Source organism: Leptotrichia sp. oral taxon 498 (assembly GCF_002240055.1).
GTDB lineage: Bacteria > Fusobacteriota > Fusobacteriia > Fusobacteriales > Leptotrichiaceae > Leptotrichia > Leptotrichia rugosa.
The window spans coordinates 1,495,544-1,553,214 of record NZ_CP016753.1; the positions used below are offsets into that span (position 1 = coordinate 1,495,544).

Consider the following 57,671-nt stretch of genomic DNA (forward strand, 5'->3'; position numbering starts at 1 on the left):
GTTTCTTGCACTTTTTTGGAAAATAAAACTTTAAGTGTTCCAAAGTCTATAATACAAGGAAAAGTGGATAAGAAATTTCCAATTACAAAAAATTTCTTGTTTGCAAAGGTTACTTTGAAAAATCCTAAAGTTGATTTCAAAGGTGATAAAATGTATATTGACGCTGATTATTCAGCTTCACTTGTTGGAAGTGGAATTAGTGGAAAAATGTATTTGAGTACAAATGTCAGATATGATACAAATAAAGAAGAATTATATTTAGTGGATTTGTCGATTGATAAGATTTTAGATGAAAATGGTAAGGAAGTGGCAGATTCTTCGGAAGCAAAAATGTTGAAATCTTTATTGAGTAATTATATTGAGACTACGCCAGTGTATAAATATGGTGAAGAACATGAAGAGAAAAATAAAGATAGAATAAAAAAACATGTAAAAATTAAAAATATGTACATTAGAGATGGTAAATTATTTGTTCAAACTTAAAAAATATAAAAGTAGTGAAATTTTAGATTTATTTAGAAAAATGGTAATGGTTACAGCTATTTTATATTATTAATTTTAAGTATTATGAAAAATAAATTTTAGAAAATTTAAGATCAAAAGGAGAATATAAAATGGAAAAAATAAAACATGAGAAATACAAGATTTTAAAAAGAAATATTATTGAAGATTCTGATTTTACAAAGGAAACAATGTTTATTCTGATTTGTGCAATGATTATAGCTTCAATAGGATTAAATACAAATTCTGTTGCAGTAATTATTGGAGCAATGTTGATTTCGCCGCTAATGTCGCCAATTCAGTCGCTAGGATTGGGATTATCAAATGGAAATTTAAAAAGAGTTTATGTGTCACTTTTTAGATTGGGAATTTTTATATTAATAAGTGTAGTAAGTTCCACTTTTTATTTTTTAGTAAGCCCTATAAATGATGCAACACCACAGATACTAGCAAGAACTTATCCTACTTTATGGGATGTTTTAATCGCAATTTTTGGTGGAACTGCAGGAGTAATTGGAAAAACTGAAGAAGATGGTGGAAATGTAGTTCCTGGAGTAGCTATTGCAACAGCATTAATGCCTCCTTTGTGTGTAGTAGGATTTGGGATTGCTCATGGGAATCTGAAAATTTTTCTTGGAGCAGGATATTTGTTTATAATAAATGTATTTTTTATAATGATAGCAACATTAGTTGGTTTGATAGTTTATTCTGGAAATATTTTTGAAGCAAGAAATAAAATTTCAATAAAAAAACAAATAATATTTTATATAGTAAGTTTAATCATAATTATTCCAAGTATATATACAGCAACAACTTTAGTTCAAGATACAGCGAGAGAAAATTCATTAAAAAAATTTATTTCAAGGGAATTAAAAAATCATTATGTTTTTGATAATTCTATTAATAAAAAAGATAAAACTGTTACTTTAAAAATTGTAGGAGATGCCTTTAAAAAACAGGATATTGAGAAATTAGAAAAAAAACTGGAAAAATATAAATTGAAAAACTATAAATTAAAAATACAGCAGTTATCCAATGAAAAGTATTTAACAGCACAGGACTTATCAAAATATCTGAACGAAGAAAAAATAAAAGAAAATGCTGAAGATGTTTCATTACCGATTGAAAATAAAAATCGAGAAATTTTGGAAAATGATTTAAAAACTGTTGAAAATATTTTATATAAAAATTTTTCAAATAATATTAGTGAAGTTAAAATTGGGAAATTGATAGATGCAAATAATAATGAGAACTTTGTTGTTTTAGTTGTTGGGAATGAAACAATGACAGATGAAATTTCTGAAAAAATAAAAAATCTTGAGTTTAATACTGAGAAAAAATATGAAATTATTGTAGAAAAATCAAAATCTATTTCAATGAATGAAGAAACATCAAATTAGAAAAAAATACTTGAAAAAAAATAAAAAAATTTATTATTATTATTATTATAGTTAAAAATTTTATTGAGAGAATATTAACTTTAAAGTTTTTGAAGAAGTATTTATAATGCAATTAACTTAAATATTTTGAGTTTTTGACTGGCTAAATTTTCTAAAAAAATTTTTTATAAAAAAATGAAATTATTGATAAAAAATAGTTGAAATAATAAAAAAAATACGGTATTATAAGAGTAGAAGGATTTTAAAAAAAATTGTATTTTAGTAAAAAAATCTGATGTTAAAGCGTTAATTTAAAATGAAAAGAGGTAAGAATGAAAAAATCATTTTTCAAATTAATATTTCTTGTGGTAATTGTAGTTGCTGGAATTATATCTTGCGATTTTTTGGCAAATAAGACATTAAGAATACCAAATTCTATGATTACAAAGGAATTAAATAAAAAATTTCCAATTGAAAAAAATTTTTTACTTGGAAAAGTTGGACTTAAAAGTCCTGCGATGAGTTTTATAGGTAATAGACTTTATTTTTCAGCTGATTATGATGTTTCACTTTTGGCAGGAAAAGCGAAAGGTTCAATATTTTTAAACAGCCAAGTAAAATTTGATCCAAAAACAAATAAATTGTATTTAGTAGATTTAGACATCACTAAAATTACTGATGAAAAAGGTAATAAAATAGATGATTCAGTCATGGCACAGTCGCTAAAAGCACTTGTTTCAAATTATTTGGAAACTAACGAAGTTTATACTTATGATGAGGACAAAAAAGTAAAGGTAAAAAATATGTACATAAAAGACGGAAAATTGTTTGTGCAAACTTAAAAAAATTAGTTTTGGAAATTTTTTATAGTATAGAAAAAGTATGAGGAGGAATCTTTGTACTTTTTTATTTCAAAAAAAGTTGGGAAATGAAGAAAAATAAGGTATAATTAATAGAGAAGAATATTTAAAAATTATAATAATAGTTGTATAAATTTTGTATAAAATATAATTTAATAAAATATTTAAAAAAATTAAAAAAAAGATTGCTTTATAAAAAAATTTAAGTTATAATTTTAAAGAATTAAAATTTTGCTATTTTGAACATTGGAATTTTATGTAAAATTTCATTATTTTGATAATTTTTAGAAATATTGAAAAGTTTCTGAAAGGGGTGATGAAAATGGAGATAAAAAATTATTTAGATTGTATTTAAAAAATATATTGAATCGTAAATCAAAAAAATTATTATAATTTTTTTGAAATTGGAATAATAAGTGGGTTCTTGGTAAAAAATAAAAATTATTAAAATAAAAATATTGTAAAAAAAAGAAAATTTGAAGAAGGATAGGAAAAAAAATGGAATTTAGACTTATGACATATAATATTTTTGGAGCGAGATTAACTGATGGACGAGAACTTGCACGAAGCATAAAAAAGTATAAACCTGATTTTATTGGGTTACAGGAAGTGGATAGAAATACAAAAAGAAGTAAATTTCGAGATGTTACTCAAGAAATGGCACAGGAATTGGGATACAATTATTATTATTTTCAAAAAGTGATGGATTTTGATAAAGGAGAGTATGGAATTTCCTTTATTTCAAAATATGATGTAAAAATTATATATATTCACGAATTGCCGGGAAAAAGCAAGGAAAAAAGACAAGTTTTGGCAGCCAAATTAAGTCTAGGGAAATTTAAAAGAAAAATTTTGGTTGTAAATACTCATTTGGACAATAAAATGGATAATAAACATGAGGAATTGGATGACTTGTTTTCAGTAATTAATAAATTTAGAGGAGATGTGAAGTTTTTGTGCGGAGATTTTAATCTTTTACCAACGACAGAACATTACGGAAAAATTAGAGAAACTTGGAATGATAGCTACTTTGAAGGAAAAGATTTACATGGAAACAAAAACGAAGCGACAAGGGACTTGGAAACGGCAAGAATTGATTATATAATGGCTCGGAAAGATGCTAATTACAAGGTAAAAGAAAGTTTTTACATCAATGATAATTCTCGAGATTGGACAAAATTGTCAGATCACTTGCCTTATATGGCGGTTTTTGACGTGAAATAAAAATTTGTAGATTGTTTAAAAGAAGAAGATATAAATAAAAAAGTTTGCAAAACAGAATAAAAAAACATCAGGAGAAAAAATGAAAATTAGAAATGCGACAATAAACGATTTGAAAGAATTGACAAAAATTGAGGCAAAGTGTTTTCCTTCTGAAGAAGCAGCAACAGAAGAAGATTTTAAGGCAAGATTAAAAGTTTATCCAAATTATTTCTGGATTTTAGAAGATGATTTTGGGAAAATAATCTCATTTGTGAATGGAATGGTAGCGGGTAGCAAAAATTTGATAGATGAAATGTTTGAAAATCCTAATTTACATGATAAAAATGGGGACTGGCAAATGATTTTTGGAGTAAATACACTGCCTGAATATAGAAAAAATGGATATGCAGGTTTACTTTTAAAACAAGTTATAAAAGATGCAAAAAAACAGAAAAGAAAAGGAGTTGTACTTACTTGTAAAGAAAAATTGGTCAATTATTATGAAAAATTTGGATTTAGAAGTTACGGGATTTCAGAATCTTTGCATGGCGGCGCAGTTTGGTACGATATGAGAATAGATTTTTAGAAAAAATAAAAAAAGATAATTTAATTTTTTTTAAATTTTTCTATTGACTTATTATGTTTTTGAGGGTAAAATATTATTGACATAGATGAAAGGGAGTGATTTTATGAAAATCATTATTAGCGGAAAACAACTTAAAGTTACAGATGCAATCAGAAAATATGCGGAGGAAAAAATTAATAAAATTTCTAAATATTCAGACGCTATAACAGAAGTCGATGTTGTTCTGACTGTAGAAGATACAAAATCTGAAGGACCAGTTCACAAAGCTGACGGTTTAGTTTATGCAAGTGGTACAAAAATAAAAATTGAAGCTGAAGACAAAGACTTGTATGCAGCAATTGATGAATTATCTGACAGATTGGAAAGACAAGTTAGAAAATATAAAGAAAGACAAAAAGACTACAACAAAAAAGGAACTCGTTAATTTAAATAAAACTTTGAAATAAAAAAATTTTATATATAAAAAAGACTGTTTCATATTAGAGACAGTTCTTTTTTATTTTTTGTAAAAAAATAACTACTTTAATTTTTTTAATGCGGAATCAAATTGTTCTTTTGTGATACTAAAGGAATTTAGTGCGTTTAAAAGTTGTTTTGAATTATAGTAGCCTATCTTTAAATAGTCTCCCAGTTCTATTCGACGTTCTTTAGCGTTTTTTCCCGAGCAAAGCTCATTTTCTATCAAATCTTGCATTGTAAATGTGTAACCGTTATTTTCATTTTTTTCTGTAATTAAATTTTTCAGTGCATCTAAAATAGCTTTGTCGTTTGCATTTTCCACGCCGACATTTTTATTTTTAGTTGCATCTTTTCTTGAGATAAAAGCATGTTTTATATTCGGAATATATTTTCTTAACGTATCTCGAATTTTTTTTCCCGCATAATCTGGGTCGGTAAATAAAATCAGTTCATTTTCTTTAGACAAATTTACAATCTTATTTATTGTTTTTTTTGAGAGAGCAGAAAATCCATTTAATGCTATAATGTGTGCGTCAACAACCCTTTTTAGCGCCGTAATGTCATCTCTTCCTTCCACGATTATAATTTCTTTTATTTTAATCTTTTCCATTTTTTTATTTTTCTTTCTTTGCTTCTTTTTTTCTTTTTTTTAAACTTCAAACTTTAAATTCAAAATTTTAATTATTTAATATTATAATCTTTTAAAACAGTCAAAAGTAAATCCCAAGTTTTTCCAACTGAACTTATTTCCATTCTTTCTTCAGGCGTGTGAGCACCATAAATATTTGGTCCAATGGAAGTGATGTCCACATCCATATTTGCGTCAAAAATTCCACATTCAAGTCCAGCGTGAATCGCTTTTATTTCTGGCTCAGAATTATTAATTTTTTTAAATGAATTTATCATAAGTTCTCGTATTTTTGAATCCTTTCGGTATTCCCAAGATGGATATGGAGCGCTAACTTTCATTTTCGCATCATATTTTTTACAAAGTTCTTTAATTTCTTCGATTAATTTTTCAAGTGAATGATTTACAGAACTTCTAGGTAGCGACTGAATTTTTATTCTTAATTGGTTTGAAATTTCTTCAGACTTTATAACGCCTAAATTAATTGATGTCTCCACAAGATTTTCGATGTCTTTGCTCATTGAAATTACGCCATTTGGAAATTCGTGGAAAAATGAAAGAACTCTGTTTGTGTCAGCAGTTGATATTTTCTTGAAATTTTTAACATTGTTCATTTTTTTTATTTCTAAAACTGGGTTTTTGTCAATTACACCAAAATCAGTTAAAATATTTTTAAAAGCTAAATTTGCCAATTCTTCAAGTCTGTGTCCTGGTTCATCTAATTTTACGCTAATATGGCATATCGCTTCACGAGGAATTGCATTAGTTTTTTCACCGCCATCAAAGTCAATTAATTCCATAAAATATCTTTTGTTTAAATGATACAGCACTTCATTTAATATCTTGTTTGAATTCCCAAGCCCCAAATGAATTTCGGCCCCAGAATGCCCTCCATCTAAGCCTTTTACTTCGATTGAGAAAACTGTGTCATCATTTTCACAGTCCTTTTTGATAAGATTAAATTCGTTTTCAATTCTAGCTCCACCTGCGCTGCTTACATACACTTGTCCGTATTCTTCAGTATCTAGATTAATCAAAGCTTTTCCTGAAAAAAGGCTGAAATCCAAATTATTTACTCCTGTCATTCCTTCTTCTTCATCAGTTGTTAAAATAACTTCAAGTGCTGGATGAGCTATATCATCACTATCCAAAATTGCAAGAGCTATCGCAACAGCAATTCCATTATCGGCACCTAATGTGGTTCCATTCGCTGTTAAAAATCCATCTTTTACAGCAAGTTCAATTCCACAATTTTCAAAGTCAAAGTCAGTATTTTTGTTCTTCTCCCAGACCATATCCATATGCCCTTGTAAAATAAGGGGAGAAAAGTTTTCGTAGCCTTTTGTGGCTTCTTTTTTTATTAAAACATTTAATGCTTTATCTTGTATAACTTCAAGATTTCTTTTTTTTGCGAAATTTACAAGAAAATCACTGATTTTTTTTTCTCTTTTTGAACCTCTTGGTATTTTTGAAATTTCACTGAAATAGTGAAAAACTTTTTGAGGATATAAATTTTCTAATTCCATTTTAAATTCCTGCCTTTTTTATAATTTTGGCTATAAAATACTATCCAATAATTCTTCTAATTCATTCATTTCTCTTTGAGTCAAATCATAGCCACTTTTTAGTTTTTCTAAAAGTCTGTTGTCAGATCCAACCGAACTTTTTTCCAAAATTTTTATAATCAGTCTTTTATAAAATTCCATTTTTTCTCCTTAAAGCGATATTGCGGTTTCAAGTGCGACTTTTATCATATCGTTAAATGTTGTCTGTCTTTCCTCAGCACTGGTAACTTCGTGAGTTATAAACGAATCACTTATTGTGAGTATTGTTAGTGCGTTTGCTCCCAATTTTGCAGCGGTTGTGTAAAGTTGTGCAGTTTCCATTTCTACACACAACACTCCAAATTTTGCCCATTTTTTCCAAGCGTTAGGGTCATCTCCATAAAAAGTGTCACTTGTAAATACATTTCCAGCTTTTACATTAAGCCCTTTTTGTTTTGCAATTTCATACGCTTTAAAAAGCATTTCGGAATTTGCAGTTGGTGCGTAATCTGCTCCGTTAAATCTAAGTCTATTGATAGCTGAATCAGTTGAAGCCGACATGGCAAGTACGACATCTCTCACTTTTACATCTTTTTGATAAGACCCCGCTGTTCCAACTCTGATTAAGTTTTTCACTCCAAATTCAGAAATAAGTTCGTGCAAGTAAATTCCAATTGAAGGAACTCCCATTCCAGTCCCTTGAACTGAGATTTTTTTCCCTTTATAAGTTCCAGTAAATCCCAACATTCCACGAACATTGTTATATTGAACAGCATTTTCTAAAAAAGTTTCTGCAATATATTTTGCCCTAAGTGGATCTCCTGGTAGTAATATAGTTTGTGCAATATCTCCTTTATTTGCCCCAATATGTGGTGTAGCCATTTTTACCTCCTAAATTTTTTATATCTATTAAAGTAGTATGTCTCTGTATTTTACAATATTTGGATTTAAAAATCAAATTATTTATTTTATTCTAGTATTTTTTTAATTTCTTGATTTTTTCACTATAAAAATAATCGTTTCCCTGTGACAAGTCAATTTATGCTTTTTTTCTTTGAATTAATCTTTTTTGATGCCATAGTAAAAAAAATGGAAATGTTTCCCAATTTATCACAGATGCTTTCAAAGCCAGATTTTAAATTATCGTCCAATTTAAAAGCATAAGTTGATTTTCCTATTTTTCATCACTTTTATATAATAATATATAATAATTATACTATAAAAGTTATGAAAATCAAATTTTTTTAAATAAGTTATTTGACAAAATAAACTTTTAATTAAAGAAATAAAAAAATAATCAGATTCTCTAAAGTTTTTTTTTCTTGAAAAATACCAAAATTTTTGTTATACTTTTTATATATAAGTTTTTTTGCAAAAAAAGAAATCCATAATAATTTTTATCCAAAAATTTTTATCTTTGGTAAAATACTTAAAATTAGTTTTATTTGGAGGAAAAGATGAAAAATAATTTTTTTATCAAAAGGGCAACAACTAAGATAAATTTTATTGTCAGACAAATTATTACATTGTCTACTTTGTTATGGAGAAAATATATACTAAAATCTGAGCATTTTTGTTTGCTTGGATTTTTTTTGTAAAAAAATTTTAAAAATTGTATTTAAACAAAAGGAGAGAAAAAAATGAATTACAGAATCTTTGTTGAAAAAAAAGAAGATTTTAGAGTGGAAGCACAAAATTTATTTAGTGATTTAAAAGAAAATATCGGACTTGCTGGACTTTTGGATGTGAGAGTTTTAAACATTTATGATATTTTTAATTTAGGTAAAAATGATTTGCAAAAATTAGAAAAAACTGTATTTTCAGAAATAAATATTGACAATGTTTACAAATCATTGGAAGAGAGTTTAGGGGCGCATAAAAATAAAAATTCAAAAGAAGTGTACTTTTCTGTTGAATTTTTGCCAGGGCAATACGATCAAAGGGCAGATTCTGCAATTCAATGTATAAATTTACTGATTGACCAAGATAATAACATCAATGTAAAAAGTGGAAAATTAATAGTTTTATATGGCAACATTTCTTCAGAAGAGTTAAATAAAATAAAAAAACATTGTATAAATAATGTAGAAGCCAGAGAAAAAAATTTAGATATCTTGTCTGAAAATGTTGAATTACCAAATAAAGATAAAGTCATTGTTTATGATGGATTTATCAAAAAAAACAAAGAAGAAATTGTTAAAATGAGAAATGATTTAGAATTAGCAATGACTGCAAAAGACTTACTGTTTATTCAAGAATATTTTAAAAATGAAGAAAAGAGAAATCCGACAGAAACTGAAATAAGAGTGCTTGACACTTACTGGTCAGACCACTGTAGACATACAACTTTTGAAACAATTATTGATGATATAAAAGTTGAGAATAAAGTTTACAGAGATTTGTTTAATAAAGCAATAAATGAATATGTTGAAAGTAGAAAATATGTTTATGAGGAAAGAGAAGCTAAAAGACCGATGACTTTAATGGATTTGGCGACTGTTTTTGGGAAAGAGCAGAGAAAAAATGGGTCACTTCCAGATTTAGAAGTTTCTGATGAAATTAATGCTTGTTCAATTTACATTGATGTTCCTGTGGAAAGAATTAATGAAGATGGAAAAGCAGAAGTAACTGAAGAAAAATGGATTTTACAATTTAAAAATGAAACTCATAACCATCCTACAGAAATTGAACCATTTGGAGGAGCTGCAACTTGTATTGGGGGAGCAATTAGAGACCCGTTATCAGGAAGAACTTTCATTTATCAAGCGGTTAGAATAAGTGGAGCTGGGGATCCAACTGAAAGAATTGAAGATACGATAAAAGGTAAATTACCTCAAAAAGTTATTACAAAAACTGCTGCACATGGATTTTCATCTTATGGAAACCAAATTGGACTTGCGACAACTCATGTAAATGAAATTTATGATGAAGGTTATAAAGCGAAAAGAATGGAATTGGGACTTGTTGTAGGAGCTGCACCAGCTGAAAATATTATTCGTGAAAAACCTGAAGCGGGAGATATCGTAGTACTTTTAGGTGGAAGAACAGGAAGAGATGGAATTGGTGGAGCTACTGGCTCGTCTAAAGAACATACTACAGAATCATCAGAAAAATCAAGTGCTGAAGTTCAAAAAGGAAATGCAGTTACTGAAAGAAAAATCCAAAGATTATTTAGAAATAAAAATGTTACGACATTGATTAAAAAATGTAATGATTTTGGAGCTGGAGGAGTTTCAGTTGCGATTGGAGAATTGGCTGATGGACTGGTAATTGACTTGAATGAAATTAGAGTTAAATATATTGGACTTACTGGAACTGAATTGGCGATTTCTGAATCACAGGAAAGAATGGCTGTTGTAATTAGAAAAGAAGATTTAGATAAATTCGTTGAATATGCGACTGAAGAAAACTTGGAGGCTTACAAAGTTGCTGAAATCAATGATTCTAACAGATTGGTTATGACTTACAATGGAGAAACAATTGTTGACATTTCAAGAGATTTTTTGAATACAAATGGAGCGTCTTCAAATATCAATATTGAAATTGAAAATTCTGATAAATTGGTGTTGGATAGAAAAATTGCTGGAAATACATTTAAAGAAAAATTTGTTAATAACTTGAAAGACTTGAATGTAGCTTCTCAAAGAGGATTGGTTGAAACTTTTGATTCGACAATTGGAGCAAGTACAGTATTAATGCCGTTTGGTGGGAAATATCAATTGACACCAGCTGAAGTTTCCGTGCAAAAAGTATCGGTAATGAACGCTGAAACAGATGTTGCATCAATGGTTGGATATGGATACAATCCTTACATTGCAAAACAAGTTCCATTCCACGGAGGAGCTTATGCGGTAATTGAATCTTTAGCTAAAGTTGTGGCAGCTGGAGGAAATTACAAAAATGTAAGATTTACATTCCAAGAATATTTTGAAAGATTAGGAAATGAGGCTAAAAAATGGGGAAGACCATTATCAGCGTTATTAGGAGCGTTACACATTCAAAAATCTTTTGGATTGTCGTCAATTGGTGGAAAGGACTCAATGAGTGGAACATTTAATGATATTTCAGTTCCGCCAACATTAGTTTCGTTTGCTGTAAGTGTTGTAAATGCTGAAGATGTTGTTTCGAGTGAATTTAAAAAAGCAGGAGATAATATTTACTTGATTACGACTAAATTAGATGAAAATGACTTGCCAGACTTGAAAGAATTGAAAGAAAACTTTGATTTCATCGAAAAAAATATTAAAGATAAGAAAATTGTTGCGTCAGTAGCTGTTAAAAATGGTGGAATTGCTGAAAGCATAGCAAAAATGACATTTGGTAACAAGTTAGGTGTAAATGTAAACTTTGCAGAAAATGCAGAAAATGAATGGTTTAAAGTTAATTATGGAGCATTTATAATTGAAACTCCTGAAAAGATTGATTATAAAAATGCTACATTGTTAGGAAAAGTTACTGAAGAAGCGAAAATTGTTATAAATAATGACACAGTGATGGATTTGGATGAATTGATTGCTGAATGGGAAAAACCGCTTGAAAAAGTGTTCCCAACTAAAAAAGAAATTAAAAATAAAAAAGTTTCTTGCGGATTGATTTATGAAAAATTGAAGAGAATTGAGCATGAAAATGTGATAAGCAATATCGCAAATAATTATGCAAAACCAAGAGTATTTATACCAGTATTTCCTGGAACAAACTCAGAATATGACTTGGAGAGAGCTTTTAACCGAGAAGGAGGACTATCAAAAATTGGAGTGTTCAATAACTTGACACATAAAAATATTTTGAATTCAATAGATACTTTTGTTAAAGAGATAAATAATTCTCAAATATTGATGTTGCCTGGTGGATTTAGTGCGGGAGATGAACCAGATGGATCGGCGAAATTTATGGTAGCTGTGTTAAAAAATAAAAAAGTTAAAGAAGCGGTGGAAAATTTACTGAAGAGAGACGGGTTGATTTTAGGAATTTGTAATGGATTCCAAGCGTTGATTAAATCAGGATTACTGCCATATGGAGAAATCAGAGAATTAAATGAAGATTCGCCAACATTAACATTTAATACAATAGGAAAACATATGTCTAAAATCGTTCAAACTCAACTTATGACAAATAATTCGCCTTGGTTATCAGATATGGAAGTAGGAGATATTCATTCTGTGGCGATTTCTCACGGGGAAGGAAGACTTGTTATAACTGAGAATGAGTACATTAAATTGTTTGAAAATAACCAGATTGCAACAAAATATGTGGATTTGAATGGAAAAGTTACAATGGATTCGCAATTTAATCCAAATGGTTCTTATTACGCAATTGAAGGAATGTTAGCTTATAATGGTAGAATCTTTGGTAAAATGGGACATTCTGAAAGAAAAGGAAAGAATGTTTACAAAAATATTTATGGAAATAAAGAGCAGAATATTTTTAGAAATGGAATTAAATTTTTTAAATAGAGAAAAGGAGAAAATAAAAAATGAAAGTAGCAATATTTTTTGGAAGTCAGTCAGATACTGACAAAATGAGAGGTGCAGCAAATTGCTTGAGAGAATTTGGAATTGAGTTTGAGGCTTATGTATTGTCGGCTCATAGAGTTCCTGAAAAATTGGAAGAAGTTTTAGCTGATGTAGAAAAAAGAGGTGCAGAAGTGATTATTGCTGGAGCTGGACTTGCGGCACATTTACCTGGAGTTATTGCTTCAAAAACCATACTGCCAGTAGTTGGAGTTCCTTTAAATGGAGCACTTGAAGGATTGGATGCACTTTATTCGATTGTTCAAATGCCAAAATCTATTCCAGTGGCAACTGTTGGAATTAATAATTCATACAATTCAGGAATGCTAGCTGTGCAAATTCTTGCGGTAAAATATCCTGAAATTAGAGAAAAATTGGTTACATTTAGAAAACAAATGAAAGCTAAATTTATTGCTGATAATGAGAAGAAAGTTGAATTATAATTTATAATAGACTTATTTGGAAGTTATATGCATCTATGAATAAAAAAATATTTGAAGCAAGGGGTATTGACCCCTTGTGGAAATAAAAAAAATTCAAGTTATTGAACAATATAATATTTATTTGATATGATTTAAAAATAAAAAAATGGAGGAAATAAAAATGGAAAAAAGAGAAAAAATTTACGAAGGAAAAGCAAAATCAATTTTTGCAACAGATAATGCGGATGAAATAATTATGTATTTTAAAGATGATGCAACTGCATTTAATGGAGTTAAAAAAGATCAACTGGAAGATAAAGGGATTTTGAATAATAAAATTTCTACATTACTTTATGGATATTTGATTAAACATGGTGTAAAAACTCACTGGATTAAAACTTTGAATGAAAGGGAACAACTTTGTAAAAAAGTGGAAATTGTGCCTTTGGAAGTAATTATTAGAAATAGAGCAACTGGAAGTTTTGTAAAAAGATATGCGGCTGAAGAAGGAAAAATCTTTAAAAGACCTACTTTTGAATTATCTTACAAAAATGATGATTTGGGAGATCCGTTGCTAAATGATGATCATGCTTTGGCGTTGGAATTAGTTACTGAAGAAGAACTAGCTAAGATTAAAGAACAAACTTTCTTGATTAATGATTTGTTGTCTAAATTGTTTGACAAAATGAACTTGATTTTGGTGGATTATAAAGTTGAGTTTGGAAGAGATAAAGATGGAAATATTTTACTTGCAGATGAAATTAGTCCAGATTCAATGAGACTTTGGGATAAAGATACACTTAAAAAATTGGATAAAGATAGATTTAGACAAGATTTGGGAGATGTAATGGGTGCATATCGTGAAGTTTTAAGACGTTTAGAAAAAGCATTGGCAGAATAAATTTTTAAAATCAATTTATGGTTCATATCTAAATAAAAAATTTTTTATAAGTTTTAAATCGGCAAGGGGTATTAACTCCTTGTCGTAAAATAAATTAAAAAGTAATTTTTATGGTAAAAATATTGATAAAATTATAAGCTAGAATAGTTTATGATAAAAAATGGAGGAAACTAACAAAATGATTAAGAGTTTGAATGAGGAATGCGGAGTATTTGGAGTTTTTGGACATCCTAATGCAGCAAGACTTACTTATTATGGACTTCACAGTTTACAGCACAGAGGACAGGAAGCGGCGGGAATTGTGGTAAGTGATGGAGTTCGTGTAAATGGTCATCGTGGGCCTGGACTTGTGTCAGAAGTGTTTAATGATGACAGGATATTTAATAGATTGGAAGGGAACAGCGCTATTGGACATGTTAGATATGCGACTTCTGGAAGCAGCAGCGGTCGTAATATTCAGCCATTCCTATTTCAATTTTTTGATGGAAGCATCGCTTTGGCACACAATGGAAATTTGATTAATGCGAAAACGTTAAAAAGAGAATTGGAAGAGCATGGTGCGATTTTTCATTCTACATCAGATACAGAAGTGTTGGTTCATTTGATTAGAAGAAGTAAAGAAAAAGATTTTCTGAGCCAATTGAAAGATGCGTTAAGACAAGTAAAAGGTGGATTTTCTTTCTTAGTTCAAACTCAAAAAGAATTATACGGCGCAGTTGACCCTTTTGAATTTCGTCCTTTAATTTTAGGGAAAACAAAAAATGGAGCGTATATTTTGGCAAGTGAAACTTGTGCGTTGGAAATTGTCGGAGCAGAATTTGTTAGAAATATTAGATCTGGAGAAGTTGTAATCATTGATAAAGATGGATATAAAATTGAAAAATATACTGACAATACTTCAACTGCGATTGCGGCGATGGAATATGTGTATTTTGCAAGACCTGATTCGGATATTTCAGGAGTAAATGTACATTCGGCTCGTAAAAGATGCGGAAGAAGATTGGCACAGGAAGCACCTGTTGAAAATGCAGATATTATAATCGGAGTTCCAAATTCTTCATTGTCGGCAGCAAGTGGTTATGCAGAAGAGAGCGGAAAACCTTATGAAATGGGATTAATCAAAAACCAGTATGTAGCAAGAACATTTATTCAGCCAACTCAGGAATTGAGAGAACAAGGTGTTAGAATGAAACTTTCTGCTGTAAAAGGTGTTGTAAAAGACAAAGTTGTCGTTATGATTGATGATTCAATAGTTCGTGGAACAACTTCAAGCCGTATCGTTCAGTTATTGAAAGAGGCTGGAGCAAAAGAAGTTCATGTAAGAATTGCCTCGCCAGAATTTAAGTTTCCTATTTTTTATGGAATTGATGCATCGAATTCATCGGAATTAATTTCAGCAAATAAAACTGTTGAAGAAGTGAGAGAGTACATTGGTGCAGATTCATTGGCTTTCTTGACTATTGACGGATTAATTGATTCGATTGGACTTAATTTTGATGCACCATATACTGGACTTTGCATGGAATGCTTTAATGGAGATTATCCAGCTGGATTAGGAGATTATGAGGAAGAATTTTACGCTTTGTTGACACCGATTCAAAAAGAGGCTTTGAAAGAATTGAAGAAATAAAGAATTGAAAAATAAGGAGAAAAAGTGTATATAGTGAGTTTAAATTATGTAAAAGCAGTAGGTGAAGTTGAAAAATATTTAGAAGAACATATAAAATTTTTGGAAAAATATTATGGAATGGGAAAGTTTATTTGTTCAGGAAGAAAAAATCCTAGAACAGGCGGTGTAATTTTGCTAAATGCAGAAAATTTGGAAGAAGTTAAGAAAATAATTTCAGAAGATCCGTTTAATATAAATAGAATTGCGGAATATGAAATTACAGAATTTTTCCCTACAAAATATGCAGAAGATTTTGCAAATTTTGTAAAATAAATAGAGATTTAATTTAAAACAGGAGGATAAAGAATGTCAATTTCTTATAAAGATTCAGGAGTAGATAAAGAAGAAGGATACAGAAGTGTTGCAAAAATAAAAGAAAGAGTAAAAGCAACTTACAACAAAAATGTTATGAACGAATTGGGAAGTTTTGGAGCTTTATACAAATTAGGAGAATACAAAAAACCAATTTTAGTGTCTGGAACTGATGGAGTTGGAACAAAATTAAAAGTTGCATTTGAAACAAATAAATATGATACAGTTGGAATTGACTGTGTTGCGATGTGTGTAAATGATATTTTGTGTCACGGAGCACAACCATTATTTTTCTTAGATTACCTAGCTTGTGGAAAATTGGACTCAAATGTTTCTTCTGAAATAATTAAAGGTGTTGTAGAAGGTTGTCTTCAAGGAGATTCAGCTTTAGTAGGTGGAGAAACTGCTGAAATGCCAGGATTTTATGCAGACGGAGAATATGACATTGCTGGATTTGCAGTTGGTGTAGTTGAAGAAGAAAAAATGGTTAATGGAAGTAAAGTTCAAGAAGGAGATGTAATTGTTGCAATTCCTTCAAGTGGAGCTCACAGTAATGGATTCTCATTGTTAAGAAAATTATTCACTAATTTTAACGAAGAATTCAATGGAAAAACAATTGGAGAACATTTATTGACACCAACAAAAATTTATGTAAAACCAATTCAAAAAGTTATGGAAAAAGTGCAAGTGAACGGAATGGCTCACATAACTGGTGGAGGACTTATTGAAAATGTTCCAAGAACTATACCAGACGGATTTTGTGCAAACATCGAAAAAGCGAAAGTAAAAGTTCATCCGTTGTTTAAACACGAAACATTCTCAAGAGTTCCAGAAGAAGAAATGTGGGGAACATTCAACATGGGAGTTGGATTTGTTGTTATCGTAAATAAAAATGATGCTCAAACAGTTATTGATATTTTAGCTGAAAATGGAGAAGAAGCCTATGAATTAGGAACTATTGTTAAAGGTGACGAAAAAATTAATTTATATTAAAAATAAAGATGATAAAAATAAATTTAAAGAGAGTGAAAAAATGTCTAATAAAAATAAAAAAAGAATAGCAGTTTTAGTTTCTGGTGGAGGATCAAACTTACAGTCAATCATTGATAACATTGAGTGTGGAAACTTGAATTGTGAAATTTCTTATGTAATTGCAGATAGAAAGTGTCATGGATTGGAAAGAGCAGAAAAACATGGCATAAAAAATATTTTGCTTGACAGAAAAGTATTAAAAGAAAAATTGTCTGACAAAATTAGCAGTGTGCTTGAAAATGATGACGAAAAGACAGATTATATCGTATTAGCAGGATATTTGTCGATTTTATCGCCAGAATTTATAAAAAAATGGTCAAGAAAAATTATAAATATTCATCCGTCATTACTTCCAAAATTTGGTGGAAAAGGAATGTATGGAATGAATGTCCATAGAGCAGTTATCGAAGCAAAAGAAACTGAAAGTGGTTGCACAATTCATTTTGTTGATACAGGAGTTGACACAGGAGAAATTATTTTGCAGATAAAGGTGCCTGTGCTTAGTGATGACACGCCGGAAGTTTTGCAGAAGAGAGTGCTTGAGAAGGAACATGTTTTATTGATTGAAGGGATTAAGAAGTTACTAGGAGAATAATTTTAAAAGTAAAGGAATGAGCTAAATATGGATTTAGAAGATTTTTTGGCAATAGTAACATATCTTTTGATGATTATTGGAGGAGCTGTTGGAATAGGAATAATATTTTTATTTATTAGAAAAATAGGAAAAATTGAAAGTAAAGACAAATTAGAAGAAGAAAAATTAGATGATGAATTTTAGAAGATTTGGAGGTGAACAATAATTTGGAAGAGGTATTAGTGATAATTGCGATGATTGTGGGAGGATTGACTGGATTTTTGATGGTAAAATTTATTCAGAAAAAGTTAAAGGATAAAAATGGAAAATAATTTATTTGATACTATTCCTCATTTAAATAGCGAATGTTTAATAAATTTTGAATTACATATTATTTAGCTAGGAATTAAAACTTCTAGTTTCTAATGGGGTTTAGTATCAATTTATCAATTTGTAATATAAACTAGGGAAATAAAATAATTAAAGGAGCAGAAATGAAAAAAATAATACTATTATTGTTATTAATGTTAGGAATTTTATCTTTTTCAAAGGAAAAAAAAGTTTATATGCCTAAAGTAGTCATAACTGTAATGGATGATAATTTTAAAAATCCGATTACAAGAGCTGTGGAGCAAAGTGGAATATTGACAAAGGCCCTTTCATTAGGGGATATGCTTTCTTTTAGATACAAAAGTGACGATAAGAAATTTGCAGAAAAATTGATTGAAGAAATTTGGAAAATGAATAAAACTCTTCCTAATAAATTAACTTTTTTGATAGAGCAAAACGAAGAAAATACAATGGTTCAAATTTTACAGGTATTAAAAAAATACAGATACAGAGGTAAAGTTGAAGTGATTGAGTTGTCGTATCAAAAGAATGCTAAAATTTTGGAGCAGACAAATAAAAACGGCTGGGAATATAATCAATATTCTGACTTGAAAGATGTGACAGGAGAAGTGGAAATCGGAGGCGTAAAATACAATAAGAATGAATGTGTGGCAACACTTTTTATGCAAAAACATGACAATGTGAAAAAGTAAATTTTAGATACAGATGTTAAATAGGATAGGAGATTAGAAATTTTATTTTTAAGAAAGGAAAAACAAAAAAATGAAAAAAAGAGCATTAATAAGCGCTTTTGATAAAACGGGAATTTTAGAATTTGCACAGTTTTTAGATAAAAAAGGTGTGGAAATTATTTCGACAGGAGGGACTTACAGATATTTGAAGGAAAATGGCCTTTCTGTAATTGATGTTTCAGAAGTTACAAATTTTAAAGAAATGCTGGATGGGAGAGTAAAAACTTTGCATCCGAATATTCATGGTGGAATTTTGGCGATTAGAGATAATAAGGAGCATATGGAAACAATAAAGGCTGAAGGGATTGAACCAATTGATTTTGTTGTTGTTAATCTTTATCCGTTCTTTAGAGAAGTTCAGACGGACAAAACTTTTGACGAAAAAATCGAATTTATTGATATAGGTGGACCTACAATGCTTCGTTCAGCTGCAAAATCATTTAAAGATGTAACAGTTATTTGTGAAACTGAAGATTATTCAGTAGTCATGGAAGAAATGGAAAAAGATGGAGAAGTTTCTTATGAAACTAAAAAAAGATTGGCTGGGAAAGTATTTAACTTGACATCGGCTTATGATGCGGCAATTTCTGCGTTCTTGTTAGAAGAAGATTATCCAAAATATTTGAATGTTTCTTATGAGAAAAAATTTGACTTGAGATATGGGGAAAATCCTCATCAATCTTCAGCTTACTATGTTTCAACTACTGAAAATGGAAGCATGAAAGATATTAAGCAATTGAACGGAAAAGAATTGTCATTTAACAATATTAGGGATATGGACATCGCTTGGAAAGTGGTTGGAGAATTTGATGGTCCGGCAGCTTGTGCGATAAAACACTCAACTCCTTGTGGTGTGGCTGTTGCAGATGATATTTTCACAGCGTACAAAAAAGCTCACGATTGTGATCCAGTATCAATTTTTGGTGGAATTGTGGCACTTAACAGAGAAGTTAATAAAGAAACTGCCGAAGAATTGAAAAAAATCTTCTTGGAAATCGTAATTGCACCTTCATTTACAGATGAAGCGTTGGAAATCTTGAAAACTAAGAAAAACTTGAGAGTTATCGAATGTAAAACTCCAAAACCTCAAGATAAATTCGATTATGTAAAAGTTGACGGCGGAATTTTGGTTCAAGGAACAAATAACAAGATGATTGATGAAATGAATGTTGTTACTGAAAAACAGCCTACTGAAAAAGAAAAAGCTGATATGGAATTAGGAATGAAAGTTGTAAAATATGTAAAATCAAATGCAATTGTAGTCGTTAAAGACGGAATGGCAATCGGTGTGGGAACTGGTCAAACTAACAGAATTTGGTCAACAGAACATGCATTACAGCACGCTCAAGAAAAAGTCGGAAAAGACTTGACAGGAGCAGTATTAGCATCAGACGCTTTCTTCCCATTCAGAGATTGCGTAGACACAGCTGCAAAAACAGGAATCAAAGCAATTGTACAACCTGGTGGTTCAATTAGAGATAAAGAATCAATTGACGCTTGTAATGAACATGGAATAACAATGGTATTTACTGGAATTAGACATTTTAAACATTAATTTTTTATGCAGGGAGATTAAAAAAGTTTAGTTTCTCTGCATAGCTTTAATATATTAAAAACCAATGTTATTTTCTAAATTAGTCAAATCATTTATAAAATAATTTAATCTTAAAAATAAAGAAACTAGGAGTTTAAAAAATGATAGAAAAAATTTTAGAAAAATTTAAAAATGACGAAAGAGTAGAAGCAATAGCGCTTGGAGGTTCAAGAGCGGGAGAAAATTTTGATGAAAAGTCGGACTATGATATCTATGTTTATTACAACGAAATGATACCTGAAAAAGAGCGTAAAGAAATTTATTTGGAAGTCTGTTCAAAAATTGAAATTGGCAATCATTATTGGGAATATGAAGATAATGGAGTTTTGAATAACGGAGTGGAATTCGATGTGGTTTACCGAAAACTAGACGATTTTATAAATGGAATTTCTTATGTAGTCGATAAATGTAATTCTCATAACGGATATACAACTTGTATGTGGCATAATCTGATAAATTGTAAAATTCTTTTTGACAAAAACAAAAAGCTTGAAAAATATCAAAAACAGTACAGCATAGATTATCCTAAAAAGTTGAAAGAAAATATAATTTTACGAAATATGAATTTATTGTCTGATGCTCTTCCAGCGTATAAGGGTCAAATAAAAAAGGCTACTGGAAGAGCTGATGTTGTGAGTATAAATCATAGAATAACAGAATTTTTGGCTTCATATTTTGATATTATTTTTGCATTAAATGAATTAACTCATCCAGGAGAAAAAAGACTTGTGGAAATTTCTTTGAAAAAATGTAAAAAATTACCGAAAAATTTTTCTCAAAATATAGAAAATTTATTAAAAAATATTGCCGTCAATAATGAAAATGTAAATTTTTATGTACAAGAAATTGTGAGAGAATTAAAAGAGATTTTAAAATAGGCGGGAGCAAAAATGGAATTAAAAGTGTTGGAATGGACATTTTTTAGAGAGTGTAAAGTTTCAAAAGATATAGAAAATATTTTGGTGGATGGCGAAAGTGCCACGGTTGTGTATAAAACAATACGGGATTTAGCGGTATTTACGAATAAAAGATTAATTGTAAAAGATAAACAAGGAATAACTGGACATAAATCTGAAATTTTTTCATTGCCATATAAATCAATAATTATGTGGTCAATTGAGAATGCTGGGAAAATTGTAGATTTTAATTCTGAAGTTGTGCTTTGGACAAGAATTGGAAAATTTAAAATAAAACTTGGAGCAGATATAGATGTAAAAAAAATAGATTATTTACTCGCAAGTTATATTCTATAAAAAAAATTGCTTAAAATTTATAAATTTATTAAAAAAATTTAAAATATAAATATAAAAAAGTAAATATGAAAAAATAAAAAAAGTTTAGGAGGCTTTAATGAAAGTACTGATTGTAGGAGCAGGTGGAAGAGAACACGCAATTGCTTGGAAAATTTCACAAAATGAAAAAGTTGAAAAAATATTTATTGCACCTGGAAATGCGGGAGCGGAGTTATTGGAAAAAGCTGAAAATGTGAATTTGTCAAACAATATTGAAGAATATGTAAAATTTGCAAAAAATAATAAAATTGATTTGACATTTGTTGGAAGCGAAGAATTATTAGTAGCTGGGATTGTTGATGAATTTAGAAAAAATAGATTAAAAATATTTGGTCCTGACAAAAAAGCGGCAATTCTTGAAGGAAGTAAAGCATTTTCAAAAGATTTTATGAAAAAATATGGAATAAAAACAGCGGTTTATGAGATTTTTGACGATGCCAACAAAGCAAAAGAGTTTTTAAATAATTGGAGCGATTTCCCGGTAGTTGTAAAAGCGAGTGGACTTGCAGCTGGAAAAGGTGTTATTATCGCTCAAAATCACGATGAAGCAATTAAAGCTGTTGAAGATATAATGGTTGACGAAAAATTTGGAAGTGCGGGAAATCAAGTTGTAATCGAAGAATTTTTGGACGGAGTGGAAGCGTCAATTTTATCGTTTACAGATAGTAAAGTTATCGTGCCACTTTTATCGGCGAAAGACCACAAAAAAATAGGAGAAAATGAAACTGGATTAAATACAGGTGGTATGGGGGTTATAAGTCCAAATCCTTATGTGACTAATGAAGTTTTTGAAAGTTTTAAAAACGACATTATGAATCCGACTTTAAAAGGTATTCAAGCGGAAGAAATGGATTTTGAAGGAGTAATTTTCTTTGGACTTATGATTACGAAAAAAGGTGTTTATTTGCTGGAATACAACATGAGATTAGGAGATCCTGAAACTCAGGCGGTTTTGCCGCTTTTGGAAAACGATTTATTGGAATTGGTGGAATACTCATTTGACAAAAAATTATCAGAATTAAAAGTTTCTTGGAAACCACTTCATTCTTGCTGTGTCGTAGGAGCAGCAAAAGGTTATCCTGAAAGTTATAAAAAAGGTGATGTGATAACTGGAATTGAAAATGCTTCAGATGATGAATTGGTATTTATCGCAGGAGCAAAATTTGAAGACGGGAAATTCAAAACTAATGGTGGAAGAGTTTTAAATGCAGTTGCATTTGGAAAAACATTGGATGAAGCTAGAAAAAATGCTTATAAATTATTATCAAAAATTAAATTTGATGGAATGTATTTTAGAAAAGATATTGGAAATGTGAAATAAAAAAATTATAAAAGTCCCTGAACTATTTTATTTTTGCTATAAAGTAGTTATGGGATTTTTTATTTATCTGTATAAAAACTTTTTTTCTATCAAAAATTAAAAATATATGCTATAATTAATAAAAATTGAAATAAAAAGGTGAATATCTTGAAAAAAAATAAAATATATAAATTACTTTTGTTTTTTATAATTTCAACGATAACAATACCGAAACAAAAGTCCGAAATCGACAAGCAAAATTTTAAGGATGGTGTCATAGATGTTGATATTATAATTAATAGAGATGAAAATTACAGAAAAAATGATAATGATGATGAAAATTATCCTGATGATGATTTGAATCGTGAGCCTGAAGATGGGGAGCTTATTTACTTAGATCAGATTCGGGAAGATGAAGAGGATATAAAAAAGGAAAAATCGGATAAATTGAATAGATTGGAAAAATTTATAAAAAAAATTGATTTGAAGGTCAATCCACTACTGAAATTTAAAGTTGAGAAAAGTTATGGTGCTTGGTATGTGATAAAGACAAGTGATCCGCAAGAAAAAGATTTTCAAAATATAACTTATAACTTTAAACAGGAACAAGATGGCTATAGATTGTCTAAAAGCTATTTGGATCCTCAAAGTAATATTTGGTCAGAGGATATAAAGAGGGCTTGGATTGAAGAAGCAAAAGGAAATGTTTATTTAGATATTGAAAAAAAATATTTTAAACATTTTCAAAATCAAATTTTATTTTTTGATAAAAATTACAGATATATGATTATAGAATTTGCTGACGGAGTAACTCGAGTCTTATCCCGCTATCCGAATAATAATAAAATTTCGCTTGAAGGGGAGGAATTGAATGAGTTTGAAGATTTTTTGCAAAGCAGGAATGATTTAATAAATGTTTATTATGATACAAAAATATTTGGCTTGGAACAGACTGAAGAAAATAGAAAAAAAGAGGCGCTAAGACAAAGAACAAGTCAGTTGGAAGAGCAGTTAAAAAAAGATCCATCAAGTGTTTTTCAAATTGACACAAAAGGGTATTGGAAGGCAAAAGAAAAAGAGCGAAAGGATCTTAAAAAAAATCCGAAAGATCCAAATAATAAGTTGGATGGAGTGAAAGCTATTGAAATAAAAGATGGAAGTGAAATAAAAAAATAATTTCTTGCTAAATTAAAAATATTTATAAATATTTATTAAAAAAATTTTTTAGATAAATAATAAATTTTTGTTTTTTTATAAATAAATTATGAAAAATTTTAAGAAAATAAAATTTAATGAAATAGGAGAAAAAAATATGAAAAATACAATAAAACTTTTTAATATATTTTTGTCTATATTGTTATTTCTGTTTTTAATATTTTTTTACAGTTTTTTTGTTTCAAAAAGAGAATACAAAAATGTAAATATTGATGTAAAAAGAGGTACTACTTTTAGTCAAATTTATAAAAATTTAAAGTTAAATTACGGTATTTTAGATAGAATATATTTAAAGTTAAGTGGAAGAAATAATTTAAAAATAGGTGTTTATCGTTTTGATGGAAAACTTTCCAAATATGAAGTTATAAGAAAAATTAAAAGAAGTGAAATTAGTGGTATAAGGCTTACTATTCCTGAAGGGTTTACTTCAAAACAAGTTTTTGAGAGAATGAATGCACTTGGACTTGGAACAGAAGAAGAAATCAAAAAAAATCTTGCGGAAATAAAGTTTCCATATCCACATAAAGATAACAATTTTGAAGGATACTTTTATCCAGAAACATATATTTTTGCGGAAACTGTTACAACTAAAGAAGTCTTAGAAACTGTATTAAAAGAATTTCTTAGAAGATTCCCGCCTGAAAAATATCCAGATAAACAAAAATTTTATGACAATCTGAAATTGGCTTCAATAGTTGAAGCAGAAGTTTCGGATAGGGAAGATAAGCCAAAGGTTGCTGGAATATTTTTAAAACGACTTCAAATTGGAATGAGATTGGAATCTGACGCAACCCTAAAATATGTCTTGCGAAGACAGGCTAAAAGTGGTGAATTAAAGGCAAATATGTCGCCCTACAACTCTTATAGATTTTCTGGACTTCCGCCAACTCCAATTGGAAATCCGCCATACGAAACTTTTGAAGCAGTTGAAAACGCTGAAATAACTGACAATTTATTCTTTTTCACACATGACGGAAAAACCTATTATTCTAAAACTCATGAAGAACATCTACAAAAAAGAAAAGAAAGTGGGCAAATGAAATAAGAAAAAGATAAAAAAATAAAAAAAGAAATCAAAAAGTGAAAGTTGGAAAAAAATAAATGAATAATTTCAAAGAAAAGATAAGAGATTTGAGAAAAAGTGAGTTAATAAAAAAAGGAGATAAAATTTTAATCGCTTTTTCAGGTGGACCTGATTCTGTATTTTTATTTTTTTTATTAAGTTTTTTAAAAAAAGAATATGAGCTTAAAATTTCTTTGATTTATGTAAATCACAATTTGCGAGATGATGTAGAAAATGATTTAGAATTTGTAGAAAATTTTTCCAAAGAAAATAAAGTTAAAATTTTTATTGAAAATCTGGATGTTTTGGAATATTGTAAGAAAAATAAAAAATCAGTTGAACTCGGTGCAAGAGAGTTGCGATACAAAGTTTTGAATGAAAAATTAAAAGAGTTAAATTTTGACAAAATTGCAACTGGACACAATTTGGACGACAATGTGGAAACACTTGTTTTTAGACTTTTAAGAGGGACTTCGGTAAAGGGGTTAAAAGGGATTCCTGCCAAAAGAGAAAATATTATAAGACCGATTTTACAATTTGAAAAAATAGAGATTTTAAATTATTTGAAAAAAATTGACCAAAATTATATAGTTGATTATACAAATAATGAGAGCAACTATTCAAGAAATTACATAAGGAATGAAGTTTTTCCAATGTTTTCAAAAATAAATAAAAATTTTAAAAATAAAGTGAATGACTTGATTTTGGAAATCAATGAGCGGGAAAATAAATTTGGCAAAATTAATGTAAAAAATAAAAAAAAAGATGAGTTCGTCAAATTTTTGAACGAAAATGATGTGGAAATTTCAAGAAAAAAAATTGACCAAATTTTTTATTCTCTTTTTGATAATTTTGGAAATTTAAAAAATGATGGAGAAAAAGAATTTAATTTGGGAAAAAATAAAATTTTGAAAAAAAATTATTTTGGCTATAAAATTGTTGAAAATGAAGAAAAAAATTTAAAAAATCAAAAGAAATTTGAAATTATAAAGAAAAATCAAAGTATAGAGTGGTATAATTCCAAGACAATAAGTTTTTTTGAAAATATATTGGAATTTGATAATTTTTTTGTTGAAAAAAAGGATTTTAAGTACACATTTCTTATTTTTGAAGACAATTTTGTGAGTGATAAAAGTAAAATAATTGTAAGGAACAGGGAAAATGGCGACAGAATTTGGCTTAGAAATTTAGGTCAAAAAAAAATAAAAAAAATTTTAATAGATAAAAAAATATCGAAAAGTGAGAGAGAGTTTGTTCCAATTGTAGAATTGGTTTTTGAAGATGAAAAGAAAGAAAATATTATTTTAACAATTTCAGATATAAAATTTTCAAAATTTGTAAAAAAAATTTTTAAAACTGATATAAAAAATTTTAAAAATAGTAATAAAATATTAGTAATTGGGAGGAAGAAATGGCAGACAGAGATAAAAATGACATAAAGAAAAGATTGGAAGAATTGAGAAAAGACAACAACAGAAAAAATAAGCAAGGGAATGAAAATTCGCCGTTTTCTGGTTTTTTATTTGTTTTACTTGTAGTTTTACTGTCTTTATTTACATTTTTGTTTCAAAGAGATATTCAAAGTTATTTCCAAGAAAAGAAAAATGTATCGTATTCTGAATTTTTAGACAGAACTAGAAGAGGAGAATTTAAGGAAATTGATGAAAAAGATGACAAATTGGTTGCAAAAGGTAGAGTTACTGGAAAAGATATTCTTTTTTATACTAAAAAAATTACTGATCGTGTGGGGAATGAGCCGCAAATAATTAACGCTGTTGAAGCAAAAAATGTAAAATTGAATTCAATGCCTCCATCAGGTGGCGGATACTTTTTAGCAATACTTTTAAATGCACTTCCGCTTATTATAATGATTGGACTTATGGTTTATTTGGCTAAAAAGATGAGCGGTGGTGGTCAAGGTGGACCTGGAAATATTTTTGGATTTGGAAAATCTCGTGTGAATAAAATTGACAAAAAACCTGATGTAAAATTTGAAGATGTTGCAGGAGTTGACGGTGCCAAAGAGGAATTAAAAGAAGTTGTCGATTTTTTGAAAAATCCTGACAAATATACAAAAGCTGGAGCTAGAGTTCCAAAAGGTGTGCTTTTACTTGGAAGACCTGGAACTGGAAAGACATTACTTGCAAAAGCTGTTGCTGGGGAATCTGGAGCTTCGTTTTTTAGCATTTCGGGTTCGGAATTTGTGGAAATGTTTGTCGGAGTTGGAGCTTCTCGTGTGAGAGATTTGTTTGAAAAAGCAAAAGAATCTAGTCCATCAATAATTTTTATAGATGAAATTGATGCAATCGGACGAAAAAGAAGTGCGGGAAAAAATAGTGGAAGCAACGATGAAAGAGAACAGACATTAAATCAGTTGTTAGTTGAAATGGATGGATTTGATACAGATACAAAAGTAATTGTACTTGCTGCAACAAACCGTGAAGATGTACTAGATTCTGCACTTTTAAGAGCGGGAAGATTTGATAGAAGAATTACAGTTGATGCACCTGATTTACAAGGAAGAATTGCAATTTTAAAAGTTCATTCAAAAAATAAAAAATTGGCTAGTGATGTAAATTTAGAAGATATTGCAAAAATAACTCCTGGATTTGTTGGAGCAGATTTAGCAAACTTATTAAATGAGGCAGCAATTTTAGCGGCTCGTCGTGCTACTGACACAATTACAATGGCAGATTTAGATGAAGCTGTGGATAAAATTGGAATGGGACTTGGTCAAAAAGGAAAAATAATAAAACCTGAAGAGAAAAAATTACTTGCATATCACGAAGCAGGACATGCTGTGATGACAGAACTAACTGATGGAGCGGATCCAGTTCACAAAGTGACAATTATTCCAAGAGGTGAAGCTGGAGGATTTATGATGCCGCTTCCAGAGGAAAAATTGGTTACTTCAAGTAAGGAATTACTTGCGGAAATAAAAGTTTTATTTGGTGGAAGAGCTGCAGAAGAACTTGTACTGGATGATGTAAGCACAGGTGCTTATTCGGATATCAAAAGAGCTACAAGAGTTGCCAGAATGTATGTGGAAAGCGTTGGAATGAGCAAAAAATTTGGACCTATAAATCTTGAAAATCCAGATGATGAATTTGCATTTATGACAAATAAAAGTGATGAAACAATGAGAGAAATTGATTTGGAAGTTAGAAAAATTTTGATGAATGAATATTTGAATACATTTAATACATTACAAGAAAATATGCATATATTGGAAGGTGTCGCTCAACTTCTTCTTAAAAAAGAAACAATTACTGGAGATGAAGTTAGAAGAATTATCAAAGGTGAAACTTTTGAGGAAATTTTAGAAAAAGAATTTGGAAATAAAAAAGAAGATAAAGAAGAAACTTTGGTTGTAGATGAAAAAAATTTAGAAGATGATTTTGATGCTAAATTTGGAGAATCGAAAGAAAAATCTGAAATTGAAAAACTTGAGGAAACTGTAAAAGAGTTGACAAACGATGGCGAAACTTTGGAAGAAAAATTGAGAAAAGATGATTTTTTTACTAGAGATGAAGATAATAATGACGACGACGAAAAGGACAACCAGAAAGATAATGCTGAAGATGAGAAACAGAATGAAGATGAAAATAATGATAGTGGCGATGATGAAACTGATGATTTTGGAAGTTCTAAAAAAGACAATGATGATAGTTTTTCAAATGGAAAAAAGAAAAAAAATAATTTTAAATTGCCAAGTTTTATGGAATAATTAAGCATTAAAAAAAATGGAAAGATGACGTAATGTTATTTTTCTATTTTTTTAAAAAAAATTTGATTTTTGAAAATCATATGGTATAATTATAAAGTGAGGTATAGAAATGAAATTTTTTTCTTTAAAAAGTGTTTTAGTAGGTATTCTAATGACTAATTTTCTTTCATTTTCGTCAATTTATGATTACAAAAGGGAAAGTTCAAGAAAAATAAATGAAATTAGTGATTCAAAAAAGCGAGAAAATAGATTAAGTGCTTTATTTAAAGCTATTAGACAACACAATAACAACTTTGTAAAATTTTCTTTGTTGACCAAGGAAAATATTGACAGAAGAAAAGAAGCAATTGAACAAAATACTCCTGGTAATGGAAAATATGGAGTTGCAATAAATGTTTTTGAAATTTTTGGAATTGACGGTACATTGATAGATGTAAATGCCAGAGATGAAAAAGGATATACACCCATTATCGTGGCAATAGAATCTCAAAATAATGAAATTTTAGAATATCTTATAAAAAATGGTGCAAATTTGAGAGAAAAACATCCACTTTTTAAAAGAAGTGTGCTAAATGTGGCGTGTTATTATGAAAATGAAAAAGCTGTAGAAATGTTACTTTCTGCTAATCCAAAATTAATAAATGAACAAAGTGGAATTGATGGATGGACTGCACTACAAGATGCAACACTAAAAGCAAATATTGATATAATAAAAGTTTTATTAAAAAATGGTGCAAATCCTCAGTTAAAAGATTACAATGGAGGAACCGCAATGGATATGGCAACAGATTTTGGAAAAGGTCAAATTGTTAAATTGTTTCGTGATAATGTAAAGGCTAATAGAAAATATTAGTAAATATTATCAAAAAATGTTATTTATAATAAAATTTATACATAAGGAGAAAAAAATGAAAAGATTGACAGGAATTGGTGCTTCTGAAGGAGTATCAATAGGAAAAGTATTACTTTTTGTAGAGGGAAATATAGTTATTCCTCAAGAGATAGACGCTAATTCAACTATTGAAGGAGAATTGGCAAAATTGGAAAATGGATTGAAAAAGTCAAAGACTCAATTAATTGCAATCAGAGAAAAAGTAAAAGAAAAAATGGGTGAGGATAAAGCTGCAATTTTTGATGGTCATATTATGCTTCTTGAAGATGAAGATTTGATTGAAGAAGTAGAAGCTAAAATAACAGGTGATAAATTACCAGCAGCAAGAGCTCTAAGAGAAGGAATTGACGAATATTGTGAAATGATTTCTCAGTTAGACGATCCTTATTTGAGAGAGAGGGCAGCTGATTTACAAGATATAGGAAAAAGATGGTTAAAAAATCTATTGGAAATTAAAATTAATGATTTTAGTAATTTAGAACCAAATACAATCGTTGTTACTAAAGATTTGACACCGTCAGATACAGCTCAACTAGATTTGGAAAATTGTGTCGGATTTATTACAGAAATTGGAGGAAAGACAGCTCATTCGGCTATAATGGCTAGATCTCTTGAATTACCCGCAGTAGTTGGAGTAAAAGGTGTTTTAGGAGAAGTTAAAGACGGAGAATTAGTCATAATGGATGGAGAAACAGGAGAAATCTTCCTAGAACCAACTGAAAAATTAGTTGAAGAATATAAAATAAAACAAGAAAAAATTAGAGTAGAAAAAGAAGAACTTAAAAAATTAATTCATGAAGAAGCAGTTACATTAGATGGAAGAAAAGTAGACATTTGGGGAAATATTGGAAGTCCTAACGATGTTGATGCAGTAATCGAATCAGGAGCAACAGGAATTGGATTATATAGAACAGAATTTTTGTTTATGAATTCTGATCATTTTCCAACAGAAGAAGAACAATATCAAGCATATAGAGTAGTAGCTGAAAAAATGCAAGGAAAACCTGTCACAATAAGAACAATGGATATAGGTGGAGATAAGGAGTTACCTTATTTAGATTTACCAAAAGAAATGAACCCGTTTCTAGGATACAGAGCAATCAGAATATCACTAGAAAATAAAGATATGTTTAAGACTCAACTAAGAGCTATTTTAAGAGCTTCTCAATATGGTCAAATTAAAATTATGTACCCAATGATAAGTTCTATAAATGAAATTAGAAAAGCTAATGCTATTTTAGAAGAATGTAAAAAAGAATTAGATGAAATTGGTAAAATTTATGATAGAAATATAAAAGTTGGAATTATGGTGGAAACTCCTTCGACTGCAATAGTTGCTTATAAATTTGCCAAAGAAGTTGATTTCTTCTCAATTGGAACTAACGATTTGACTCAATATTTCTTGGCAGTAGACAGAGGAAATGAATTGGTATCTAGTTTATACAATTCGTTTAACCCAGCTGTCTTGGAAGCTATTCAAAAAGTAATTGATGCTGCACATCATGCAGGGATTAGTGTAAGTATGTGTGGAGAGTTCGCAGGAGATAAAAGAGCGACTAGATTACTTTTAGGAATGGGACTTGATTCATTTAGTATGAGTGCTTCATCAGGACTTACAGTTAAAAAAATAATTAGAAATAGTAATTATGTGGATGCACAAAAGTATAGAGATTTAATTTTAAAACAGGATACACCTGAAGATGTAATTGAAAAATTGAAATAAAATAAATAAAAAAGGGCTATTTTTTAGCTCTTTTTCATTATTCTTCATGAAAAATAAAAAGATTAAAATAGAAAAGAGGAAAATATTATGAGTAAAAAAGTTGCAGTTTTTTTGGCAGATGGATTTGAAGAAGTGGAAGCAATTGCTCCGATTGATTTACTTAGAAGAGCTGAAATTCAAGTAGATACAGTTTCATTAACAGATGAAAGTTTAGTGACAAGCGCAAGAAAAGTTAAAGTGGTCGCAGATAAAGTTATAAATGAAATTAACTTTGACAAATATGATATGTTAATTTTGCCGGGAGGACCAGGGCACGAAAATTATTTCAAATCACAGTTACTTTTAGATAAAGTTTTGGAATTTTCTAAAGATACTAAAAACAAAAAAGTTGGTGCAATTTGTGCGGCTCCGTTGATTTTATCAAAATTAGGGATTTTAGAAAATAAAAAAGCTATTTGTTTTCCAGCTTGTGAAAATGGCTTATTAGAAGGAAAACCTATTTTAACTCATGAAAGGGTTGTTGTAGATGGAAATATTGTAACTAGCAGAAGTGCGGGAACAGCTATAGATTTTGCACTTGAGATTATTTCGCAGCTTTTAGGCAGCAAAAAATCGAAAGAAATTAAAGATGAAATAGTTTATTCAAAAAAGTAAAAAGGTAAAATATTTATAAAAAATCAAAAGAACTCATTGAAAAAAGTAAAAAAACCTTGACATAAAACAAAATTTAAAGTACAATTAGCTAAATTGTTTATTATAATTTTGAATTTTAATACATTCTAGAAATAAAAATTAATACATTTATTTATTACTTCAAATAAGAATATAATGAACTTGTAGTATAATACAATAATTATAGTATTATTGTAATAATTTGTAAATTAGATTAATTTAAAAGTGTAAAATTGAGGGAGGAAAAGTTTTATGGAATATCATAAACCAGTGCTATATGATGAAGTTATTGGAAATATTGTAACGGATAAAGATATAGTTTATGTTGACTGTACACTTGGTGGCGGAGGTCATACACAAGGTATTCTTGAAAACTCTTCAAAAAATTCAAAAGTTATTGCAATAGATCAAGATATTGAAGCAATTGAATTTGCAAAAAAAAGATTGGAAAATTATGATAATTTTACAGTATTTCATGATAATTTTAAAAATATAGACACAGTTGTTTATTTAGCAGGATTTGAAAAAGTTGATAGAATACTTATGGATATTGGAGTTTCTTCAAATCATCTGGATAATGCGAAGAGAGGTTTTTCTTACAGATTTTGTGCAGAGCTTGATATGAGAATGGATAAATCTCTAAAATTAAGTGCTTACGATGTTGTAAATACTTTTTCTGAAAAAGAAATAGCAGATATAATTTATAAATATGGGGAAGAGCCAAAATCTAGGAAAATTGCTAGAAATATAGTGGAATATCGTAAAGATAAAAAAATCGAAACTACGACAGAATTAGCTGATATTGTGATAAAATCAATAGGAAAAAGTATGAAAAGGCATCCTGCAAAAAGAACTTTTCAGGCAATAAGAATTTTTGTAAACAAAGAATTAGAAGTTTTGACACAGACTTTGGATAAAGCTGTTAATTTGTTAAATGACAACGGAAAGTTTTTGGTAATAACATTTCATTCGCTGGAAGACAGAATAGTTAAGGAAAAATTCAGAGAGTATGAAAATCCTTGTACTTGTCCAAAGGATATACCAATTTGTGTGTGTGGAAAAAAAAGTTTGGGAAAAGTTATCACAAAAAAGCCTATCGTAGCAAAGGAAATTGAATTGAAAGAAAATAAGAGAGCGCATTCAGCTAAATTAAGAATTTTTGAAAGGAGAGAAAAGTAGGAATGAGTAATATTTCTAAAGAAAAAAAAATGCAAGTGTTGAAAGTTCCTAAAATAACTAATACAGCTAGAAAAATTGCAAAACAAAAAAAAGAAAAAGAGATTACAGTTCCTAGAAAAATGAACAAAAGACTTTCAAAAACTGCAGGACTTGATAGAGCAGTAATAAGTAAATTCGCTATTTATATTGGAATTGCAGTAATTGTAGCTTCGATAAAAATTGTAGCAGTAAACAGTGTTAGTTCTTTAGATAGACAGTATAAGGCAAAAAATAAGGAATTGAAAGATTTAAGAAGGCAAGTTTCAACTTTAGAAAATAAATTTTATGATGGAATTGATAGAAAAAAATTAGAAAAAAAAGCATATGAAGATGGATTTGTCCCCAATGATCCAATAAGATATATAAAAATAGAAAATAAAAAATAAGATAAAACAAAAAAATATAAAAGATAAAAGATATGCATTTTGATTTTAAATTGAATAATGCGTGTCTTTTTTATATAAATTTTTTCTTAAAAATTGATTGTTCAGACTTGAATAAGTAAAAAAATTATGATAAAATTAATAAGCGAAGTTTTGGAGGTAGAACTATGAAAAAGTGTTTATGTCTAATAATTTTGTTAATTTTTGTAAGTTGTACATCTTTGAATGGCTATAACAAAAATATTTCTCAAATTGAAATTAATGAAATTAATAATGAAATAACAAATGTTATAACAAATTTTAAAAAAGATGCAAACTCAAATAGATACGATAAAATCAAAGAGATTTTTTTAACTACATTTAAAAATAATATTATTGTAAAAAAATTACAAGAATACGACCTTTCAAGATTAACATTTATTTTTTCTGAACCAAAAGTAAAATCTAATAATAAAGCAACTAGTGTCATGGTTGTAAATTATGGCACAGAAAGTGATTATTTTAATATAACTTGGAAAAAGATGGATGATGGGAGCTGGAAGATTTCAAATGTAGCTGAAAAAAAATAAGAAAGGAGAAAAATGAGTGTAACAATAGTAGTATTTGTTTTATCAATTCTTCTTTTTTCTATTTTAGTTTTTTTTATAGCTTATTTCTTGGTAAGTTCTGTATTTAAAAAGAAATATGGAGAGTTAAGTGAACTTGAACTAAGAATAGTTGATGTCAAAAGAAGACTTGAAACATCGAAAAGAGAAGTTGAAATAGAAATTGAATCTTTTAAGAAAGAAGAGACATTAAAAGTAAAAGAAGAATTGTTAAACGAAAAAAAAGTAGCAGACGATGAAATAAAAAAAATTAAATCAGAGTTGGCTATTAAAGAAGAGAGAATTGCAAAAAAAGAAGAGACATTGGAAACAAAAATGGAGCGTCTGGAAGAAAAAGAAATAAGAAATGAAAAATATAAAGACAGACTTGCAAAAAAAGAAAAAGATTTAGATGAAATGATTGTGAATCAGGAGAAAGAATTGGAGAGAATTTCAGAGCTTACTCAAGATGATGCAAGAAAAATTATATTAGAAAAATTAGAAAACGAATTGGATCATGATAAAGCAGTGTTAATAAGAGATTATGAGCATAATTTAGACAGAGAAAAAGATAGAATTTCTAAAAGAATAATTTCTACTGCAATTGGAAAAGCTGCGGCTGACTATGTTGTAGATTCAACAATTTCTGTAATTCAACTTCCTAGTGAAGAAATGAAAGGTAGAATCATTGGAAGAGAAGGTCGAAATATTAGAGCGATTGAAGCTGTGACCGGAGTGGATTTGATAATTGATGATACGCCAGAAGCTGTTGTCCTCTCTTCATTTGATGGAGTTAGAAGGGAAGTTGCTAGAATCGCACTAGAAAAATTGATTTCAGATGGAAGAATTCATCCTACAAAAATTGAAGAAGTTGTGGCAAAAGCGCAGTTAGAAGTGGAAGAAAGTGTATTAGATGCGGCAGAACAGGCAATCTTAGAAGTTGGAATCCCAACTCTTCCAAGAGAAGTCTTAAAAGTGTTTGGAAGATTGAAATTTAGAACATCGTTTGGTCAAAATGTTTTGCAGCACTCAATAGAAGTGGCTCATATCGCAGCTGCACTTGCAGCAGAAATTGGAGCAAATGTAGATGTGGCTAAAAGAGCGGCTCTTCTTCATGATATTGGGAAAGCATTTTCACACGAACAGGAAGGTTCTCATGCATTAAACGGTGGAGAATTTTTGAGAAAATTTTCTAGAGAGACTGAAATTGTTATAAATGCGGTGGAAGCTCATCACAATGAAGTTGAACAGTTGAGTATAGAAGCAGTATTAGTTCAAGCAGCTGATTCAATTTCAGCGTCAAGACCAGGAGCTAGAAGGGAAACGTTGTCCAATTATTTAAAACGATTGGAGCAATTGGAAGAAATAGCAAATAGTCACGAAGGAATTGAAAGCTCGTACGCTATTCAGGCTGGAAGAGAACTTAGATTAATCGTTCATCCTGACAATGTTGACGATGACAAAGCTACAATTTTGGCAAGGGATGTTGCAAAAGACATTGAAGAAAAAATGCAGTATCCAGGACAGATAAAAGTAACAGTAATAAGAGAAACTAGAGCGGTAGAGTATGCAAAATAGATAAATTAAAGACTGAATTAGTTTTCAGTCTTTTTTATAACAATTTTTGTTTTTTTCCTAAAATAATGAATATTATAAAATATAAATTTTTTTTTTAAGGAGGTTTATTTTGTGAAAATAAAAATTAGAAGAGCTAATAAAGATGATATTGATGGATTAAATATACTTTTATATCAAGTCCATGGAGTTCATGTAAATGGCAGACCTGATATTTTTAAAAAAGGCGAAAAGAAATTTAGTGACGAAGAATTGAAGAAATTATTAAAAGATGATACAAAGCCAATCTTTGTGGCAACCGATGAAAATAATAATATTTTGGGACATTGTTTTTGTGTCTTTCGTGAAGTGAAAAATGATAAAAGTTTGTGCGACAGAAAAGTTTTATATATTGATGATTTATGTGTGGATAAAAATATTAGAAATAGTGGAATTGGAAAAAAGTTGTATGAATATGTGCTAAATTTTGCAAAAGAAAATAATTTCACTAGTATTACATTGGATGTTTGGAATTTTAACGAGAATGCGCTTAAATTTTATGAAAAAATAGGATTTTTGCCATTGAAAACATTGATGGAAAAACAAATTTAAATTTTGAGAGGAAGATAGAATGAAATTTTTGATAATTGGAGATGTAGTTGGAGAGCCTGGAAGAAATACTTTGTTTAAATTTTTGGAAAAAAGAAAGAAAAATTATGATTTTATAATTGTAAATGGAGAAAACTCAGCTGGGGGATTTGGAATAAATATAAAAATAGCTGAACAGATTTTTTCTCGTGGAGCAGATGTAATTACGCTGGGAAATCATAGCTGGGACAAAAAAGAAATTTATCCGTACATAAATAATCATAAAAATTTGATTAGACCGATTAATTTTTCAAAGGAAGCTCCGGGAAATGGATATACAATGGTTGAAAAAAATGGAGTAAAAGTGGCAGTTATCAATGCACAAGGAAAAATTTTTATGCCACCGATTGCCTGTCCGTTTTTAACCATAGAAGAAATTTTGCCTGAAATAAAAAAAGAAACAGATATAATCGTACTTGATTTTCATGCTGAAGCAACTTCGGAAAAACAAGCTATGGGATGGAATTTAACTGGAAAGTTATCTGTTGTATATGGAACTCACACACATACACAGACTGCTGATGAGAGAATTTTACCAGGAGGAACAGCTTTTATCTCGGATGTTGGAATGACTGGTGGACACGATGGAGTTTTGGGAATGAATAAGAAAGAAAGCATTCAAAAATTTAAAGATGGAATGCCAAACAGATATTCAGTTTGTAAGGAAAATCCTAAAATAAACGGAATTGAAGTGGAAGTAAATGAAAAAACTGGAAAAGCAGTTGCGATTAAAAGAATAAATATGGGTTATGATGAAATTTAAAAAATGAATAGAAATAAAGAATTAAAAAATAAAAAATTTAAAAAAGAGGAAATAAAAATAGATGAAATGGATAAAAGTAAAAATCGATTATTTTTCAGACAGTTTGAAAGAGACAAAAGCAAAATTAATTAATATTTTTGAAGAAGTTGGGATAAAACAAGTAGAATTTGTCGATTATTTTTCTGATAATTCTTTGGATTATAGCGTAAATTTTAAAAATGAAAACGATATTTGGAGTATGATTGGCTATGTTATTGACAATAGGTTTGCAAAGACTAAATTAAATATGATTTATAATAATATAAATGAAATTTCAAAAGATGACGAAAATTTTATGTCAGAAATTTATACTTCACGATGTTCTGATGAAGATTGGCAAGATGAATGGAAAAAATATTTTCACACGGTAAATATAACAGAAAACATTGTAATTAAGCCAAGCTGGGATGATTATGAAGAAGATGGAGAAATTGTGGTTGAAATTGATCCTGGACTTGCTTTTGGGACTGGAACTCACGAGACGACTTCACTGTGTGTAGAATTTTTGGAAAAATATTCAAAAGGCAAAAGTAATTTGCTTGATGTTGGGTGTGGCTCTGGAATTTTGATGTTAATTGCTAAAAAGTTGGGAGTTCATAAAGTTACTGGAATTGATATTGATGACAAAGTTGAAAGAGTTGTCCATGAAAATTTTGAGAAAAATAAGATTGAAAATAATTATAAAGTTATAATTGGAAATTTGGTTGACAATATTTCTGAAAAGTATGACTTGGTAGTTTCAAATATATTAGTCGATGTTTTGATAGAACTTTTGAAAAATATTGAAAAAACTTTGGAAGATGGTGCAGTAGTTATTTTTTCTGGGATTTTGAAAGAAAAAGAAGAAATGTTTTTGAAAGAAACAGAAAAATATAATTTGAAAAAAATTGATAGAAATGAAAAAAATAACTGGGTATCTCTAGTTTTTGAATATAAAAAAATTTATAGTTAAGGAATGGAGAAAAGATGATAATTGCAATAGATGGACCTGCTGGGAGCGGGAAAAGCACGATTGCTAAAAAGTTAGCAGAAGAGCTTGATTTTGTGTATTTGGATACGGGAGCGATGTATAGGCTTGTTACATTAAAAGCGTTAAATGAGAAAGTTTCCTTTAATTTGTTAAAAAATATTATAAATTTATCTGAAAGTAAAAATAATAATTCTGATTTTGAAATTATTCAAAATATGAAAAAAATTTTGGAAAATTTGAATATTGATATTAAAAAAAATAGATTTTTTTTAGATGAAATTGATGTGAGCGATGAGATTAGAAAACCTGTAATTTCTGAAAATGTTTCGAATATTGCTAAAATTAAGGAAGTTAGAGAAAAGCTAGTCGATTTGCAGAGAAAATTTTCAAAGTCTGAAAATGTTATTTTGGACGGTCGTGATATTGGAACGGTTGTTTTTCCGAATGCAGAATTGAAAATATTTTTGGTAGCAGATGCGATGGAAAGAGCTAAAAGGCGTTATAAAGAGCTGGTTTTGAAAAATGAAGATGTGACTTTGGATGAAATTTATAAAAATATTGTTGAGCGAGATAAAATTGATTCCACAAGAAAGGAATCTCCGTTGGTAAAAGCGCAAGATGCAGTTGAAATTGATACAACTTTTAAAACAATCGAAGAAGTTAAGGAAGAAATAGAAAAAATTTTGAAAAATAAAATTAAATAAATTAATTTTAAATTAAAATTTTAAAAAAAATAAAAAAATTAAAAAAAATACTGGACAAATATTGAAAATAGTGTATAATAACTAAGTAATTTAAAAACACGAAATAAAGTGTGAGTATTAAATTCAATTATAAAATTTGGAGGTTTGATAAAATGTCAAAAAAAGAATTTGTAGATGCTTATGCAAAAGCAACAGGAGAAACTAAAAAAAGAGCTGAAGAATTAGTAAATCAATTTCTTGAAACAGTGGAAGAATCTTTAGTGAAAGGTGAATCTGTTCAATTTGTTGGATGGGGAACATTTGAAGTAAAAGAAAGAGCAGCAAGAACTGGAATTAACCCTCAAACTAAAGAAGAAATTCAAATACCTGCAAAAAATGTAGTTAAATTCAAAGTGGGTAAAAAATTAGCTGATAATGTAGCGAATGCTAAATAATTTTTAAAAAGGCTATTTTGATGTGACAGCTGTCATTGAAAAATAGTCTTTTCTTAATTTGATAAATAAAATTTATGGAAGAAGATAAATATGTTAATAATTTATAATTTAATAAGATTTTTTTTATATTTAGTCATAATGATATTGGCGTTATTTAATAAAAAATTACTTATATTTTTTAAAACTCGACTATTTCAAAAAATTTCAAATGAAAATTTTTGGGGAAAAGATGAGAAATCCATTTTAATTCATTTGTCATCAGTTGGAGAATTTAACTTGTCGGTTGAACTAATCAAAAAAATTTTATCAAGAAATGAAAAAATAGTCATTTCAGTTATGACAAATACAGGCTTTACAGCGATTACTAAAAAATATGGGAATAACAAAAATGTGAAAATTTTGTATTTTCCACTTGACGATTTTTTTGCTTTAAAAAAAATTTATAAAAAATATAAAATAAAAAAGACAATTATTATAGAAACTGAGATTTGGATTAATCTATATTATTTGGCGGCAAAGTTTGGAGAATTGTTTATTGTAAATGGCAGACTTACTGATAAAAAAATGAAATCTTACAAAAAATTTAACTGGTTTATAAATTCAAGTTTGAATAGAGCTAAAAAAATTTTGGTGCAAAGCGAAAAAGATGCATTGAGATACGAGAGTTTAAAAATGAAAAATAAAAAAATAAAAGTTTTTAAAAATTTAAAATATTCAATAAAATATGACATTCTTTCTGAAGAAAAGAAAAATAAATATTTTGAAGAAATTTTGGACAAAAATAAAAAAATAATAGTTTGCGGAAGTACGAGAGAAAGCGAAGAAAAAATTTGGCTTGAAGTTTTAAAAAAAATAAATAAAAAAAATGAATATCAGCTTGTGCTGGTTCCTAGACATTTGGAGCGGATAAAAAAAGTGGAAGATGAAATTTTAAAATTATTCCCACGAGAAAGTTATTTACTGCTTTCAGATTTTGAAGTTTGGAAAAATCTAAAAAAAACTGAGATAGTTATTGTGGATAAGATGGGAGTTCTTACAGATTTTTATCAAATGGCGGATTTTGTATTTGTCGGCGGAACGCTTGTAAATATTGGTGGACATTCGATTTTGGAGCCACTTTTTTATGGAAGAAAGCCGATAATTGGGAAATATTTCCAAAATATCGAAGAAATTGTAAATGATACAAAAAAACTTAATTTTGTGGAAATTGTGCAAAATGAAGACAAAATTATTGATTATTTAAAAAAAGAAGAAAAAATAAATACCAAAGAATTTTTTGAAAAAAATAACGAGATAGATAAAATAATTAGTGAAATATTTTGATTTGGAGTGTGATTTATGGATAATAAAAAAAGAGAAAATAAATTAAGAGAAAAGCAAATTAAAGCTGAAAAAAATAAAAAAATCTTGTCAAAAGAAGAGCTTGAGAGAAGAGAAAAAATAAAAAAAATAAATGATGAATTTAAAATAAAAAATTACGAGAAAAGTCAAATTATAAACGAAAAAGAAATTTGGAAATATTTTTTGAAAAACCTAAAAAAAATTATAACAAATATATGTGTGAAATGTTGGATTATCCTGAATATTTAATGTACGACAACGAAAAAATAAATGAGTTTCGTGGAAAATGGAATAAGTTTTTTAAAAATGAAAATGACATATATTTGGAAATCGGTTGTGGAAGTGGGAATTTTACAGTTCAAAATGCACAAAAATTTCCAGATAGAAACTATATTGCACTTGAATTGCGATTTAAAAGACTTGTTTTGGGAGCAAAAAAAGCTACTAAAAGAAATTTAAAAAATATACTTTTTCTGAGAAAAAGGGGGGAAACAATTTTAGAATTTTTTGGTGAAAAAGAAATTTCGGGAGTTTATATAAATTTTCCAGATCCTTGGGAAGGTGAAGAGAAAAAAAGGGTGATTAGCGAAAATTTGTTCAAAAAATTAGATGTTGTGTTAAAGTCAAAAGGGAAATTGTTTTTTAAAACGGATCATGAGCAGTATTACAGAGATGTTTTGGAATTAGTCGAAAATCTTGAAAATTATGAAGTCATTTTTCATACGGATGATTTGCATAATTCGGAAAAAGCACAGCAAAATATAAAGACAGAGTTTGAACAGATGTTTTTGAGTAAACATAATATGAATATTAAATATATTGAAATACAAAGAAATTAGAGTTAAAAATTTAAAAATAAAGTTTATTTTTCAAAAAGAATTTAGGTTAATTCTAACAAAATAAAAAAATTTCCTTGAATATTTGTGAAAATAATAGTATAATAGTAGTTAGGAAGGTTTTTAGATAGTTTTTATTAGAGAAAATAAATCTGGAGGTTTTTATGAAAAATAAAAAAAAATTAATTTTGATAAGTAGTTTGATAGTAGGAATACCACTGTTAGCAGTTGGTACAAATGTGATATTAAAACAAGCAAGAGATAATTATTATAAAGAGCAAAAGATAAAGTTGGAACTGGAAAGAGCACAGCAAAAGGCGCAAAAAGAGCAAGAATTAGCACAGCAAAGAGCTCAAGAAGAAAAGTTGGCTGCTCAAGCTCAGGAGCAGGCAGAAAAAAATAAAAAAGAAATAAGAGTCGTTGAAGATAACTTAAAAAAGCAAAAAGATGTCGTACCACAAGCAAAGAAAAAAATGACTTCACAAGAAAAGGATAACGAAAAAGTAAAACAAGTTATAGCAAATGCAAGAAAAGAAGTAAAACCTATGGTTGTTTACGAACCTGTGTCAAATGTCGTGGCAAAATCTGAGCTTACGGCAAAGGACCGAGCAAGAGCTCGAAAAGCTCTAAAAAATATAAGGGCGGAATATTTTGCAAAAAATAAATCTCAGAAAATAAAAAGCAATGAAAAACTTATAGTGAAAACTAGTACCGATGGAATTGAAACAAGAAAATATTCCAATGCAGAAATCCGAAAAGTTTTAAAAGAAATTAGAGAAAATTATAAGAAATAGACGTTTTTAAAGTACATTTTAAATATGAGTTTAAGATGTACTTTTTATTTTTTAAATAAAATTTTAGATTTTTTATAAAAAAAAACTTGAAAAATTTTTAAAAATGTATTATTATATATTAGCAGTCAAGAATAAAGAGTGCTAAAAAGATACACAATATTTTAGGAGGTAAGGAAATGAAAATTAAACCATTGGGAAAAAGAATTTTAATAAAACAAACTGAACAAGAAGAAGTAACTAAAAGCGGTATTGTACTGCCGGGAACAGCTTCAAAAGAAAAACCTATAATTGGAGAAGTTTTGGCAGTTGGAAAAAAAATTGAGGAAGTTTCTGTTGGAGATAAGGTTATTTTTGAAAAATATGCAGGAACTGAAGTTAAAGATGGGGAAGAAACTTATTTAATTTTAGAAAAAGATAATGTACTTGCCATTGTTGAATAAAGACATAAAGGTGTTTAAATTTGAATTTTTGATTTATAATAAATAATTTGGAGGAAAATAAAATGGGAAAAATAATAAAATTTAATGAAGAAGCTAGAAAATCACTAGAAGTAGGTGTTGATACACTTGCCGATGCTGTAAAAATAACACTTGGACCAAAAGGAAGAAATGTTGTATTAGATAGAGGATTTGGAGCGCCAATGATTACGAATGACGGTGTTACAATCGCAAAAGAAATTGAATTAAGCGATCCAATCGAAAATCTTGGAGCACAAATTGTAAAAGAAGTTGCAACAAAATCTAACGATGTGGCAGGAGATGGGACAACTACAGCAACAGTGCTTGCTCAAGCTTTGATAAAAGAAGGACTAAAAATGGTTTCAGCAGGAGCAAATCCAGTATTTATCCGTCGTGGAATGGAACAGGCTTCAAAAAAAGTGATTGAAGAGCTTTCTAAAAAGGCTAAAAAAGTTGAGGCAAATGAAGAAATTGCACAAGTTGGAGCAATTTCAGCGGGAGATAAGGAAATTGGGAAATTGATTGCACAGGCAATGGAAAAAGTTGGGGAGGAAGGCGTAATTACAGTCGAAGAAGCTCGTTCGCTTGACACAACTTTAGAAGTGGTAGAAGGAATGCAGTTTGACAATGGTTACTTGTCGCCATATATGGTTTCAGATTCTGAAAGAATGGTCGTTGAAATGGACAATCCTTACATTCTAATAACAGACAAAAAAATCTCAAATATGAAAGAATTGCTTCCAATTTTGGAAAAAACAGTAGAAACAAGCAGACCAATGCTTATAATTGCTGAAGATGTTGAAGGAGAAGCACTTGCAACATTGGTTGTAAATAAACTTCGTGGAACATTAAATGTGGCTGCTGTAAAAGCTCCAGCTTTCGGAGATAGAAGAAAAGCTATGTTACAAGATATAGCAATTTTAACAGGTGGAGAAGTTATTTCTGAAGAAAAGGGAATAAAATTGGAAGAAGCTGATATTACATTCTTAGGACAAGCTAAAAAAGTTAGAATTACGAAAGACAATACAGTAATTGTGGATGGAATGGGTAAAAAATCTGAAATTAGCGCAAGAGTTGGACAGATTAAAAATTCTATTTCAGAAACTACATCTGACTATGATAGGGAAAAATTACAGGAAAGACTAGCAAAACTTGCAGGCGGAGTTGCAGTGATAAAAGTTGGTGCTGCAACAGAAACTGAAATGAAAGAGAGAAAATTGAGAATAGAAGATGCGCTAAATGCAACAAAAGCGGCAGTTGAAGAAGGAATTGTAGCTGGTGGAGGAACAGTTTTAATTGAAATTGCAAATGCGATTGAAGACTTTAAGTTAGACGGTGAAGAAGGATTAGGAGTAGAGATAGTTAAAAAAGCTTTATTTGCACCACTTAGACAAATTGTTGTAAATGCTGGAATTGATGCTGGAGTTGTAATTGAAAAAGTTAAAAACTCTGAAAACGGAATAGGTTTTGACGCTGCAAAAGAAGAATATGTAGATATGGTAAAAGCTGGAATAATTGACCCAGCCAAAGTAACTCGTTCAGCAATCCAAAATGCTATTTCAGTATCTTCAGTTTTACTTACAACAGAAGTAGCGGTTGCAAATGAAAAAGAAGAAAGTCATGCAGGTGCAGGAATGCCAAATGGAATGGGAATGCCAGGAATGATGTAATAATCTTAAAAATATAAATAATTTAAAGTTAAGAATAAATCACAGTTAAAAAATTAATAACTGTGATTTTTAATTATTTTATAATAAAATTAATGATAAAATAATTAAAAACAAATTTTAATGGGTTAAACTATTAGTGAAATATATAATTTTTTTTCACAAAGAAAATAATATATTAGAAAACATCCTAATTAAAATATGTAGCAAAAATACAATTTTAAGGAGTGATATATTATGAAAAAATTAATATTCGGAGCATTTTTGTTATTTAGTGTAATTGGATTTTCAAGATATGTGGAAAGATGTAGTATAACATCTGAAGATAGTTGTGTAAGTTTAGAAAGCGGTAAAAAATTTACATTCAGAGGTTATCCTTTTGAAGGATTTAGATATGGAGCTGTTTATAGAGTTTACTTTGAAGGTCAAGGAAATAGAAGACTGTACTATACAACTTCGACATATCTTTATTAAAAATATATAAAATTAGGATGTTTAAAGTTTAAAAATAAACTACACTCTTTAATTTATGTGTAGTTTTTTTTGTATATATTCCTAATTTCTTTTAAAATTTTTTTTATATTTTCAGAATTAATTATAATCTTTTTTTCTAAAATTCTATTTACCACTAAATCGACTTCACAGTCTTTTGCTCCAGAAAATAAAGCCAGAGTACGGGCCTGTAATTTCATATGTCCTTTTTGAATACCAGTTGTGACAAGCGCTTTTATGGCAGCAAGATTTTGTGCAAGTCCTACTGAAACTATTATTTTAGCTAATTTTATAGCATTTGGATTTTTTAAAATGCTAAAAGCTGCAGCCACATTGGGATTTAGACCGATGGAACCGCCGACACTTGCAACTGGCATAGGAAGTGTAAGTTCTCCTTTTAATTTATCAGAATTTTCGTCAAAAGTCCAAGATGTGAGTCCTTCGTATTTTCCATTTTTTGCTGCAAAAGCATGTCCTGCTGCTTCAATTCCACGCCAATCATTTCCAGTCGCAATAACCACGGCATCAATTCCGTTAAAAATTCCCTTGTTGTGAGTAGCTGCTCTGTAAGTATCAATTTTAGCAAATTTGGAAGCTAAGCTGATTCTTTTTGCCACATGAATTCCACCAAGTAATTTAGAGTCTATTTCGCAAGTGGCGGTAACTAAAGACTTCGTTGCATAATTTGATAAAATTCCCATTAGTGCAGTTGAATTTGTAAGTTCTTCAAGCAGTGGCTTAATTCCTTCTAGCATCGTATTTAAGATGTTTGCACCCATTGCTTCTTTTACATCAACAGTCAAATAGACAACCAAAAATTCTTCCAATTTTTTAACTTCCAGACAAATCGCACCTCCACCTCTTTTTACAATTGATGGATAAGCTTCGTTTGCCATTTCTAAAATTTTATCTTCATTTTTCAAAATCAAATTTTTAGCTCTTTCAAAATCAATTATATCGTAAAGCGCAATTTCTCCAATCATTTTTCTATCTAAAACAGTCGTTTTAAAACCTCCACATTTCGCAACAATTTTTGCAGCATAACTTGCAGCGGCGATTACAGACGGTTCTTCAGTAATCATCGGAACGGCATATTCTTTTCCGTCAATTAAAAAATTTGGTGCAATTCCCATTGGCAGTGAAAAAGTTGCGATGTTGTTCTCAGTTATCTGATTTGCAGTTTCCAGTGATAAATTTTCATTTTTTTTCAAAATTTGTTCAAATTCATCAGTTAAATAGCCATTGTCCTTTAACATCTGTATTCTTTCAATCCGTTCTTTTTTTTGAAATCCGAGCCATTTTAATTTTTTCTGATTTTCTTTTTTCATATTAAAAATTAGTTCCTTCCATTTAGAGTTTATAATAAAACCCAAGCACTTAAAAGATTGTCAAATTTTAATACCTGAGTGAATATATGTCTTAAATTTTAAGGCTTGTAACCAGTTTTATCTTTTTCTGTTATTTTTCTGATAACTTTGCACGGCACTCCTGCTGCAATTACATTATCTGGAATATCTTTTGTGACAACGCTTCCAGAGCCAATAATAGTATTGTTTCCGATTGTAACTCCTTGATTAATGTGGACTCCTGCACCAATCCAGACATTATTGCCGATTTTTACAGGTTTGGCATAGCAGCCTCCATTTATTCGCTCTTCTACATCAATACTATGATTTGAAGTGTAAATTCCTACTCTTGGACCAAAAAGTACGTTGTTTCCGATTTCAATTCCGCCACCATCAAGCATTACACAGTCAAAATTTGCATAAAAGTTATTTCCAATTGTAATATTAAATCCAAATTCACATCGAAATGTTGGCTCAAAATGCACATTTTTCCCAATTGACTTTAAAAGTTCCTTTAAGATTGCTTCACGCTCTTCAGATGGATTTCCAAAACTTTTGTTATATTTATTTGTCAAAAAAACAGTATTTTCTCTAGCTTTTACAAGTTCCGGCGTTAAATCGTTATAGACTTTTCCTGATAAAATAAACTTTCGTTGTTCCTCTAAATTCATATTAATTTACTCCTTCCAGATAAATTTATTTCATTTTTTTATAAATTCTTTTATGATTCTCAATTTTTTCCAAATAAAAAAGGCTGTCATCTTGTGGCAAATTAATACTGTTTCCATCTTTATCAAGTTTTATTTGCTCAAAAAACATTTTTTCATATTCAGAAGTATTAAGTCTTTTTCTTTTGTCAAAATCCTTAATTCTATCGTTTGTCAACTGATTTTTAAATCCATCGACAAGCGTAATACTAAAAATTTCACAAACTGCACCACTTCCGTAACTGTACATTCCGATTACATCATTAGATTTTAAATTTTGGCAATTTTCCAGTAATGAAAGTAAGCTTAAATAGAGAGAGCCTGTGTAAATATTTCCAATTCGTTTGCCGTAAATTATTGAAGAATAAAAATTATCTAAAAATTCTAATTTTTTTTCTTTTGTCAAATTTTCAGTTTTTGAAAAAAGTGAATTTAAACCTTTCAGTCCAAGTTTTGGGAAAGGCAAATGGAAACAGAAGGCGTTAAAATCAAGTAAATTTTTATTGTGGCGTTTTTTGTATTCGCAGAAAGTTGTAGTAAGGAAGTCCAAGTACTGTTTTGAAGAAAAATGTCCATCAACAAATGGAAAGTCAGCATAATTGGGACGCCAAAAATCCATTATATCCCTTGTTTGACAGACGCTGTCATCATTTAAAACAGCAATTTTGGGGTCTTTTTTTATAAGCAGTGCTACACTTCCCGCACCTTGAGTGGATTCTCCAGCAGTACCAATGCCGTATTTGGCGATGTCCGAAGCTATGACTAAAACTTTTGATTCGGGATTTTCTAAAATGTGATTCTTTGCAAAGTTTAGTGCAGCAGTTGCGCCGTAGCAAGCCTCTTTTATTTCAACACATCTCGCAAAAGGCTGAATTTCAAGTAAATGATGAATAAAAACTCCAGAAGATTTGCTCTGGTCAATCCCCGATTCCGTTCCAACTATTATTAAATCAATGTCTTTTTTATCCTTTTCGTTCAAAATTTTGTCTGCGGCACTAGCTCCCAATGTCACAATGTCTTGAGTAATTGGAGCGATGCACATCTCACTTTGTAGCAGCCCTTTTGTGAATTTATTTTCATTCTGTTCCCTAGAAACTGCTAAATCTCTGATGTCCAGAAAGAAATCTGGCATTGCAAATCCAATTTTATCTATTCCGATTTTCATATAAAATCCACCCTTCTATCCTTATTTATATTCTAAATTTTAAGTTTTTTTTACTAAATAATTCTATAATTATTTATTATATTTTACTACAAAAAAAATGAAATATCAAATATATTCTTAGACAAGATGGAACATTTGCAAGAGAAAAACTTTAAAGTCTGAATAAATGATTTTTAAAGAGTTTGAAATAATATTAAAAAATTTTTTTATAAAAAGTTAGTTTATTTATTTTATTCGATAAATAAAGAGTTTTATAGAAAATGAGAGTGTAAACTTTTTTGTGTAAATAAACTAGAGAATTCTTATATTGCTGGATTTATACATACATTTACACAAAATTATGGACACTCTCAGGAATTTTTATAACTACTTCTGCTCCTTTGGTCTTGCTGTCTTTATTTATAAATACTCCGTAATTTTTGCCGTAATAGAATTTTATTCTTTTATCGACATTTTTTATTCCTACACCGCCTGTCTTGCTTTTTTTGAACTGTTTAGCTTTTTCAAAGCCTATTCCGTTGTCTTTGACAGAGATATTGACAGTGCTGTTTTGTCTGTAAACGTCTATTGTGATGATTCCGTTTCCAGAAAGATTTTTTATTCCGTGATAGATGGAGTTTTCTACAATTGGCTGGATTATTATTTTTGGAACTTCAATGGAAAGAAGGCTTTCATCTTCTATGTTGAAAAAATAGGAAAGTTTTTCTTCATATCTCTGCTTTTGTATGAATAAATATTCTTTAGTGTGCATAATTTCATCTTTTAACGGTATTTTTTCGTGACCGTTGCTAAGGGAAAGCCTAAAATAGTTTGCAAGTGATTTTGTAATGCTGATTACTTTTTCATTGTCTTCAAATTCTGCCATCCAAATGATTGTATCTAGCGTATTATACAGAAAATGTGGATTAATCTGGCTGTGAAGAGCCTTTATTTCATATTCCCGCAAATATTTTATCTTTTCGACCATTACATTAAAATGTTCTACAAGGTTCTGAACTTCATAGCCTGTTTTTTCACTTAAATGAAATTCCCGTAGATTATTTTCAAAGTTTTGCATATGATTTTCCAGTTTTATTAAAGGTCTTAGAATCTTTGTTATTACGATAAATGTAATAATGGAAGAAAAAGCTAGTGAGACTAGGAAAATAACGATAACTATGTGGGAAAAATTTTTCTTTAAGGTAACTAAGTCATTTGTGTTTGCAAGGCTTCTTAAATTCCAGTTTGTATTTTCAATCTGTGTTTCATATAAATATGTATCTTTATTTTTATTCTTTTCTGAAAATTTTGCAAGGCACTTTTTATCAGCAAAGCATTTCACATCTTTGTAGTAAATAATATTGTTATTTTTGTCTACTATAATATTGTCGATTTGTTTTCCAAAAGAAATAGAATTTAAATATCTTTCAAGAATTTCATATTTAATGTCAAAAACAATAACACCAAGATTTTCTCCCTTTGAATTTTTTATGTCACGGCTGATTGACAGAAACCAGAGAGCTGAATTCATAGAGGAGGTGGAATTTTTTCTGCTGGGATTAAAAACGGGCATATCTGAATTGTTTATAGCATCAACATACCATTTCTCTTTCATCATATTTTCTGATATTTTCATATCATTATTTTTGTCACTGGATACAATGTTACCATTTTTTCCGATTACAGTAATACTTTTAATTCCTTTATTATATTCAAGAATCGAATAAATCATTTTTTCAATGCTCTTTTTTGAATCTTCATTTCCTGATATTAAAAAATTTCTAACATCGGTATCAACAGATAAGAGATTAATCATATTTTTCAATTTATCCGCATAAAGAGTAATATAACGGGATGTATTTATAACATTTTCGTTAGTATACTCAATTTCCTTGTTCATTATGATGTATTTTGAAGTATAGTAAAAAATACTGCTTAAAAAAAGTACAAACAGAAGATTTCCAATAATATAATAAAAAAACAGCTGAAGCAGCATCGAGTTTTTCATAGTTCTTTTTAGTTTCATAGTTTCTCCAGCACACTTTTCTTAAATTCTTTCGGTGTCATTCCAAAAGTTTTTTTAAATTTTGAATTGAAATAATTAAAGTTTTCCATTCCTACAAGCTCTCCAATTTGATAATTTTTCAGATCTGTTGTCAAAAGCAGCAATTTTGCCTTTTCCATCCGCATATTATTCAAATAGTCCTGAAAAGGAATACCAAACAAATTTTTAAAAAGTGAACTCAAATATCCAGAAGATAAACTCATTTCGTCAGCCAGAGAATTTAAGTTAAAGGAAATATCGCTGTATTTTTCTTCAATTTTTTTTGTTAAAATATCTTTATACTTGCTATGAGAAATATTTTTATCAGACTTCTCAGCTTGGCTAATTTTATTAATAATTTTTCTTGCTTCGTTATATTTTCTATCTTCTTCCAGCTTATAGATAAGTTTTGAAATTATCTCATTTATATCTGTCTTTGAAACAGGTTTTAAAATATAGTCTTCAACTCCGATTTTTAAAGCCTTTTGAGCATATTCAAAATAGTCATATCCAGAAATAATGGCTATTTTAACATCACTTTTCAGCTCTTTCATCTCCTCGGCAAGAGTCAGCCCATTTTTAAAGGGAATATTTATATCCAGCAAGACAAGGTCAGGCAATACTTCAGAAAAAGTCTTAAAGGCAGAATTACCATCTTCTGCCTCATAAACATCACTTATCTTATATTTTTCAAAATCAATAAAGGTTTTAATACCTCTTCTTATAATCGGTTCATCATCAATTATTAAAATACTATACACTTATTTAACAGCTCCTTTAATTTGTGCGGCAGTCAAATGTCCCGACAAAGTTTTAACAATATTCAAGTTCCCATCCAGTACAATATTTGAAGGATATCCCAAAACTTTTGCCCTTTTTAGCACTTCTCCCTTTTCATCCAGCAATACAGTAATATTTTTATAGTTAAGCCCTTTATACCACTGAATGAATTTAGCTGTTGGTTTTTCTCCTTTTTGTCCCGGAGAAGCAATTGTTATAACTGTAAAATTCTTACTTTTATCTGCACTTAAAGAATTAATTTCGCTTAATCCCGAAAGACAGATAGGACACCATGAAGCCCACATTTTAATATATATTTTCTTACCTTTGTACTTGTTAAGGGAAACAGGTTTATTATTAATGTCCTTTAACTGAACTCCTTGCAATGTATTTCCAAATGAAATCGATCCCAAACTCAACAAAGTTACAATTGTTGCAATTAATTTTTTCATAAAAATTACTTCCTTTCTGTATTATAGCAAATTTAAAATATTTTTTGTAATTATTTTTTTAAGTTATTTTGATTACTAATTGTTTTATAAATTTTAAAAATAAAATTACTAAAACTTATTCATTATTAGCAAAATTCCCATAAATATAATTAGAAATCCTCCAAAGATTTTAAAATAGTTTGTGTATTGATTTAAAGCTCGTACTTTTTTTAATAATTTCTGAGAGAAAAAGGAAAATAGAACAAATGGAGTGGCAAGCCCTAAGACGTATATAAACATCATTAACCCTCCATAGACAGCAGATCCTTTTTCCCCTGCAAGAGCTAGCACTGAGGCAAGAATAGGACCTACACATGGAGTCCACCCTAGACTAAATGTCAGTCCTAGCAAAAAAGCCTGTAATGAAGAATTTTTACCAATTAAATCCAAATTTACAGATTTATTTTTTTCTAAAAAGTTAAATTTTAAAATTCCTGTCTGATGTAATCCCAGTATTATTACAATTATTCCTGCCAAAACTTTTATGGCATCATTAAAGAATATTCCCGTAAGGAAACTAAAACTAAAGCCTATACTTACAAAAGTAAGTGAAAGACCTGAAATAAATAAAAAGGTATTAAGCACAGTTTTTTTTCCTTTGCTTAAAATTCCCAAATATACAGGAACAATGGGAAGAATACATGGAGATAGAAAACTTGCTACCCCTCCTAAAAATACACTTCCTACCAGTAATGGCTGATTAAACATAAATTATCTCCTATCTTGTTCATTTTACTGAACTAATTTTATTAAATATCCGTAATGTTCTTTTTCCATATCTTTTAATGGGATAAATTTAATTGAAGCACTGTTTATACAATAACGAAGCCCGCCTTTATCTTTAGGTCCATCATCAAAAACATGTCCCAAGTGGGCTTTTCCGCTTCGACTAAGCACTTCTGTCCTTACCATATTAAAACTTGTGTCATTTGCATAAGTTACAACATCTTTTGAAATAGGTTTTGTAAAACTTGGCCAGCCACAGCCAGAATCATATTTATCCTTTGAGGAAAATAATGGTTCTCCTGTTGTTATGTCCACATAAATTCCAGCTTCATGATTGTCCCAGTACTCATTTGAAAAAGAATGTTCAGTATTTTTTTTCTGTGTAACGCTGTATTGCAGAGGAGTAAGCCGTTTTTTCAATTCTTCGTCACTTGGTTTTGGATAATCTTTTGGATCAATGATAACTTCATCTGCTTTAGTAATATCAATGTGACAATATCCGTTAGGATTTTTTCTTAAATAGTCCTGATGGTATTCTTCTGCGAGAATATAATTTTTCAAAGGCTGAACTTCAACTTGAATTTTATCTGTATATTTTTTCTGCTCTTCTTCAATTTCCTGTAAAATAATTTCTTTATCTTTGGGATTAGTATAATAAATCCCTGTTCTGTATTGTCTACCTCTATCATTTCCCTGCTGATTAATGCTAGTAGGATCTACAACTTGAAAATAATATTTAAGTAGCTTGCTCAAAGAAATTTTGTTTGCGTCATATTTTACGTGAACTGTTTCTGCGTGATCCGTTGATGCGACAATGTTGTAACTCGTTTTTTCAGTTTTCCCATTCGCATAGCCAACTGTAGCATCCTTTACCCCGTCGATTCTTTCCATATATGCTTCAAGTCCCCAGAAACACCCGCCAGCAAGATAGATTTCCCTGATGTTTTCGTTTCCTGCCTGAATCATATTTTCTTTTTTTGTTTTATTTTCATTTCTGTTTTTACGATTTTTATTTTTATTTGACAATACTACTGAAAATAAAGCTAAAGATAGTATTAAAAATAATAGTAGACTTCTAGATTTCATAAAACCGCCTCCCGATTTATATTTAAATATTTTTTGTATCTACAAGAATAGTATAGCCCAAAAATTGATAAAAAAAAATGAAATATAGTAATATTTTTCTATAATTTTATAATATTTGTTTATTTACTAATCAAATTTAATATAATTTTAAAAAAGTGTTAAGTTAAAATATAAAATCAATATTTTTAAAATAAAAAATAAAGGGTCTTGTGATATATTAAAGAACTATAATTAAAAAATAGATTAAAGAAAAATATTAATAAATAGTGTCTTGAAATATAGATTATCTAGGAGGAAGAATAGTGGGTAACATCGCTTGTAGGAACACAGAGGTCGGGGGACTGATATTAAAAATACGTTAAATGCTGTAAAAGTAAAAATAGTGGCTTTGGGAAAAACAGGAAGTAATGTAATAAATAAAATGATATTAAATAACATTGTAAAGGCTGATTTTATAACGATAGATACGGAAAAGCTGAATTTAGACAGTTCAAAAGCTCCCAAAAAAATATTTGTGTCGTCAATAACTTCATTTGAAGCGATGGAGGATTTAAGAAAACAAACAGAAAAAGAATTTCAAAATGCAGATATGGTGTTTATAATAGCTGAAATGGGAGAAAAAACAGGAACGCTACTTTCATCAGCTGTGGCAGAAATTGCGAAATTTATGAATATACTAACGGTTGCAATAGTGTCAAAGCCTTTTGATTTTGAAGACCTGAATAAAATAAAACTTGCTAAAAAGGGAAAGGAAAGATTAAAACATTTCGCTGATACAATAATAGTCATTCCATATCAAAGATTGAATGATTTATACATAAATCTTCCAACGGCAAATATCTATGAAAAAGGAGAAAAAGCCTTTGTAACAATTGTAAAGGGAATATTGGACTTAATAAAAAAACAGGGGATTTTAAATTTGGACTTTGCAGACATTAAATCTATATTGCAAAATTCAGGCAAAACAGTATTAGGTTTTGGAAAATCAGATGGAGAGGACAGAGCAAAAAAGGCGGTAGAACAGGCATTAAATACCCCACTTTTAGAACGTTCAATAAAAGGTGCAGGAAAAATACTAATGAACATAACCTCGGGAAACGACATACGGCTTGAAGAAATTAGCCAAATTGCCACAGCAGTAGCCACAAGTACCGAAAATCCAGACTTATTTCTCGCATGGGGAACAGTCTTTGAAGAAACTAAATTTGAAAATTCTGAAGATTTTGAACAAAAAGGGAGCTGTGTAAAAGTATATTTGATTGCAACAGATTTTCGCAATTAATAAAAATAATTTAAAAATTTATAAATAAAAAAAGAAAAAGTATTGACTAATCAATTAGATATGATATAATTACACTGAAAGAAAAGTTTAAAAACAGGTGTTGCACTACCTTAAAATGAAGCAACTTTAAATGCAAAGCTACCAATTATGGTAGCTTTTTGTTATTATTAGAAGAAAAGGCAAAATTGTATGAAAAATAGTAAAAAAATTTAACTGTATTTTGGGAAAATATGTTAAAATATAGAAAATTTTACAATTAAAGGAGATGGAGAAAATGAGTAATGTAAAATTAGTTAAAAATGATGCTTTTTATAACGCTGAGTTTGATATCGATATTTTTTTGTACTGGATGATAAAATGGTTAAATGTTGAGACTACAAATAATAGCAGTAAAATGGCTTTAAAAAATATGGCAAAAAAATTTATTGAGGAAATTTTAGGAGAAAAATTAGATACAGAAGATATTGAGATACATTTTTCAAATAAAAATTATTATTCTGAAAATGGAAGTTTTATTGATAGAATTTTAGGTGATTGTTCGATTTTGTTAATTTTAAATAGGAATCAAAATGGAAACAGAAAATATATATTTTTTAGAGATTTTAGTTATTATGAGTATTCAAAAGATTTTAATGAATACAATGAGAAATTAATTAAATTATTAAAAAAATATGAGAATTTAAAAGAAAACGAAGAGAATAATGTAAAAATTGTTCATTTTTCATCTGATTTAATTTCTAGGTATGAAAAGGAAGAAGTAGAGGAAATAAGTATTTTATACGATAAAGAAAAATTTTTAACTTTATTTGAAAATTCAAAAAAATATATTGATGACAGTATTTTTGACAGTTATTACAATCAAATTAAACAAGAAAATAAGAAAAATTTCGGTGTAAATATTAACGAAAATTTATCTTTATATTTAGTTTTAGAAAGTTATATAAATAAAAAATTTGAAGATTATGATGTATATCGTTGTTTTGATTATATAAAATGGTTGAAACATGAATTTTTTATAGAATGCTTTTGTGTAAATTTAATTGCAGAAGATAAAAAAACAAATAATTATTTTTTGTTAAAATGGTTTAATAATAATAAAGTCGAAGAAAAGACAATAAAATTAATTCAGAAAGAATTAAAAGATATATTTCCTGATTTTAAGGAAGTTAATTATGAAGATATTGATTGTGAAAATAATGAAATTCCATTAATGTGTTTTACAGTAAATCTAGATAGTTCATTAAAAGATATAAAAAAAATGGTTGATAAAATAACGGAAAAAATTGAGAAATTTAATAAAATGAAAAATTGTAGAGACATAAGAGAGGAATATGTAGAATATTTTGAAGAAAAGAGATTAAAGAAAAGATTTCGAAGTAAAAGAAAAATTAGGAAAAAGTTTTAAATTTTGAAAAAGTGATAAATCGAGGTATAATTAAAACGTTGAGAAGAATTTTTTAGAAAGGCTTAATCTTAATCATGAAAAATGAAAATTCTGAGGAAAAATCGATTAGAATATTAAAAATAATGAAAAGATTGAATCAAAAAGAGATAGTGAATAGAAGTGATTTAGCTAATGAATTTAGAGTCGATAAAAAAACGATACAACGAGATATAGCTACTTTGAGGAATTATTTTTTTGAAGAAGGCGAATCGGATATAAAATATTCTAGTTCAAAAAAAGGTTATTATCTTGAAAAGAATGACAAGATAGCTTTTACAAACGAAGAACTTTTGGCTATAAGTAAAATTATCCTTGAAAGTCGGGCTTTTAATAAAGAAGAAACTGAAAAATTAATAACAAAACTAGTTAACAATTCTTCAATAAACGATAGAGAGATAATAAAAAATTTGATAAATAGTGAAAAGATGAATTATATTCCTTTACAACATGGACAGAAACTACTTGAAAGTATTTGGAAATTAGCGCAATGTATAAAAAATCAAGAATGGGTGCATTTAAATTATACAAAAAAAGATAAACAATATAAAGAATACAGAATAAAGCCACTGTCAATAATGTTTTCTGAATATTATTTTTATCTAATTGGATATATTGAAAATAAAGAAGAATATCCTGCAATTTTTAGAATTGATAGAATGAAAAAGATAGAAAATACAGGCAAGAAGTTTAAAATCCTAAATTATTCTGACAAATTTAAAGATGGAGAATTTAGAAAATACATACACTTTATGCATTCTGGACCTCTCACAAAAATTAAATTCGAGTACAAAGGTTATATCGAATACGTTCTTGATAAATTTCCAACTGCAAGAATATTAAAAGAGGAGAAAAATGAAAAAGAAAATGGAGAATATACAATTTATACGGTTTTAATTGAGGTCTATGGAAGTTTTGGAGCAGAAATGTGGCTAAAAAGTCAAGGAGATTACGTTATTGAATACAAAATTTTAAAATAAATTTCTATAAAAAGGAGAAAATTTATGGAAAAAATACCAAAAATAAAAATTATAAGTTTAGGAGAAACATCTCTAAGCACTATTGAGAAAGAAATAATTACACATGAAAATATAAGCATTATTACAATTAAAAATGACTACAAAGATTTAAAAATAAATTTTCAAGATACAGATGTAATTTTGATAATTTTAAACACATATTTTGAAAATGATAAAAATTTTGCCTTAGAAATAATCATAAACACTCAAAAAAACGACATTTTTACTGGCATTTACGATATTGGAAATGGCTATACTGACCTATTTGATTCAAAAACAGACTTTATCATAAAATGCAAATCTTCAGAAGATTTAAAAAATGGAATCAATGGAATAACAAAAACTTTAACAGCAAAAGGAATGGTTACTCTTGATTTAGCTGACTTAAAAACCGTATTTCAAAAAGCCTCAAAATCTTTTGTAATTTTTGAAAAAGGAAATTTAGAAACTTTTGATGATTTCTTGCAAACCCTAAAATTAAAGCTGGAAACTTTTGATAAAAATAGAACTTATAAAATATTTTTGAATATAACAGCAGGAAAAAATATCGAATTGACTCTGATAAAAGATATTGCTAAAA

The 57,671-nt window shown here is 28.8% G+C and carries 58 protein-coding genes (2 of these 58 running past the window's edge); 46 read left to right on the forward strand and 12 right to left on the reverse strand.

Annotation, left to right across the window (positions count from 1 at the left end; translation table 11 throughout):
* The 6 genes from BCB68_RS07520 to hpf all read left to right on the forward strand — a co-directional run.
* Window positions 1-483 carry the 3' portion of a DUF1439 domain-containing protein gene (locus BCB68_RS07520; protein WP_094080212.1) on the forward strand. The gene continues 33 nt to the left of window position 1, outside the view, so only the last 483 of its 516 coding nucleotides appear in the window; its start codon lies off the left edge, out of view; the stop codon is at window positions 481-483.
* Window positions 484-614: 131 nt separating this feature from the next.
* Window positions 615-1,901 carry a TIGR00341 family protein gene (locus BCB68_RS07525; RefSeq protein WP_094080213.1) on the forward strand — a complete coding sequence of 429 codons (1,287 nt, stop codon included), beginning with the start codon at window positions 615-617 and terminating at the stop codon, window positions 1,899-1,901.
* A 311-nt stretch (window positions 1,902-2,212) separates the two neighbouring features.
* The gene (locus BCB68_RS07530; RefSeq protein ID WP_094080214.1) at window positions 2,213-2,722 is read left to right on the forward strand and encodes a DUF1439 domain-containing protein; all 510 of its coding nucleotides are present in this window, start codon (window positions 2,213-2,215) and stop codon (window positions 2,720-2,722) included.
* Between the two features lie 516 nt (window positions 2,723-3,238).
* Window positions 3,239-3,964, forward strand: a complete 726-nt coding sequence (locus BCB68_RS07535; RefSeq protein WP_094080215.1) for an endonuclease/exonuclease/phosphatase family protein — start codon at window positions 3,239-3,241, stop codon at window positions 3,962-3,964.
* Window positions 3,965-4,043: 79 nt separating this feature from the next.
* Complete coding sequence (locus BCB68_RS07540) at window positions 4,044-4,529, forward strand: GNAT family N-acetyltransferase (RefSeq protein ID WP_094080216.1); 486 nt, start codon at window positions 4,044-4,046, stop codon at window positions 4,527-4,529.
* A gap of 103 nt (window positions 4,530-4,632) precedes the next feature.
* On the forward strand, window positions 4,633-4,953 hold the full coding sequence (hpf, locus tag BCB68_RS07545) for a ribosome hibernation-promoting factor, HPF/YfiA family (RefSeq protein ID WP_094080217.1): 321 nt from the start codon (window positions 4,633-4,635) through the stop codon (window positions 4,951-4,953).
* 93 nt (window positions 4,954-5,046) lie between these two features.
* Here the strand turns inward: hpf and rnmV are convergent, their stop codons facing one another.
* The 4 genes from rnmV to deoD form a co-directional block, all read right to left on the reverse strand.
* Entirely contained in the window at window positions 5,047-5,598 is a 552-nt protein-coding gene (rnmV, locus tag BCB68_RS07550) for a ribonuclease M5 (RefSeq protein ID WP_094080218.1), read from the reverse strand.
* Between the two features lie 71 nt (window positions 5,599-5,669).
* Complete coding sequence (locus tag BCB68_RS07555) at window positions 5,670-7,142, reverse strand: aminoacyl-histidine dipeptidase (protein WP_094080219.1); 1,473 nt, start codon at window positions 7,140-7,142, stop codon at window positions 5,670-5,672.
* Window positions 7,143-7,172: 30 nt separating this feature from the next.
* Window positions 7,173-7,322 carry a hypothetical protein gene (locus BCB68_RS10635; RefSeq protein ID WP_172826466.1) on the reverse strand — a complete coding sequence of 50 codons (150 nt, stop codon included), beginning with the start codon at window positions 7,320-7,322 and terminating at the stop codon, window positions 7,173-7,175.
* A gap of 9 nt (window positions 7,323-7,331) precedes the next feature.
* Window positions 7,332-8,042 carry a purine-nucleoside phosphorylase gene (gene deoD, locus BCB68_RS07560; protein ID WP_094080220.1) on the reverse strand — a complete coding sequence of 237 codons (711 nt, stop codon included), beginning with the start codon at window positions 8,040-8,042 and terminating at the stop codon, window positions 7,332-7,334.
* Between the two features lie 758 nt (window positions 8,043-8,800).
* Between deoD and BCB68_RS07565 the strand changes: the two genes are divergently transcribed.
* The 36 genes from BCB68_RS07565 (at window position 8,801) to BCB68_RS07735 (ending at window position 45,007) form a co-directional block, all read left to right on the forward strand.
* A complete protein-coding gene (locus tag BCB68_RS07565; RefSeq protein ID WP_094080221.1) occupies window positions 8,801-12,613 on the forward strand; it encodes a phosphoribosylformylglycinamidine synthase in 3,813 nt (1,270 codons plus the stop codon).
* A 20-nt stretch (window positions 12,614-12,633) separates the two neighbouring features.
* The gene (gene purE / locus BCB68_RS07570; RefSeq protein ID WP_094080222.1) at window positions 12,634-13,113 is read left to right on the forward strand and encodes a 5-(carboxyamino)imidazole ribonucleotide mutase; all 480 of its coding nucleotides are present in this window, start codon (window positions 12,634-12,636) and stop codon (window positions 13,111-13,113) included.
* A gap of 160 nt (window positions 13,114-13,273) precedes the next feature.
* Window positions 13,274-13,993: a phosphoribosylaminoimidazolesuccinocarboxamide synthase gene (purC, locus tag BCB68_RS07575; RefSeq protein WP_094080223.1), complete on the forward strand. Its 720-nt coding sequence runs from the start codon at window positions 13,274-13,276 to the stop codon at window positions 13,991-13,993.
* 178 nt (window positions 13,994-14,171) lie between these two features.
* Window positions 14,172-15,623 (forward strand): amidophosphoribosyltransferase, encoded by a 1,452-nt coding sequence (purF, locus tag BCB68_RS07580; protein ID WP_094080224.1) that lies wholly within the window; start codon window positions 14,172-14,174, stop codon window positions 15,621-15,623.
* Window positions 15,624-15,647: 24 nt separating this feature from the next.
* Window positions 15,648-15,935: a YciI family protein gene (locus tag BCB68_RS07585; protein WP_094080225.1), complete on the forward strand. Its 288-nt coding sequence runs from the start codon at window positions 15,648-15,650 to the stop codon at window positions 15,933-15,935.
* A gap of 33 nt (window positions 15,936-15,968) precedes the next feature.
* Window positions 15,969-16,967, forward strand: a complete 999-nt coding sequence (gene purM / locus BCB68_RS07590; RefSeq protein WP_094080226.1) for a phosphoribosylformylglycinamidine cyclo-ligase — start codon at window positions 15,969-15,971, stop codon at window positions 16,965-16,967.
* 40 nt (window positions 16,968-17,007) lie between these two features.
* Entirely contained in the window at window positions 17,008-17,601 is a 594-nt protein-coding gene (gene purN, locus BCB68_RS07595; protein WP_094080800.1) for a phosphoribosylglycinamide formyltransferase, read from the forward strand.
* Between the two features lie 27 nt (window positions 17,602-17,628).
* Entirely contained in the window at window positions 17,629-17,784 is a 156-nt protein-coding gene (locus tag BCB68_RS10640; protein WP_172826467.1) for a hypothetical protein, read from the forward strand.
* 290 nt (window positions 17,785-18,074) lie between these two features.
* Complete coding sequence (locus BCB68_RS07600; protein WP_094080227.1) at window positions 18,075-18,623, forward strand: hypothetical protein; 549 nt, start codon at window positions 18,075-18,077, stop codon at window positions 18,621-18,623.
* 70 nt (window positions 18,624-18,693) lie between these two features.
* Window positions 18,694-20,217, forward strand: coding sequence for a bifunctional phosphoribosylaminoimidazolecarboxamide formyltransferase/IMP cyclohydrolase (gene purH / locus BCB68_RS07605; RefSeq protein ID WP_094080228.1), 1,524 nt, complete (start codon window positions 18,694-18,696; stop codon window positions 20,215-20,217).
* Between the two features lie 140 nt (window positions 20,218-20,357).
* On the forward strand, window positions 20,358-21,134 hold the full coding sequence (locus BCB68_RS07610; RefSeq protein WP_094080229.1) for a nucleotidyltransferase domain-containing protein: 777 nt from the start codon (window positions 20,358-20,360) through the stop codon (window positions 21,132-21,134).
* Between the two features lie 12 nt (window positions 21,135-21,146).
* On the forward strand, window positions 21,147-21,509 hold the full coding sequence (locus tag BCB68_RS07615; protein WP_094080230.1) for a PH domain-containing protein: 363 nt from the start codon (window positions 21,147-21,149) through the stop codon (window positions 21,507-21,509).
* Between the two features lie 97 nt (window positions 21,510-21,606).
* On the forward strand, window positions 21,607-22,869 hold the full coding sequence (gene purD, locus BCB68_RS07620; RefSeq protein WP_094080231.1) for a phosphoribosylamine--glycine ligase: 1,263 nt from the start codon (window positions 21,607-21,609) through the stop codon (window positions 22,867-22,869).
* Window positions 22,870-23,016: 147 nt separating this feature from the next.
* Complete coding sequence (locus BCB68_RS07625; protein ID WP_094080232.1) at window positions 23,017-24,024, forward strand: hypothetical protein; 1,008 nt, start codon at window positions 23,017-23,019, stop codon at window positions 24,022-24,024.
* A 136-nt stretch (window positions 24,025-24,160) separates the two neighbouring features.
* Window positions 24,161-25,108 carry an endolytic transglycosylase MltG gene (mltG, locus tag BCB68_RS07630; protein WP_094080233.1) on the forward strand — a complete coding sequence of 316 codons (948 nt, stop codon included), beginning with the start codon at window positions 24,161-24,163 and terminating at the stop codon, window positions 25,106-25,108.
* A 56-nt stretch (window positions 25,109-25,164) separates the two neighbouring features.
* On the forward strand, window positions 25,165-26,565 hold the full coding sequence (gene tilS, locus BCB68_RS07635; RefSeq protein ID WP_094080234.1) for a tRNA lysidine(34) synthetase TilS: 1,401 nt from the start codon (window positions 25,165-25,167) through the stop codon (window positions 26,563-26,565).
* Complete coding sequence (ftsH, locus tag BCB68_RS07640; RefSeq protein WP_094080235.1) at window positions 26,538-28,853, forward strand: ATP-dependent zinc metalloprotease FtsH; 2,316 nt, start codon at window positions 26,538-26,540, stop codon at window positions 28,851-28,853. Before tilS ends, ftsH begins: the two co-directional genes overlap by 28 nt.
* A 151-nt stretch (window positions 28,854-29,004) precedes the next feature.
* Window positions 29,005-29,706: an ankyrin repeat domain-containing protein gene (locus tag BCB68_RS07645; protein WP_157697375.1), complete on the forward strand. Its 702-nt coding sequence runs from the start codon at window positions 29,005-29,007 to the stop codon at window positions 29,704-29,706.
* Between the two features lie 55 nt (window positions 29,707-29,761).
* On the forward strand, window positions 29,762-31,468 hold the full coding sequence (gene ptsP, locus BCB68_RS07650) for a phosphoenolpyruvate--protein phosphotransferase (protein WP_094080237.1): 1,707 nt from the start codon (window positions 29,762-29,764) through the stop codon (window positions 31,466-31,468).
* Between the two features lie 87 nt (window positions 31,469-31,555).
* On the forward strand, window positions 31,556-32,122 hold the full coding sequence (locus BCB68_RS07655) for a DJ-1 family glyoxalase III (RefSeq protein ID WP_237048594.1): 567 nt from the start codon (window positions 31,556-31,558) through the stop codon (window positions 32,120-32,122).
* A gap of 270 nt (window positions 32,123-32,392) precedes the next feature.
* On the forward strand, window positions 32,393-33,319 hold the full coding sequence (gene rsmH, locus BCB68_RS07660) for a 16S rRNA (cytosine(1402)-N(4))-methyltransferase RsmH (protein WP_094080239.1): 927 nt from the start codon (window positions 32,393-32,395) through the stop codon (window positions 33,317-33,319).
* Between the two features lie 2 nt (window positions 33,320-33,321).
* Window positions 33,322-33,744 (forward strand): hypothetical protein, encoded by a 423-nt coding sequence (locus BCB68_RS07665; protein ID WP_094080240.1) that lies wholly within the window; start codon window positions 33,322-33,324, stop codon window positions 33,742-33,744.
* 164 nt (window positions 33,745-33,908) lie between these two features.
* Window positions 33,909-34,310 carry a hypothetical protein gene (locus tag BCB68_RS07670; protein ID WP_094080241.1) on the forward strand — a complete coding sequence of 134 codons (402 nt, stop codon included), beginning with the start codon at window positions 33,909-33,911 and terminating at the stop codon, window positions 34,308-34,310.
* Window positions 34,311-34,322: 12 nt separating this feature from the next.
* Complete coding sequence (gene rny / locus BCB68_RS07675) at window positions 34,323-35,903, forward strand: ribonuclease Y (protein WP_094080242.1); 1,581 nt, start codon at window positions 34,323-34,325, stop codon at window positions 35,901-35,903.
* A 111-nt stretch (window positions 35,904-36,014) separates the two neighbouring features.
* Window positions 36,015-36,491, forward strand: coding sequence for a GNAT family N-acetyltransferase (locus BCB68_RS07680; RefSeq protein WP_237048595.1), 477 nt, complete (start codon window positions 36,015-36,017; stop codon window positions 36,489-36,491).
* Between the two features lie 19 nt (window positions 36,492-36,510).
* A complete protein-coding gene (locus BCB68_RS07685) occupies window positions 36,511-37,290 on the forward strand; it encodes a TIGR00282 family metallophosphoesterase (RefSeq protein WP_094080243.1) in 780 nt (259 codons plus the stop codon).
* A 61-nt stretch (window positions 37,291-37,351) separates the two neighbouring features.
* Window positions 37,352-38,281, forward strand: a complete 930-nt coding sequence (prmA, locus tag BCB68_RS07690; protein WP_094080244.1) for a 50S ribosomal protein L11 methyltransferase — start codon at window positions 37,352-37,354, stop codon at window positions 38,279-38,281.
* Between the two features lie 14 nt (window positions 38,282-38,295).
* Window positions 38,296-39,003, forward strand: coding sequence for a (d)CMP kinase (cmk, locus tag BCB68_RS07695; protein WP_094080245.1), 708 nt, complete (start codon window positions 38,296-38,298; stop codon window positions 39,001-39,003).
* A 152-nt stretch (window positions 39,004-39,155) separates the two neighbouring features.
* Window positions 39,156-39,437: an HU family DNA-binding protein gene (locus BCB68_RS07700; protein WP_094080246.1), complete on the forward strand. Its 282-nt coding sequence runs from the start codon at window positions 39,156-39,158 to the stop codon at window positions 39,435-39,437.
* Window positions 39,438-39,527: 90 nt separating this feature from the next.
* Window positions 39,528-40,760, forward strand: a complete 1,233-nt coding sequence (locus BCB68_RS07705) for a 3-deoxy-D-manno-octulosonic acid transferase (RefSeq protein WP_237048596.1) — start codon at window positions 39,528-39,530, stop codon at window positions 40,758-40,760.
* 15 nt (window positions 40,761-40,775) lie between these two features.
* The gene (locus tag BCB68_RS07710; protein WP_094080247.1) at window positions 40,776-41,027 is read left to right on the forward strand and encodes a hypothetical protein; all 252 of its coding nucleotides are present in this window, start codon (window positions 40,776-40,778) and stop codon (window positions 41,025-41,027) included.
* Complete coding sequence (trmB, locus tag BCB68_RS07715; protein WP_094080803.1) at window positions 40,994-41,617, forward strand: tRNA (guanosine(46)-N7)-methyltransferase TrmB; 624 nt, start codon at window positions 40,994-40,996, stop codon at window positions 41,615-41,617. The genes BCB68_RS07710 and trmB overlap by 34 nt, the downstream gene beginning before the upstream one ends.
* A gap of 161 nt (window positions 41,618-41,778) precedes the next feature.
* Complete coding sequence (locus BCB68_RS07720) at window positions 41,779-42,408, forward strand: hypothetical protein (RefSeq protein ID WP_094080248.1); 630 nt, start codon at window positions 41,779-41,781, stop codon at window positions 42,406-42,408.
* 176 nt (window positions 42,409-42,584) lie between these two features.
* Complete coding sequence (locus BCB68_RS07725; RefSeq protein ID WP_094080249.1) at window positions 42,585-42,848, forward strand: co-chaperone GroES; 264 nt, start codon at window positions 42,585-42,587, stop codon at window positions 42,846-42,848.
* Window positions 42,849-42,910: 62 nt separating this feature from the next.
* Window positions 42,911-44,536 (forward strand): chaperonin GroEL, encoded by a 1,626-nt coding sequence (gene groL / locus BCB68_RS07730; protein WP_094080250.1) that lies wholly within the window; start codon window positions 42,911-42,913, stop codon window positions 44,534-44,536.
* A 234-nt stretch (window positions 44,537-44,770) separates the two neighbouring features.
* Window positions 44,771-45,007, forward strand: a complete 237-nt coding sequence (locus tag BCB68_RS07735) for a hypothetical protein (protein ID WP_094080251.1) — start codon at window positions 44,771-44,773, stop codon at window positions 45,005-45,007.
* Window positions 45,008-45,060: 53 nt separating this feature from the next.
* Here the strand turns inward: BCB68_RS07735 and BCB68_RS07740 are convergent, their stop codons facing one another.
* The 8 genes from BCB68_RS07740 to msrB form a co-directional block, all read right to left on the reverse strand.
* Window positions 45,061-46,353 (reverse strand): hydroxymethylglutaryl-CoA reductase, degradative, encoded by a 1,293-nt coding sequence (locus BCB68_RS07740; protein WP_094080252.1) that lies wholly within the window; start codon window positions 46,351-46,353, stop codon window positions 45,061-45,063.
* Between the two features lie 98 nt (window positions 46,354-46,451).
* Complete coding sequence (locus BCB68_RS07745) at window positions 46,452-47,042, reverse strand: sugar O-acetyltransferase (protein ID WP_094080253.1); 591 nt, start codon at window positions 47,040-47,042, stop codon at window positions 46,452-46,454.
* A 25-nt stretch (window positions 47,043-47,067) separates the two neighbouring features.
* A complete protein-coding gene (locus BCB68_RS07750) occupies window positions 47,068-48,243 on the reverse strand; it encodes a hydroxymethylglutaryl-CoA synthase (protein WP_094080254.1) in 1,176 nt (391 codons plus the stop codon).
* 328 nt (window positions 48,244-48,571) lie between these two features.
* A complete protein-coding gene (locus BCB68_RS07755) occupies window positions 48,572-50,248 on the reverse strand; it encodes a sensor histidine kinase (RefSeq protein WP_094080255.1) in 1,677 nt (558 codons plus the stop codon).
* Window positions 50,245-51,027, reverse strand: coding sequence for a response regulator transcription factor (locus BCB68_RS07760; RefSeq protein ID WP_094080256.1), 783 nt, complete (start codon window positions 51,025-51,027; stop codon window positions 50,245-50,247). The genes BCB68_RS07755 and BCB68_RS07760 overlap by 4 nt, the downstream gene beginning before the upstream one ends.
* Window positions 51,028-51,498 (reverse strand): redoxin family protein, encoded by a 471-nt coding sequence (locus tag BCB68_RS07765; RefSeq protein WP_094080257.1) that lies wholly within the window; start codon window positions 51,496-51,498, stop codon window positions 51,028-51,030.
* Between the two features lie 108 nt (window positions 51,499-51,606).
* On the reverse strand, window positions 51,607-52,245 hold the full coding sequence (locus BCB68_RS07770; protein WP_094080258.1) for a cytochrome c biogenesis protein CcdA: 639 nt from the start codon (window positions 52,243-52,245) through the stop codon (window positions 51,607-51,609).
* Between the two features lie 24 nt (window positions 52,246-52,269).
* Entirely contained in the window at window positions 52,270-53,349 is a 1,080-nt protein-coding gene (gene msrB, locus BCB68_RS07775) for a peptide-methionine (R)-S-oxide reductase MsrB (protein ID WP_094080259.1), read from the reverse strand.
* Between the two features lie 382 nt (window positions 53,350-53,731).
* Between msrB and BCB68_RS07780 the strand changes: the two genes are divergently transcribed.
* From BCB68_RS07780 to BCB68_RS07795, 4 genes are all read left to right on the forward strand, one after another.
* On the forward strand, window positions 53,732-54,631 hold the full coding sequence (locus tag BCB68_RS07780; RefSeq protein ID WP_237048597.1) for a cell division protein FtsZ: 900 nt from the start codon (window positions 53,732-53,734) through the stop codon (window positions 54,629-54,631).
* Between the two features lie 274 nt (window positions 54,632-54,905).
* A complete protein-coding gene (locus BCB68_RS07785) occupies window positions 54,906-56,036 on the forward strand; it encodes a hypothetical protein (RefSeq protein ID WP_094080261.1) in 1,131 nt (376 codons plus the stop codon).
* A gap of 74 nt (window positions 56,037-56,110) precedes the next feature.
* Entirely contained in the window at window positions 56,111-57,052 is a 942-nt protein-coding gene (locus BCB68_RS07790) for a helix-turn-helix transcriptional regulator (protein ID WP_094080262.1), read from the forward strand.
* 24 nt (window positions 57,053-57,076) lie between these two features.
* A protein-coding gene (locus tag BCB68_RS07795) for a hypothetical protein (RefSeq protein ID WP_094080263.1) crosses the window boundary here: on the forward strand, window positions 57,077-57,671 show its 5' portion. It continues 113 nt past the right edge of the window; 595 of the gene's 708 nt are visible here — the first part of the coding sequence; its start codon is at window positions 57,077-57,079; the stop codon falls past the right edge of the window.

Bases quoted from the DNA above. Each gene is read 5' to 3' on its own strand.
- BCB68_RS07720 (WP_094080248.1), top strand. From the start codon at position 41,779: ATGAAAAATAAAAAAAAATTAATTTTGATAAGTAGTTTGATAGTAGGA.
- BCB68_RS07790 (WP_094080262.1), top strand. From the start codon at position 56,111: ATGAAAAATGAAAATTCTGAGGAAAAATCGATTAGAATATTAAAAATA.
- BCB68_RS07555 (WP_094080219.1), bottom strand. From the start codon at position 7,142: ATGGAATTAGAAAATTTATATCCTCAAAAAGTTTTTCACTATTTCAGT.
- tilS (WP_094080234.1), top strand. From the start codon at position 25,165: ATGAATAATTTCAAAGAAAAGATAAGAGATTTGAGAAAAAGTGAGTTA.
- BCB68_RS07610 (WP_094080229.1), top strand. From the start codon at position 20,358: ATGATAGAAAAAATTTTAGAAAAATTTAAAAATGACGAAAGAGTAGAA.
- ftsH (WP_094080235.1), top strand. From the start codon at position 26,538: ATGGCAGACAGAGATAAAAATGACATAAAGAAAAGATTGGAAGAATTG.
- BCB68_RS07745 (WP_094080253.1), bottom strand. From the start codon at position 47,042: ATGAATTTAGAGGAACAACGAAAGTTTATTTTATCAGGAAAAGTCTAT.
- BCB68_RS07565 (WP_094080221.1), top strand. From the start codon at position 8,801: ATGAATTACAGAATCTTTGTTGAAAAAAAAGAAGATTTTAGAGTGGAA.
- BCB68_RS07725 (WP_094080249.1), top strand. From the start codon at position 42,585: ATGAAAATTAAACCATTGGGAAAAAGAATTTTAATAAAACAAACTGAA.
- purN (WP_094080800.1), top strand. From the start codon at position 17,008: ATGTCTAATAAAAATAAAAAAAGAATAGCAGTTTTAGTTTCTGGTGGA.
- ptsP (WP_094080237.1), top strand. From the start codon at position 29,762: ATGAAAAGATTGACAGGAATTGGTGCTTCTGAAGGAGTATCAATAGGA.
- purF (WP_094080224.1), top strand. From the start codon at position 14,172: ATGATTAAGAGTTTGAATGAGGAATGCGGAGTATTTGGAGTTTTTGGA.
- BCB68_RS07740 (WP_094080252.1), bottom strand. From the start codon at position 46,353: ATGAAAAAAGAAAATCAGAAAAAATTAAAATGGCTCGGATTTCAAAAA.
- purM (WP_094080226.1), top strand. From the start codon at position 15,969: ATGTCAATTTCTTATAAAGATTCAGGAGTAGATAAAGAAGAAGGATAC.
- BCB68_RS07685 (WP_094080243.1), top strand. From the start codon at position 36,511: ATGAAATTTTTGATAATTGGAGATGTAGTTGGAGAGCCTGGAAGAAAT.
- BCB68_RS07705 (WP_237048596.1), top strand. From the start codon at position 39,528: ATGTTAATAATTTATAATTTAATAAGATTTTTTTTATATTTAGTCATA.
- purD (WP_094080231.1), top strand. From the start codon at position 21,607: ATGAAAGTACTGATTGTAGGAGCAGGTGGAAGAGAACACGCAATTGCT.
- BCB68_RS07530 (WP_094080214.1), top strand. From the start codon at position 2,213: ATGAAAAAATCATTTTTCAAATTAATATTTCTTGTGGTAATTGTAGTT.
- BCB68_RS07540 (WP_094080216.1), top strand. From the start codon at position 4,044: ATGAAAATTAGAAATGCGACAATAAACGATTTGAAAGAATTGACAAAA.
- BCB68_RS07735 (WP_094080251.1), top strand. From the start codon at position 44,771: ATGAAAAAATTAATATTCGGAGCATTTTTGTTATTTAGTGTAATTGGA.
- BCB68_RS07665 (WP_094080240.1), top strand. From the start codon at position 33,322: ATGAGTAATATTTCTAAAGAAAAAAAAATGCAAGTGTTGAAAGTTCCT.
- msrB (WP_094080259.1), bottom strand. From the start codon at position 53,349: ATGAAATCTAGAAGTCTACTATTATTTTTAATACTATCTTTAGCTTTA.
- rnmV (WP_094080218.1), bottom strand. From the start codon at position 5,598: ATGGAAAAGATTAAAATAAAAGAAATTATAATCGTGGAAGGAAGAGAT.
- BCB68_RS07765 (WP_094080257.1), bottom strand. From the start codon at position 51,498: ATGAAAAAATTAATTGCAACAATTGTAACTTTGTTGAGTTTGGGATCG.
- rny (WP_094080242.1), top strand. From the start codon at position 34,323: ATGAGTGTAACAATAGTAGTATTTGTTTTATCAATTCTTCTTTTTTCT.
- purE (WP_094080222.1), top strand. From the start codon at position 12,634: ATGAAAGTAGCAATATTTTTTGGAAGTCAGTCAGATACTGACAAAATG.
- BCB68_RS07535 (WP_094080215.1), top strand. From the start codon at position 3,239: ATGGAATTTAGACTTATGACATATAATATTTTTGGAGCGAGATTAACT.
- BCB68_RS07770 (WP_094080258.1), bottom strand. From the start codon at position 52,245: ATGTTTAATCAGCCATTACTGGTAGGAAGTGTATTTTTAGGAGGGGTA.
- mltG (WP_094080233.1), top strand. From the start codon at position 24,161: ATGAAAAATACAATAAAACTTTTTAATATATTTTTGTCTATATTGTTA.
- BCB68_RS07525 (WP_094080213.1), top strand. From the start codon at position 615: ATGGAAAAAATAAAACATGAGAAATACAAGATTTTAAAAAGAAATATT.
- BCB68_RS07785 (WP_094080261.1), top strand. From the start codon at position 54,906: ATGAGTAATGTAAAATTAGTTAAAAATGATGCTTTTTATAACGCTGAG.
- BCB68_RS07755 (WP_094080255.1), bottom strand. From the start codon at position 50,248: ATGAAACTAAAAAGAACTATGAAAAACTCGATGCTGCTTCAGCTGTTT.
- cmk (WP_094080245.1), top strand. From the start codon at position 38,296: ATGATAATTGCAATAGATGGACCTGCTGGGAGCGGGAAAAGCACGATT.
- rsmH (WP_094080239.1), top strand. From the start codon at position 32,393: ATGGAATATCATAAACCAGTGCTATATGATGAAGTTATTGGAAATATT.
- BCB68_RS07600 (WP_094080227.1), top strand. From the start codon at position 18,075: ATGAAAAAAATAATACTATTATTGTTATTAATGTTAGGAATTTTATCT.
- groL (WP_094080250.1), top strand. From the start codon at position 42,911: ATGGGAAAAATAATAAAATTTAATGAAGAAGCTAGAAAATCACTAGAA.
- BCB68_RS07655 (WP_237048594.1), top strand. From the start codon at position 31,556: ATGAGTAAAAAAGTTGCAGTTTTTTTGGCAGATGGATTTGAAGAAGTG.
- BCB68_RS07750 (WP_094080254.1), bottom strand. From the start codon at position 48,243: ATGAAAATCGGAATAGATAAAATTGGATTTGCAATGCCAGATTTCTTT.
- BCB68_RS07710 (WP_094080247.1), top strand. From the start codon at position 40,776: ATGGATAATAAAAAAAGAGAAAATAAATTAAGAGAAAAGCAAATTAAA.
- deoD (WP_094080220.1), bottom strand. From the start codon at position 8,042: ATGGCTACACCACATATTGGGGCAAATAAAGGAGATATTGCACAAACT.
- purC (WP_094080223.1), top strand. From the start codon at position 13,274: ATGGAAAAAAGAGAAAAAATTTACGAAGGAAAAGCAAAATCAATTTTT.
- purH (WP_094080228.1), top strand. From the start codon at position 18,694: ATGAAAAAAAGAGCATTAATAAGCGCTTTTGATAAAACGGGAATTTTA.
- BCB68_RS10640 (WP_172826467.1), top strand. From the start codon at position 17,629: ATGGATTTAGAAGATTTTTTGGCAATAGTAACATATCTTTTGATGATT.
- BCB68_RS07645 (WP_157697375.1), top strand. From the start codon at position 29,005: ATGACTAATTTTCTTTCATTTTCGTCAATTTATGATTACAAAAGGGAA.
- BCB68_RS07615 (WP_094080230.1), top strand. From the start codon at position 21,147: ATGGAATTAAAAGTGTTGGAATGGACATTTTTTAGAGAGTGTAAAGTT.
- prmA (WP_094080244.1), top strand. From the start codon at position 37,352: ATGAAATGGATAAAAGTAAAAATCGATTATTTTTCAGACAGTTTGAAA.
- BCB68_RS07670 (WP_094080241.1), top strand. From the start codon at position 33,909: ATGAAAAAGTGTTTATGTCTAATAATTTTGTTAATTTTTGTAAGTTGT.
- hpf (WP_094080217.1), top strand. From the start codon at position 4,633: ATGAAAATCATTATTAGCGGAAAACAACTTAAAGTTACAGATGCAATC.
- BCB68_RS10635 (WP_172826466.1), bottom strand. From the start codon at position 7,322: ATGGAATTTTATAAAAGACTGATTATAAAAATTTTGGAAAAAAGTTCG.
- trmB (WP_094080803.1), top strand. From the start codon at position 40,994: ATGTGTGAAATGTTGGATTATCCTGAATATTTAATGTACGACAACGAA.
- BCB68_RS07700 (WP_094080246.1), top strand. From the start codon at position 39,156: ATGTCAAAAAAAGAATTTGTAGATGCTTATGCAAAAGCAACAGGAGAA.